Annotated in this window: 42 protein-coding genes (1 of these 42 running past the window's edge); 20 read left to right on the top strand and 22 right to left on the bottom strand. The window is 35.6% G+C overall.

The window, feature by feature from the left end:
- Window positions 1-15: 15 nt before the first annotated feature.
- The 3 genes from QSV08_RS18465 to QSV08_RS18455 all read right to left on the bottom strand — a co-directional run bounded on the left by QSV08_RS18465 (window position 16) and on the right by QSV08_RS18455 (window position 3,101).
- Window positions 16-921: a geranylgeranylglycerol-phosphate geranylgeranyltransferase gene (locus QSV08_RS18465; protein ID WP_324025174.1), complete on the bottom strand. Its 906-nt coding sequence runs from the start codon at window positions 919-921 to the stop codon at window positions 16-18.
- A 13-nt stretch (window positions 922-934) separates the two neighbouring features.
- Window positions 935-1,873 (bottom strand): mevalonate kinase, encoded by a 939-nt coding sequence (locus tag QSV08_RS18460; RefSeq protein WP_324025173.1) that lies wholly within the window; start codon window positions 1,871-1,873, stop codon window positions 935-937.
- Window positions 1,874-2,018: 145 nt separating this feature from the next.
- Complete coding sequence (locus QSV08_RS18455; protein ID WP_324025172.1) at window positions 2,019-3,101, bottom strand: diphosphomevalonate/mevalonate 3,5-bisphosphate decarboxylase family protein; 1,083 nt, start codon at window positions 3,099-3,101, stop codon at window positions 2,019-2,021.
- 81 nt (window positions 3,102-3,182) lie between these two features.
- Between QSV08_RS18455 and QSV08_RS18450 the strand changes: the two genes are divergently transcribed.
- Window positions 3,183-3,656, top strand: coding sequence for a TspO/MBR family protein (locus tag QSV08_RS18450; RefSeq protein WP_324025171.1), 474 nt, complete (start codon window positions 3,183-3,185; stop codon window positions 3,654-3,656).
- A gap of 1 nt (window position 3,657) precedes the next feature.
- Here QSV08_RS18450 and QSV08_RS18445 read toward each other — a convergent pair whose 3' ends face one another.
- The 7 genes from QSV08_RS18445 to QSV08_RS18415 are packed head-to-tail and all read right to left on the bottom strand — an operon-like array spanning window position 3,658 to window position 12,115.
- Window positions 3,658-4,197: a DUF1697 domain-containing protein gene (locus QSV08_RS18445; protein ID WP_324025170.1), complete on the bottom strand. Its 540-nt coding sequence runs from the start codon at window positions 4,195-4,197 to the stop codon at window positions 3,658-3,660.
- Window position 4,198: 1 nt separating this feature from the next.
- Entirely contained in the window at window positions 4,199-5,479 is a 1,281-nt protein-coding gene (locus QSV08_RS18440) for an NAD(P)/FAD-dependent oxidoreductase (RefSeq protein ID WP_324025169.1), read from the bottom strand.
- The gene (locus QSV08_RS18435; protein ID WP_324025168.1) at window positions 5,479-6,225 is read right to left on the bottom strand and encodes a glycerophosphodiester phosphodiesterase; all 747 of its coding nucleotides are present in this window, start codon (window positions 6,223-6,225) and stop codon (window positions 5,479-5,481) included. Before QSV08_RS18435 ends, QSV08_RS18440 begins: the two co-directional genes overlap by 1 nt.
- A 3-nt stretch (window positions 6,226-6,228) precedes the next feature.
- Window positions 6,229-8,004: an alpha-amylase family glycosyl hydrolase gene (locus QSV08_RS18430; RefSeq protein ID WP_324025167.1), complete on the bottom strand. Its 1,776-nt coding sequence runs from the start codon at window positions 8,002-8,004 to the stop codon at window positions 6,229-6,231.
- 45 nt (window positions 8,005-8,049) lie between these two features.
- On the bottom strand, window positions 8,050-10,353 hold the full coding sequence (locus QSV08_RS18425; protein ID WP_324025166.1) for a glycoside hydrolase family 65 protein: 2,304 nt from the start codon (window positions 10,351-10,353) through the stop codon (window positions 8,050-8,052).
- Between the two features lie 57 nt (window positions 10,354-10,410).
- Window positions 10,411-11,079, bottom strand: coding sequence for a beta-phosphoglucomutase (gene pgmB / locus QSV08_RS18420; protein WP_324025165.1), 669 nt, complete (start codon window positions 11,077-11,079; stop codon window positions 10,411-10,413).
- Between the two features lie 13 nt (window positions 11,080-11,092).
- Window positions 11,093-12,115, bottom strand: coding sequence for a LacI family DNA-binding transcriptional regulator (locus QSV08_RS18415; protein WP_324025164.1), 1,023 nt, complete (start codon window positions 12,113-12,115; stop codon window positions 11,093-11,095).
- Window positions 12,116-12,438: 323 nt separating this feature from the next.
- On the opposite strand from QSV08_RS18415, the gene QSV08_RS18410 reads away from it, so the two are divergent.
- Complete coding sequence (locus tag QSV08_RS18410) at window positions 12,439-15,561, top strand: SusC/RagA family TonB-linked outer membrane protein (RefSeq protein WP_324025163.1); 3,123 nt, start codon at window positions 12,439-12,441, stop codon at window positions 15,559-15,561.
- Window positions 15,562-15,580: 19 nt separating this feature from the next.
- A complete protein-coding gene (locus QSV08_RS18405) occupies window positions 15,581-17,191 on the top strand; it encodes a RagB/SusD family nutrient uptake outer membrane protein (protein WP_324025162.1) in 1,611 nt (536 codons plus the stop codon).
- A 731-nt stretch (window positions 17,192-17,922) separates the two neighbouring features.
- On the opposite strand, the gene QSV08_RS18400 is transcribed toward QSV08_RS18405, so the two are convergent.
- A complete protein-coding gene (locus QSV08_RS18400; protein WP_324025161.1) occupies window positions 17,923-19,509 on the bottom strand; it encodes a solute:sodium symporter family transporter in 1,587 nt (528 codons plus the stop codon).
- Window positions 19,510-19,785: 276 nt separating this feature from the next.
- Between QSV08_RS18400 and QSV08_RS18395 the strand changes: the two genes are divergently transcribed.
- Genes QSV08_RS18395 through QSV08_RS18375 form a run of 5 tightly spaced genes read left to right on the top strand, consistent with a single transcriptional unit; the run spans window position 19,786 to window position 29,491 of the window.
- Window positions 19,786-23,142: a VCBS repeat-containing protein gene (locus tag QSV08_RS18395; RefSeq protein ID WP_324025160.1), complete on the top strand. Its 3,357-nt coding sequence runs from the start codon at window positions 19,786-19,788 to the stop codon at window positions 23,140-23,142.
- Window positions 23,132-26,383, top strand: coding sequence for a VCBS repeat-containing protein (locus QSV08_RS18390; protein ID WP_324025159.1), 3,252 nt, complete (start codon window positions 23,132-23,134; stop codon window positions 26,381-26,383). Before QSV08_RS18395 ends, QSV08_RS18390 begins: the two co-directional genes overlap by 11 nt.
- A 4-nt stretch (window positions 26,384-26,387) precedes the next feature.
- Window positions 26,388-27,719: a vanadium-dependent haloperoxidase gene (locus QSV08_RS18385; RefSeq protein ID WP_324025158.1), complete on the top strand. Its 1,332-nt coding sequence runs from the start codon at window positions 26,388-26,390 to the stop codon at window positions 27,717-27,719.
- A gap of 22 nt (window positions 27,720-27,741) precedes the next feature.
- Window positions 27,742-28,632 (top strand): AraC family transcriptional regulator, encoded by an 891-nt coding sequence (locus tag QSV08_RS18380; RefSeq protein ID WP_324025157.1) that lies wholly within the window; start codon window positions 27,742-27,744, stop codon window positions 28,630-28,632.
- A gap of 1 nt (window position 28,633) precedes the next feature.
- Window positions 28,634-29,491, top strand: coding sequence for a hypothetical protein (locus QSV08_RS18375; RefSeq protein ID WP_324025156.1), 858 nt, complete (start codon window positions 28,634-28,636; stop codon window positions 29,489-29,491).
- 9 nt (window positions 29,492-29,500) lie between these two features.
- Here QSV08_RS18375 and QSV08_RS18370 read toward each other — a convergent pair whose 3' ends face one another.
- Entirely contained in the window at window positions 29,501-33,223 is a 3,723-nt protein-coding gene (locus tag QSV08_RS18370) for a metallophosphoesterase (RefSeq protein ID WP_324025155.1), read from the bottom strand.
- A 57-nt stretch (window positions 33,224-33,280) separates the two neighbouring features.
- Here QSV08_RS18370 and QSV08_RS18365 point away from each other — a divergent pair, with 57 nt between their 5' ends.
- Window positions 33,281-34,498 (top strand): Pycsar system effector family protein, encoded by a 1,218-nt coding sequence (locus QSV08_RS18365; protein WP_324025154.1) that lies wholly within the window; start codon window positions 33,281-33,283, stop codon window positions 34,496-34,498.
- Here the strand turns inward: QSV08_RS18365 and QSV08_RS18360 are convergent.
- A complete protein-coding gene (locus QSV08_RS18360; protein ID WP_324025153.1) occupies window positions 34,487-36,859 on the bottom strand; it encodes a GAF domain-containing protein in 2,373 nt (790 codons plus the stop codon). The two genes, QSV08_RS18365 and QSV08_RS18360, sit on opposite strands and share 12 nt — an antisense overlap.
- 110 nt (window positions 36,860-36,969) lie before the next feature.
- Between QSV08_RS18360 and QSV08_RS18355 the strand changes: the two genes are divergently transcribed.
- The 9 genes from QSV08_RS18355 (at window position 36,970) to QSV08_RS18315 (ending at window position 44,225) form a co-directional block, all read left to right on the top strand.
- Window positions 36,970-37,869, top strand: a complete 900-nt coding sequence (locus QSV08_RS18355; RefSeq protein WP_324025152.1) for a serine/threonine protein phosphatase — start codon at window positions 36,970-36,972, stop codon at window positions 37,867-37,869.
- Window positions 37,870-38,064: 195 nt separating this feature from the next.
- The gene (gene aqpZ / locus QSV08_RS18350) at window positions 38,065-38,757 is read left to right on the top strand and encodes an aquaporin Z (RefSeq protein WP_324025151.1); all 693 of its coding nucleotides are present in this window, start codon (window positions 38,065-38,067) and stop codon (window positions 38,755-38,757) included.
- 101 nt (window positions 38,758-38,858) lie between these two features.
- On the top strand, window positions 38,859-40,175 hold the full coding sequence (locus tag QSV08_RS18345; RefSeq protein WP_324025150.1) for a gluconate:H+ symporter: 1,317 nt from the start codon (window positions 38,859-38,861) through the stop codon (window positions 40,173-40,175).
- Between the two features lie 17 nt (window positions 40,176-40,192).
- A complete protein-coding gene (locus QSV08_RS18340) occupies window positions 40,193-40,654 on the top strand; it encodes a RidA family protein (protein WP_084134924.1) in 462 nt (153 codons plus the stop codon).
- 5 nt (window positions 40,655-40,659) lie between these two features.
- Window positions 40,660-41,772, top strand: coding sequence for a D-TA family PLP-dependent enzyme (locus QSV08_RS18335; protein WP_324025149.1), 1,113 nt, complete (start codon window positions 40,660-40,662; stop codon window positions 41,770-41,772).
- Between the two features lie 2 nt (window positions 41,773-41,774).
- Entirely contained in the window at window positions 41,775-42,839 is a 1,065-nt protein-coding gene (locus QSV08_RS18330) for a dipeptidase (RefSeq protein ID WP_324025148.1), read from the top strand.
- Window positions 42,840-42,843: 4 nt separating this feature from the next.
- The gene (locus tag QSV08_RS18325) at window positions 42,844-43,206 is read left to right on the top strand and encodes a hypothetical protein (protein ID WP_324025147.1); all 363 of its coding nucleotides are present in this window, start codon (window positions 42,844-42,846) and stop codon (window positions 43,204-43,206) included.
- 83 nt (window positions 43,207-43,289) lie between these two features.
- Window positions 43,290-43,457 (top strand): hypothetical protein, encoded by a 168-nt coding sequence (locus QSV08_RS18320; protein WP_324025146.1) that lies wholly within the window; start codon window positions 43,290-43,292, stop codon window positions 43,455-43,457.
- A gap of 33 nt (window positions 43,458-43,490) precedes the next feature.
- Complete coding sequence (locus QSV08_RS18315; protein ID WP_324025145.1) at window positions 43,491-44,225, top strand: hypothetical protein; 735 nt, start codon at window positions 43,491-43,493, stop codon at window positions 44,223-44,225.
- A gap of 29 nt (window positions 44,226-44,254) precedes the next feature.
- On the opposite strand, the gene QSV08_RS18310 is transcribed toward QSV08_RS18315, so the two are convergent.
- Window positions 44,255-46,432: an acylase gene (locus QSV08_RS18310; protein ID WP_324025144.1), complete on the bottom strand. Its 2,178-nt coding sequence runs from the start codon at window positions 46,430-46,432 to the stop codon at window positions 44,255-44,257.
- A gap of 47 nt (window positions 46,433-46,479) precedes the next feature.
- Entirely contained in the window at window positions 46,480-47,526 is a 1,047-nt protein-coding gene (locus tag QSV08_RS18305; protein ID WP_324025143.1) for a TPM domain-containing protein, read from the bottom strand.
- Between the two features lie 164 nt (window positions 47,527-47,690).
- Here QSV08_RS18305 and QSV08_RS18300 point away from each other — a divergent pair, with 164 nt between their 5' ends.
- On the top strand, window positions 47,691-49,430 hold the full coding sequence (locus QSV08_RS18300; RefSeq protein ID WP_324025142.1) for an ABC transporter ATP-binding protein: 1,740 nt from the start codon (window positions 47,691-47,693) through the stop codon (window positions 49,428-49,430).
- Between the two features lie 578 nt (window positions 49,431-50,008).
- Here the strand turns inward: QSV08_RS18300 and QSV08_RS18295 are convergent.
- The 5 genes from QSV08_RS18295 to QSV08_RS18275 all read right to left on the bottom strand — a co-directional run bounded on the left by QSV08_RS18295 (window position 50,009) and on the right by QSV08_RS18275 (window position 53,285).
- Window positions 50,009-50,341: a ferredoxin gene (locus tag QSV08_RS18295; protein ID WP_324025141.1), complete on the bottom strand. Its 333-nt coding sequence runs from the start codon at window positions 50,339-50,341 to the stop codon at window positions 50,009-50,011.
- 36 nt (window positions 50,342-50,377) lie between these two features.
- Complete coding sequence (locus QSV08_RS18290; protein WP_324025140.1) at window positions 50,378-50,725, bottom strand: four helix bundle protein; 348 nt, start codon at window positions 50,723-50,725, stop codon at window positions 50,378-50,380.
- Between the two features lie 41 nt (window positions 50,726-50,766).
- Window positions 50,767-51,825: an NAD(P)/FAD-dependent oxidoreductase gene (locus tag QSV08_RS18285; protein WP_324025139.1), complete on the bottom strand. Its 1,059-nt coding sequence runs from the start codon at window positions 51,823-51,825 to the stop codon at window positions 50,767-50,769.
- Window positions 51,826-51,897: 72 nt separating this feature from the next.
- Window positions 51,898-52,140: a NifU family protein gene (locus QSV08_RS18280; RefSeq protein WP_299322096.1), complete on the bottom strand. Its 243-nt coding sequence runs from the start codon at window positions 52,138-52,140 to the stop codon at window positions 51,898-51,900.
- A 2-nt stretch (window positions 52,141-52,142) separates the two neighbouring features.
- Window positions 52,143-53,285: an Mrp/NBP35 family ATP-binding protein gene (locus tag QSV08_RS18275; protein WP_324025138.1), complete on the bottom strand. Its 1,143-nt coding sequence runs from the start codon at window positions 53,283-53,285 to the stop codon at window positions 52,143-52,145.
- 193 nt (window positions 53,286-53,478) lie between these two features.
- Between QSV08_RS18275 and QSV08_RS18270 the strand changes: the two genes are divergently transcribed.
- Window positions 53,479-55,155 (top strand): amidase, encoded by a 1,677-nt coding sequence (locus tag QSV08_RS18270; protein WP_324025137.1) that lies wholly within the window; start codon window positions 53,479-53,481, stop codon window positions 55,153-55,155.
- Window positions 55,156-55,336: 181 nt separating this feature from the next.
- Here QSV08_RS18270 and QSV08_RS18265 read toward each other — a convergent pair whose 3' ends face one another.
- Entirely contained in the window at window positions 55,337-56,002 is a 666-nt protein-coding gene (locus tag QSV08_RS18265; RefSeq protein WP_324025136.1) for an ABC transporter ATP-binding protein, read from the bottom strand.
- Between the two features lie 66 nt (window positions 56,003-56,068).
- Window positions 56,069-57,671, bottom strand: the 3' portion of a protein-coding gene (locus QSV08_RS18260; RefSeq protein ID WP_324025135.1) for an FtsX-like permease family protein. 815 nt of this gene lie beyond the right edge of the window; 1,603 of the gene's 2,418 nt are visible here — the last part of the coding sequence; its start codon lies off the right edge, out of view; it ends in the stop codon at window positions 56,069-56,071.

The following is a 57,671-nucleotide window of genomic DNA, read 5'->3' as shown; positions in this document are numbered from 1 at the left end:
ACATATTACGAACAACTATAGTATTCTGTTTAAAACAAGGTCAACGTCTATGAGTAGAATACCAAAGACACCCATTACTATAATTAATTTAAGAATATTATGCAGCCAAACATAGTCTTTACGGGCGTTTGCCTTAAATAAAAGAAATATAAAAAGGACTAGCAATACCACACAAAGCATGAAATAAAAGTTCATATACCCCACATCGAACTTAAAAATTAGAAGTAATGATGGCACTAGGGTCAATAAAATCAATAAGCTGATAAGAACTTTAGAAGTTCGTGCTCCGTAAATTATCGGGATAGTTCTATAATTCTGAGCTAAATCTCCTGAAATATTTTCTAAATCTTTAATCATTTCTCGAGCTAGTATCAATAAAAAAAGAAATACTGCATGCATAAAAATCACTGGCTGAATATTCTTGTAGTAAATAAAAACCACAAAGAATGGTGTAATTGCCAAAGTGGCTGAAATAAAATTCCCTAAAAACGGAATTTTCTTCAACTTATGAGAATAGATCCAAATACCGAAAATGTATGATGAGAAGAAGAAAACAGCTCTAAAAGAAACATAACTGGCTGCTATTACTGCTAGAAAATTGAGCACAAAATACGTAGTTAACTTAAATCGCTGGCTTACCAAACGATCCAACATACTTTTTCGTGGTTTATTAATGAGGTCTTTTTCTGCATCGTAGAAATTATTGATAATATAACCCGCAGCAATAACCATAGCAGAAGCTATTACAATGACGAAAAGATTAACGTCAAAAACGACTTTACGAACAGGAAGCTCTGGCGCTAAAATATAAATCGACGCCAAATATTGGGCTAGCGCTATAACTAGAATGTTATACCCCCTAACCACTGAAAAAAGACTCAGTACTTTTAAAAGTAAGAGTTTATTTCTTCTATTAAGCATTTATGAAAATTACCTAAAAATTATAGACTACTTCTAGTTTGTAGTCTTTTAACGCAGTTTTAGCTTTTTCAAAATCTTCGGTGAAACCTAAAATATAACCACCACCACCTGAGCCACAAAGCTTTAAGTAGTAATCGTTAGTATCGATTCCGTTTTTCCATAAAGCATGAAATTTTGCAGGAATCATAGGTTTAAAATTATCTAAAACAACATGAGATAATTGCTTTAAATTACCGAACAATGACTGAATATTGCCATTTACAAAATCTTCTACACAAGCATCTGTATGCTTTATGAATTGATTTTTTAGCATTTTACGAAAACCGTCATTCTTCATTTGCTCCATGAAAATCTGAACCATTGGTGCAGTTTCTCCAATAATACCACTATCTAATAAGAATACAGCTCCTTTACCTTCTGCATTTTGAGAAGGAATGCTGGTAGACTCAATATTGTCTTTAGAGTTTATAAGAATTGGAAGGCTTAAGTAACTATTCAATGGATCTAGACCAGATGATTTACCATGAAAAAACGATTCCATTTTACCGAATATCGTTTTTAGTTTCAATAATTTTTCTCTGGTTAAGTTCTCTAGAACCGTTATTTTATCTTGTGCGTATTTATCATAAATAGCTGCGACTAAAGCACCACTACTACCTACACCATACCCTTGCGGTATAGAACTGTCAAAATACATACCTTCAGCAACATCAGCTTTTAAAAGATCTAAATCGAAAGAAACTAAACTTGGTTCTTCAACAGTTAGCTCTTCTAAATAAAGAGCAAATGCAGCTAAACTTTCGTTAGATTTTGTTGCCTCTTTTGAAACGCTTGCATCAGATTTCAAAGCTCCCTTATAAAAATTATAGGGTATTGATAATCCTTTGGAATCTTTAATGATACCATACTCTCCGAAGAGAAGAATTTTTGAATAAAAAAGAGGTCCTTTCATTTTAAAAACTAAGCTAATATTGATACTTATATAAATATAGTCAAAGATTCACATAAAGTTGAACGTTTTACCCTAAAAGGTTAAACAAAGTAGATGAATCATTCTTTTACAAACGTTTTTTATAAAAAAATAGTACATTAATTACCTACAACTTCTTAGCACCCAGACCAATTCGATCACAAATATACTGCCCATTTTGACAAAAAGGCACTAACTTCTCTTTTATAAACGGAAAAACGATATCCTTTTCATTTTCCGGATATAATACATGAACATTGGCACCTGCATCTAAGGTAAAGCAAACATGGGTATTAGATTCTTGCCTAAATTTCCAAATCTCATTAATTATTGAAAGGGTATTGGGCTTCATTAGTATGAAATACGGATTACTAGTCATCATCATCGCATGTAATGTAAGTGCTTCGCTTTCTACAATATTTATGAAAGTATCTAAATCACCATCTGCGAAAACCGATTTCAACTTTTCTAAATTGGTATGCGCCTGATCAAACCGCTGAGTCGCAAACGGGTGCCCATGCATTAACTCATGACCTACCGTACTACTTACTTGTTTCTCACCCTTATCAACTAATAAAATAGTATCATGAAAATTATTGAATAGCTCATGTACTGCGTACGGATACTTTATACCGAATAAGTTTGAGCTTCCTTCAATCGAAGCTGTTTCACCCCATTGCACCAAAGGTCCTTCAATACTGCGACATGCGCTACCTGAACCTAAACGAGACAAGAACGAAACTTTTCTATTAAAATATTCATCAGAAATAGACTCAGAGAAAGACCTCTCCATCTCCATAAAACATAATGCCAATGCTGACATACCACTCGCAGATGATGCTATACCACTACTATGCGGAAAAGAATTTGATGTATTTATAATAAAGTGATACTCTTTTAAAAACGGCAGATAGACTTCTATTCTTTTTAAAAATGTATTTATTTTCGGCTTAAATTCTTCTTTTGCTTCACCTTCAAATAATAAGTCGAACGAAAACTCATCACTTTTTTCGTCCTTCTTTTTATACTGAACACTAGTTTTAGTAACGCATGCAGCCAATGTAAAACTGATTGATGGGTTAGCAGGGATCTGATTCGCTCTCTTACCCCAATACTTTACCAAAGCAATATTGCTGGGCGAAGAATACGATACTGTGCCTTCTTCTTTCAATGTGGTATATGATGCTGGAATAAATTCTTTTTCTGACATTGAATATTCAATTTGTGCAAATATAGTTTTTAGGACTATCAATTAAAATAATTCCTTATTTTAGAGCTAAACACCAACCAATTGAAAAGAAAGCTTACATACATTCTTATTGGTATTGTCATTTGTTCGGTTATTGGATTTCTTAGCAGCGTGGTCACGCAAAGCTCTGTAAACGGATGGTATATGACATTGAACAAGCCAAGTTTTAATCCGCCAAACTGGATTTTCGCTCCCGTATGGAGTGCTCTATATATTATGATGGGCATATCTGCCGGTTGGGTCTGGGCAAAAGGCTTTCATCATAAATATGTAAAAACGGGATTGTACCATTTTGGTTTTCAACTACTTTTAAATGGACTGTGGAGTATTGTATTTTTCGGACTAAAACAACCATTTTATGGGCTACTCGTAATTATGGCACTTCTCGTAGTTTTATCTCTTACTATTAAATGGTTCAATGTCGTCAGCAAATTTGCTGCCATATTACTAATTCCGTATTTACTTTGGGTTTGTTTCGCTACAGCTTTGAATTACAAAATCTGGGAGCTGAATTAACCTAATTACTCAACTCTAATAATTTGTGCATGGTTCTATAGTTTCTGGTAGTTGCCAAAATTTTCAGTTTTCGCTCTATCAAATTATTATTCAATTTTGCTTTGCCATACCCAACTTTACACTTTAGATAAATACAATTATCAGAAATTGAAAACTCTTCGTTCTCGTACGATTCTGCCTTAAACGTAGTAAATTCTTCAACTTTCGGAACATCATTAAGCAATACAAAATAGACTTGCTTTCTTATAATTTCATCTTCCGATTCGAACGGATTATCATTAAGAATATCGCGTAATTGTGAAGTAGTCTTTACTATTACAGGTACTTCGAAACCAAAACTTTTTAAAATAGCTTTAGAAATCAATGCTTCTAATTCTGACGTATTCTGCAGTTCACTTTTAAAAACCACATTACCACTTTGAATGTACGTTTCAACATCTTGTAGTTTTAAACCATTGCACAGTTCTCGAAGTTCAGCCATCGGTATTTTATGTTTTCCGCTGACATTTATCCCTCTTAAAAATGCGATAAAAGTCTTCATTTTATGATTGATCCGCATTCAAACTTTCTACCACTCCGTTCGCTGCAATGTAACCACCTGTCCAAGCATTTTGAAAATTGAATCCGCCAGTAATGGCATCTACATTAATAATCTCACCTGCGAAATACAGCCCAGGCAGCATTTTACTTTCGTAGGTTTTAAAATTGATTTCCTTTAAATCTAAACCACCAGCGGTTACAAATTCTTCTTTAAAAGTACTTTTTCCGTTAACTTGAAAAACACCTGCAGTCAGTTGTTCTGCTAATGAAGTTAATTGTTGTTTAGATACTTCTGGCCATGTTGTGGTATCATCAATACCAGCTGATTTTACCAAATTCGCCCATAAACGTTTGGGGATATCTAGCACCTTGGTTCTTAAAATAGTTTTCTTTTCTACCTGCTTTACTTTTAAAAACAACTCTAACAATCCGTTTTGGTGATATTCTGGTACCCAATTCACCTGAATTTTAAATTGATAATTATACTGCTCTAAAATTCTCGCTCCCCATGCAGATAGCTTTAAAATAGCTGGTCCGCTCATTCCCCAATGCGTGACCAATAATGGTCCGTCTGAGCTTAAACCAGATGTATCTAATTTTGTTTTTCCTGTCTTTTTACCAAAGTTCTTTTTGGGTATTACGTTTACCTCGGCATGTGTAGCCACACCGGGTATATCTGCTATACGCTCATCTTTTATATTAAAAGTGAACAATGACGGTACAGGTGGAACAACGGTATGCCCTAATGCTTCAATATACTTCCACATTTTAGGATTGCTTCCCGTTGCCAAAATGAGCTTTTTGCAGTACATAAAACTCTCGCCTACGGCAACCTTCCAAATCTTAGCTCCTTCTTCCTCAATTTGCTCTATTCCGGTCACAGAACAAAGTGTTTTCACCTGAACTCCTAATCTATCTGCCTCTGAAATAAAACAGTCTATAATTGTCTGTGATGAATTACTAACAGGAAACATTCTACCATCTTCCTCGATTTTTAAAGCAACACCGCGTTCTTCAAAAAAACCGACGGTATCGCCACTGGCATAGGTATGAAAAGGACCTAAAAGTTCTTTTTCTCCTCTTGGATAGTTCTTGCTTAAATCTGCCGGATTAAATTCTGCATGGGTAACATTACAGCGACCACCACCAGAAATTTTCACCTTGGTCAGTACATCTTTACCACGTTCTAAAATAGCTATTTTAGTATTTGGTCTTTTTTCTGCGATATGTATTGCCGCATAAAAGCCTGCAGCACCACCACCAATTACTAAAACGTCGTACATTATTTTACCCGTTCTGGAAAGTTTGTAATAATACCATCTACCCCAATACGTTTCATTGCATCAATATCTGCAAGTTCATTAACCGTCCAAGTATATATTTTAAAACCGGCATCTCTAATCTCATTTGCCTTTTCTAAATCTAATTTATCAAAAGCAGGGTTTATAGCTACGGCATTTAATTCTTTAGCCACAGGTATGGCTTCTACAGGGTTTTCTTCAGTCAAGACTGCAATGGCTACGTTCGGGTTATGCTTACGCATTTCCTTCAGCTCATCCCAATTAAAACTTGAGATTACAAAATTCTCTGCAGACCAATTTCTTTGTTCGATATAGTAATTCATGATATGGTTAACCTTATCTGCAGTACCTGCACCTTTCAGCTCTATATTTAAAGCAACCTTGTTGTCAATTAGCTTTAAAACATCTTGAAGCATTGGTATTTTATGTCCACCCTCAACGACTACCTGCATTAAATCAACAATGTAATAATCTTCAATATTACCTGGTGCATTTGTTAATCGATCAAGCTTATCATCATGAAAAACAACAATCTCTCCACTTTTAATTTTAAAGACATCGATTTCTATCATATCAACACCCAAATCCATTGCTTTTTGAATAGATGGCAAGGTGTTTTCAGTTTCGTGACCCATAGCACCTCTATGACCAATTACTAACGGTTCTTCTTTCATATTACAAGATGCTAAAGTGATACAAATAAAAGCTAAGGCAATTCTTTTGAGCATATCTTAAGATTTTAATTCAAAAATAAAGGATTCTAAAGGATTTAAGTTGATTGCGACATGACCTTCTCCATTTTCTACTCGTAATGAATTCTCATGACCATAAAGTGCATCAAGTAATTGATAACTACCTTCTTTTAATTGCCATGTATTCATTAAATCGACCGGTAATTTTAAATCGAACGAAAAATGGTCGTTGACATCAAAATTTGAAACAACTATAAGTTTTTGATTCTCTGACCAACGAACATATGACAATACCCTGTGGTTGTAATTTTCAGTAATTTCTTTATTGTAAAAATGAATCTCGCGATAAGCACCCATTAAAGCCTCACTACTAATAGTAAAATTCAATAAACGTTTGTAGAAGTCTCTCAAAGAAGCTTCTTCTGGGGTAGATTGACCACCATCGAACTTTTTATTATTCACCCATCTTTGGTGATGAGGAACACCGATATAATCAAAGATTGATGTTCTTGACGCACTACCAAAACCTGCATGTTCAGCAGCTGGCTCACCAACTTCTTGCCCGAAATAAATCATCGTTGGCGATGTACTTATAGTTGCAGAAACGACCATTGCAGGTCTGCCTATTTCAGCATTACCTACAAATTCTGGACTAGCAATTCGCTGCTCGTCATGATTCTCTAAAAAGTGAAGCATGTTATGTTCTATATCATGCAAACCATTTTGCACTACCGGCAAATGATCAGACCAACCGTAGCCTTTCATTATATGTTTTAAGCCGTCATAGAAATCGACCTTGTCATATAAATAATCCATTTTTCCTTTATGGATATAGGTTCTATATAAATCTGGATTATACACCTCTGCCATTATAAAAGCATCGGGGTTTTTCATTTTGATAGATGAATTCATAAAGCTCCAAAACTCTACCGGAACCATTTCTGCCATATCATATCTAAAACCATCAACACCCATCGATAACCAATACAAGGCAACATCTCTAAACTTACGCCAAGAACTAGGCACTACTCTTTTTACCCAGTAATTAAAATGCTCTTCATAATCTTTCTCCCCAAAATCATTCGGCAGCATATCAAAATCTAACCTACCATCTGGTCTAACACCATAATTTATACGAACGGTCTCATACCAATCGTTCATATCTGGTTGCGGACTACGTGAACCATTACCTGTCCATTTCGCCGGAATCTCCTCTAATTTAGCATATGAGAAATCTGGAACGTCGCCACCTAATGGAACATAACCATCTCGCCATTGTGGAGTTTTAAATTCCGTTCCCGGGATGTAATAAAAATTATTGTCTTTTTCATATTCTACGGATGTATCATCGCCAAATCCGAAATCAGAAACCCCTTTAGGATTCGTCTTTCCTTCATACTTTCTAGCTACATGATTCGGCACAATATCAATAATCACCTTCATACCCGCCTTATGTGTACGATCAATAAGTGATTTGAACTCCTTTAACCTTTTTGAAGGGTCTTTAGCCAAATCGGGGTTAACATTGTAATAATCTTTAACTGCGTAAGGCGATCCTGCTCTACCCTTAACCACGTCTGGATCATCATTAGAAATACCAATTTCAGTATAGTCATTGATTACAGCGTGATGCGGTATACCTGTATACCAAATATGGGTGACACCTAAATCTTTAATTTCTGTAAGCGCTTTTTTATTAAAATCAGCAAACTTTCCTATCCCATTTTCTTCTATAGTACCCCATGGTTTGTTATTGGTATTCGTGTTACCAAAAAGTCTGGTAAATACATGATAAATTACAATCTTACTATTCATGGGGCAGTTCAATTTTAAACTTTAAAGCACTAAACTAAAGACTTATTACACAGTAGTCAATTCATCTGGAAACAATGCTACCTTTTTTCCATTTACACGAATGGTCACTTCTTCAGTTCCTGTCAAATGAAAAGTAGTGTTCTTAGCAGTGACATTTACTTTTATTATTCTGTTTCTAAAATTTACTTTAAAAGAATATGCACTCCATTGATTCGGTATTTGAGGCTTAAATGATAATTTATCATTTATAACACGCATACCTCCAAATCCTTCCACAATACTCATCCAAGTACCAGCCATAGATGTAATGTGCAAACCTTCTTCTACCTCTTTATTATAATCATCTAAATCTAATCTAGATGTTCTTAAATAGAAATTATATGCCTGTTCCATTCTACCTAATTTCGCTGCCTGAATACTATGTACACATGGTGACAAAGAAGATTCATGAACGGTAAAAGGTTCATAGAAATCGAAATGCTTTTCTAAATCTTCAGTAGAGAAATCTTCCTCAAAAAAGTAAAATCCCTGTAAAACATCTGCTTGTTTTATATACGGAGACCTTAAAATTCTGTCCCAACTCCATTTTTGATTAATAGGTCTTTCTGTTTTTGGTAAATCATCTACCCTTACCAAATCTTTATCTAAAAAGCCGTCTTGCTGTAAAAATACACCATGCTCTTTCGAATATGGAAAATACATTTTATTAGCTACTTTTCTCCATTTATCACACTCTCTATCGGTAAGCTGAGTTTTACCAATTATTCTATGATAATCATCTGAATAACCACTCTTAACTTTGTCTAGCTGGGTAAGCGTATAATTAATACACCATTTCGCTAAATAGTTTGTGTACCAGTTGTTATTGACATTGTTCTCATACTCATTAGGTCCTGTAACCCCAAGCATTACATATTTATTTTTATCCGTAGATAAGTTTACACGTTGATGCCAGAATCTAGAAATACCAATTAACACTTCTAATCCCATTTCAGGTATGTAGCTGTAATCGCCCGTATATCTAAAATAGTTATGGATTGCAAAGGCAATAGCCCCGTTTCTATGAATTTCTTCAAAGGTAATTTCCCATTCGTTATGGCATTCTTCACCATTCATGGTTACCATTGGGTACAATGCTGCACCATTAGAGAACCCTAATTTCTTCGCATTTTCAATAGCCTTTTCCAGATGATTGTAACGATATTTCAATAGCTTTCTTGCCACCTTATCATCTTTGGTAGCCATATAGAAAGGAATACAGTATGCTTCGGTATCCCAATAGGTACTACCGCCGTATTTTTCACCTGTAAAGCCTTTTGGACCAATATTCAATCTAGAATCTGTACCTAAATACGTTTGATTTAATTGAAAAATATTAAAACGAATACCTTGTTGCGCCTTTACATCGCCTTCAATTACAATATCGCTCATGTCCCAAATAGCAGCCCAAGCATCTTTTTGTTTTTGTAAAAGCTGCTCAAAACCTAAAGTACTTACTTCATCTAAACTATTATTTGCTACTTGTTTGAGTTCTTCATTTGGGTGATTTCTTGCAACAGTGTATCCACCAAATTTCGTCAACGTAACAGACGAATTTGCTTTTACATCTTGCCCAAATTTTAAAGACACAAAATTATCTGTCTTTTCTGAAGGAACACCTGTTACTTCAGCACCATCATACTTCAAAGAAGCCTGCATAAAAGTACAGGTCTTGAATTCTGTTTTCATGGTATGTGCCTCTATAAAAGCACGATTATCAGCTGTACTTACATTTGTGGTATTCCAGAATTTATCATCCCAGTTACTATCTTCATTTGTAATACCACTATCTAAATAGGGCTCAAACACTATTGTAGCATCAGTATTTAAAACCTTAACCGTATAAGCTATAGCCCCTACAGCATCAACATCTATACTTAAAAACCGTTTTACAACAACCTCTATTTCTACATTATTAGAAGTTACCGCTTGAAAGCTCCGGTTGTAAACACCCTCTTTCATATTCAATTCTCGTCTAAAATTTGACACTTTCTTACTCGTCGCCAAATCGAACTCTACCCCATTAATATAAATTTTGATTCCGATCCAATTAGGAGCGTTCAAAACCTTTGCAAAATATTCTGGATAGCCATTTTTCCACCAGCCCACACGGGTTTTATCAGGATAATATACTCCGGCAATATAACTACCTTGAAAAGTTTCGCCGGTATAGGTTTCTTCAAAATTGGCACGTTGCCCCATGGCACCGTTACCTATACTAAATATACTTTCAGAAGACTTTACGTTTTCTTGATCGAAACCTTCTTCTATGATGCACCAATTATCTGGTTTTATATAATCTTGATTCATAAAATTTATATTGAATTGAAATATGAAAAAATGAAATTAAAATACAGCTACCTTAATTTATTCTTTATGTTCTTTGTTGATTAATGATTCTAAAAAACCATCGCTCATTTCTGTAAAGTCATTAAAATTATAATTTGCTTCGTTTAGTATTTCAGCATCTCCAATACCAATGCTTACCATATTAGCAGCATTAGCCGCTTGTATACCAGCAACTGCATCTTCAAAAACCACACATGAATTTGCTGCAACACCTAAATTGTTCGCTGCAATTAAAAACACCTCTGGGTCTGGTTTTGCCTTTGTTACACTATTACCATCGACAATACTATCGAAATATGGCAATAAATCAACCTTCTCTAAAATAGGTCTTGCATTTTTGCTTGCCGAGCCTAGTGCAATCGGAATATTCTTATTCTTCAAATATTCTAAAACCCTAGTTACATCTGGTAGAATCTCACTTGAATCCATCTTTTCAATGTAAGCAAGGTAGTCTACATTTTTCTCTACCATCCAAGTATCGAACTGATCTTGTGTAGCTGTTATATTGCCAATATCTAAAAGAATTTCTAAACATCTTTTTCTACTCACTCCTTTAAAGAGTTCGTTCTGCTCTTTGGTAAATTCAAACCCTAATTCATTAGCTAGCTTTCGCCATGCCAAATAATGGTATTTAGCCGTATCAACTATAACACCATCTAAGTCAAATATAAAACCTACTTTTTCCATTTTCATTAAAATATTAATTGATTGTAGAACCTCTTTTAATTAATGTTGCTTCAATAACCTCTGTTCTAAAAGGCGCTTCAACCATTTCAGTTGACTCCATTCTATTGATCAACATTTTAGCCGCCAATTCTCCCATTTTTTGACCATGTTGAGCAACCGTACTAAGTTTAGGAGAAGAGAACCGAGATAAGATTCCGTCTGTAAATCCGATTATAGAAATATCTTCAGGTATTCTAAAACCCATTTGCTGAATAACACTCATACATTGAACTGCAAAAATCTCATTGACACACAATACCGCTTCTATTTCATTTTTTTGAAAAAACTCTTTTATTAGCTTTGTATTGTCTAAATCATGAGGTAAAGTCAAAATTAGATTCTCATCGAACGTTATGTCATTCTCTTTTAAAGCTATTAAATAGCCATCTTTTCTACTTTCACTGACATTAAAATAGTTGTCGGTAGTAATCAATGCGATTTTTTTAGATCCCTTCCCTATAAAATGCGCTACAGATTCGCGAGATATCTCAACATCATTTAACACAACCTTATCGCATGCAACTTCTGGGGTTACTCTATCAAAAAGTACTATTGGTATACCCTGATCTAATAACTCTTTTAAATGTGTAAAATCATTTTTACGTTGTGTTTCAGCACTCAAAGAAAGTATAAAGCCATCTATACTGCCATTCGCCAACATTTCCATATTAATAACCTCTTTATCAAAAGATTCATCAGAAATACAAACAATAACATTATACCCCATTTGGTTGGCATACATTTCTATACCCCTAAAAACTGTGGTAAAAAAGTGATGTACAATATCTGGAATGACAACCCCAATATTTTTGGTTCTCTTATTCTTTAAACTAAGTGCTATATTATTAGGCCGGTAGTTATAGAATTTTGCAAAAGCCTTTATTCTATCTTTTGTGTCTTTGCTAATTTCTTTACTATTTTTCAATGCCTTCGACACCGTAGAAATTGAAACATCAAGTTCTCTAGCAATATCTTTTAAAGTGATTTTTGGTTTCAAAAAAAAGGGATTTAAATTTTAAGATAATAACTTAAATTAATCTAAAAATTTAAAGTTATCAAACAACTGCTATTTAGTAAATATATGTAAAAAAGGATTTTTCTTATATTTGAAGAATAATCGAATATTCACATTTAGCTGCTATGTTAACTAAGAATATCATAATATTGCCCATTAACATTCATTATACTCGCAAAAAATAAAAGTTATTAACACGAAACCGTTTTCGTAACTTTTTAGCTTTGTACAAACCATTGTTAACACACCTTTTTACATATTTTTAACAATTGAAATTAAATTAACTCAACTTAAATTAACAATTTATGAAGATTACATTCCTAAAAAGTCTGTTAGTTCTCGGTGCATTTTTGTGCTTTGGATCCATGCAGGCACAAGAAGTATCTGGAACTGTTTCAGATGCAAGTGGACCTTTACCAGGAGCAAGTGTTCTTGAAAAAGGAACAACGAATGGTACGCAAACTGATTTTGACGGTAATTACACATTGACCGCTGAAGAAGGTGCTGTACTTATTGTTAGTTATATCGGCTACAAAACTCAAGAAGTAGCAATTAACGGTAGAACTTCAATCAACTTCACTTTAGACGAAGATGCTGAAGCATTAGAAGAAGTTGTAATTATCGGTTACGGTACTACAACTGTTAAAGATGCAACTGGATCTGTAACAGCTGTAACAGCTGATGATTTTAATGGCGGTAACATTTCTTCTCCTGAACAATTAATACAAGGTAAAACTGCCGGTGTTAACATACAGGAAACTAGTGGTGAGCCAGGTGCAGGTATTCAGATCAACATTAGAGGTTCTAACTCTGTACGTGCAAATAACAATCCACTATTCGTAGTTGATGGTGTTCCATTAGGCGGTGGTAATACTTCACCACAAGGTGAAACTGGTTTTGGACAAAGTGCCGTTAAAAACCCATTGAACTTTATCAACCCTAATGATATTGAAAGCATCAGTATATTAAAAGATGCATCTGCAACAGCTATTTACGGTTCTAGAGGTGCTAACGGTGTTGTTATCATTACTACTAAAAGTGGTAAAGGAAACAGCAAAGGTGTTTGGGACTTTTCAAGTTCTTTGAGTATTGCTAAGGCAGCAAATACTTTTGACCTTGCAAAGCCTTCTGAATTTTTATCTGGTGTTACTGCTGTAGGTGGTAATGCAAGTGCTGTTAATTTCGGAGCTAGTACAGATTGGCAACAAGTTGTATTAAGATCTACCGCTTCTCAAAACCAAAACCTTTCTTATTCTAAGAACTACGGTAGTGGTAACGTAAGAGCAACATTCGGATACGGAAAACAATTTGGTATTGTTGAAAATTCTGATTTAGAAAGAATTACTGGTAGAGTAAATCTTAACCAACGTTTCTTAGATGATAAATTAGTTCTTGGTGTTCAAATGTCGATCGCTAGAATTAATGATTCTCAAGCACCAATTAGTGCTCAAGCAGGAGCTGCAGGTGATGTTTTAGGTGGTGCTTATGCAGCAAACCCAACATGGCCATCTAATTCTAGTTTTAATGCAGGTGGATTAAACGTAAATCCTCAGAATGCTTTAGACAATACACAGAATATCACCAATACTGATAGATATTTACTTAATGGTTCGATTCAGTACAACTTTACTCCTGAGCTTTCTGCAAAATTAAATGGAGGTTTAGATATCGCTGAAGCATCTAATACTTCTGTAGTTTCTAGAGATATTATAAACCTTAACGGTGTTACCGATATAGGTCGTGGTAACTACGGAGTTTTAAAAAGAGACAACAAAACTTTTGAAGCTACTGTTAACTATAATAAAGAATTTGAAAACTCTAACCTAGAAGCTTTAGTAGGTTTCGGTTACCAAGATTTTCAAACATACGGGTTTAACGCTGGTGGTAGAGGTTATTCAACTAGTGATTTAAATGCAATGGGTAGAGACCTTAGAGGTGCTGTAAATGATTTGCAGAATGCTGTTTCAGGTTCTTACCAACAAGCTTATTATGCTCCTAACACAGGTGGTGTTTTAATTAATAGATTGTTACCAACAGTTGTTGCACAAGAGGGACTAGGGTCAACTTTAGACAGCCCAGTAACTTCTGTATATACTGATTCATTCGATAACACAGATGAACTACAATCTTTCTTTGCAAGATTGAACTACTCTTTAAATGACAAATATTTATTTACAGCAACGATGAGAGCTGATGGTTCTTCTAGATTCGGACCTGAAAACCAATATGGTTACTTCCCTTCTGGAGCTTTCGCATGGAAAATGAATGAAGAAGATTTCGTTGGCGAGAACGTATCTACTCTTAAATTACGTTTAAGTGCAGGTATTACTGGTAACCAAGATGGACTAGGATATGGAAACTTCGTAGCTAGACAACGTTTTTCTGGTTTATCTGTTCAACAAAATCTTGATATAAATAATAATGGTACTGCAATTGTTGCTACCGATAGACCTGATTTAAAATGGGAGTCTTCTTTCAACTTAAACGCAGGTTTTGATTTCGGATTTAACAATGATCGTTTAAGTGGTAGTATTGATGTTTATAGAACCGAAACTACTGACGTTCTTTTACAAACGCCACCTGCAGCACCTGCTGTGGATCCTTTCCAATTCCAAAACGTTGACGCTAGTATTATTAACCAAGGGGTTGAATTGGCATTATCTTACGATTTCGTAAGAAGTGATGACGCAACATTCTCTGCAGATTTCAATATTGCTTACAACAACAACGAGGTTCAAAACTTCGAAGGTCTAATTGATACGGGTGCAGTAAACGGTCAAGGTTTAACAGGTGCATTTGCGCAACGTTTCGCTTCTGGTCAATCTTTATATTCTTACTACCTACCAATTTTTGAAGGTTTTGATGGCAACGGAAATCCAACTTACCAGGACGTAGATGGAAATGGCGTGGGAGATCCTTTTGCAGATAAAACTTTTGTTGGCGAAGATGCTTTACCTGATATTACTACTGGTTTAAGCTTAAACTTGAAAGTAAAAGATTTCGATGCATCTGTATTCTTTCAAGGTCAGTTTGGCTTCTCAGTATATAACAACACTGAAAATGCCTATTTTACTGCTGGCGCACTTAACAACTCTAGAAACGTTACTCAAAATGTATTAGGCAATGGAGAAAATCCTGAAGCTTCAGCTGATGCTTCAACTCGTTTCTTAGAAAAAGGGGATTTCGTTCGTTTCCAAAACGCAAGTATTGGTTATAACGTTCCATTATCTGGTGAAGGCGCTTTAAGTTCTTTACGTTTTTCATTAACAGGTCAAAACCTATTTTTGATTACAGATTACAGTGGTTTAGATCCAGAGGTTACTTCTAATACCGGTGATTTAGATTCAGGTGTACCATCAAGAGGTATTGATTATGGTTCTTACCCAAGACCAAGAACTTTCACTTTTGGTATTAACGCATCATTTTAATTAAAAAAAATTGTATATCATGAAAAATAATTTCAAAATATTAACGCTTTCTATTCTATCGTTGGTAGGGGTTTCTTCCTGTACCGACCTGGAAATAGAAGAAACAGATTCTATCATTTCTGAAGGATTTCAAGGTTTAGCCGACCCTTCTTCAACTGTTACGAATCTATATGGTTCTCTTGCTGGTCAATATGCCGGACAAGACAACTACTTTGCCCTTCAAGAAGTAACTTCAGATGAACACTTAATCCCTACCCGTGGTGGTGACTGGGGTGATAACGGACTTTGGAGAGTATTACATACTCACGATTGGAACGGACAACATGCCTTTATTGTTAACGTATTTCAATTATGGAACGGTAATCAACTACAAGCTTCTCAAGTTTTAGATTCAAGAAGTAACCCATCTGCAACCAACATTGGTGATGCAAGCTTCATTAGAGCTTATAGCATGTGGGTAATTCTTGATAATTTCGGTCAAGTACCTTATAGAGATACAGCATTACCTTCATCTTCTGTACCTGAGGTATTAACTGGACAAGCTGCTGTAGATTTCATTCTTGCAGATATTGAAACTGCTATTGCAAATGCACCAGCTACTGCTGCTGTAAGTGGAGATACTAGCTTAAGAGCAAGTAAAGCTGCAGCTAGATATTTAAAGGCTAAAGTTCTTTTAAACAAACATATTTATTTAGGTGGTTCCCCCGATTCTGGTGATATGGCTGAAGTTATTTCTTTAGTTGATGCTATTACAGCTGACGGTTACGCTTTACAAGATGGTTATTTTGACCTTTTCTTACCAGACGCTGATTCTGAAACTATCTGGTCTCTAGAAGCGAATACTATTAATAAAGTAGTAATGGGTCTTCACTACAACAACACCAGTATTCAAGGTGGTGGTTGGAACGGTTTTAGTACTCTTGCTGAGTTTTATGACCTATTTGAAGGAGATTCTGAATCTAACGAGTTAGATGCTTCTCAAAACCCTGCAGATGGTCAAGAAGAGCGTAGAGGTGGTGTACCAACTATAGGTACAACATTTGCTGATCAACCTTATGCTGCTGAAAATGATGGCTATGTTGACGGATCTAATGTTGGTTATGGTTTTCTTATCAACCAACAATATGATTTAGATGGTACAGCATTAGAAGATAGACAAGGTGCGCCACTTACTTTTAAAAGAGATTTTAAAGATGGTGCCGGCGCAGTTAACTTCATTAATAATGATGAAACTACAGGTATTAGAATTCAAAAATACGCTGCTAGAAATGGAAATGCTTCTATAGGTCATCAAATTGTATTTAGATATGCAGATGCTCACTTAATGAAAGCAGAAGCTATGTTTAGAAGCGGTGGCGATCCAACAGCTATGATTAATGATTTAAGAACAATACGTAATACTGAAGAGTTGTTAGGTACGGTTTCTGAACAAGACATCTTAGATGAAAGAGGTAGAGAGCTATACCAAGAAGCTTGGAGACGTAACGATTTAATTCGTTTCGGTCAATTCGGTAGAGATTGGTTATTCAAAGCAGAAGGAACTATTAATAATGACGATTATAATGTGTTCCCTATTCCACCAGCACAATTGCTTGCAAATCCTAATTTGGTTCAGAACCCAGGATACTAAGCATATATAAATTTAAGTTTAAGTTGAAAAGGCCTCCAATTCATTTTGGAGGCCTTTTTATTTTCAACATCTAATAACAATAGTAATCAGCACGCATTATACGCCGTCTGAATGATGAAGGGTTAATTTAAGCTAATGCATTCAATAGCAATGCAAGCTCAAAAAGTCACCTACTAAACACTCGTTTGGGTAATATGAAAAACTGAATACTACTGAATTCGTCTTTGAAGAATAAAAAACTGGGCATATCCATTCTATTTTATCAACTTATAGAATGACTATTGATAACAAATAATCAATGCTAACAAATACGGACAAAAATAGTTTTGTAAGACTTAATAGTATCTTTCTTGGAATTTACTACTAGCCGTATTATACATTTTTTGACAGAGCAATGGTTATACAAAATCATTGACAGTCTATAGAAAATTTAAACACATCTATCTATTTCAAATACCTACGTTACTAAAGACCAATTATAGCGAAATGCTTTAAAGCAAATAGGTCTAATAACATCAATAAATGACTTTAACTTTAAAAAGAACATTTCATTAAGTAAAAAAAATAAGTTGATGTTATTATTCGAACATGAAAAAAACGCAACATTCCTTTATCGCTTTTGCACAAAGGAATGTTGCGTTTTCAATACTATTACAACACCATTAAATCTCAAATAATTTAGAATAAACTTCTAAAAATAAGAGCTACAATCTATAATGGATTATGATATCTTATCTAAAAATAATATAAGTGCTTATTACAATAAGTGTAATAATTAAACCTACTGGCTTTACGTACTTCCAATTTGTAATATCGACCTCATTTGTATACTCCTGTACATAATCACTTTCTCTAGGCTTTAAATAACCTATTACCAACATTAAAATTATTGTAAGCACAAAAGTTATTGCTTGTACATGCAACATGTGCGGTAACCATTCTACCCCAAGACCTCTTTGCATAAATATGTATATTACGTAAACTACAACTGCAAATACAATTCCTGCTTTGGCAGCTATTGCCGGCACTCTTTTAGTTAAGAAACCAATAACGATTGCTGATAAAATTGGAATACTATACGCTCCATTTACTTGTTGCAAATAACCAAAAAGTCCATCAGAAGCATAATACAGAAAAGGAGCTAAAATCATTGAAAACAATGCAAGTAAAACACCAAAACGTTTTCCAATTTTAACAACTTTAGTTTCAGAAGCATCTTTATCGATGTACTCTTTATAAATATCTAAACCAAATAACGTAACACAACTGTTTAAAGCACTATTAAAAGAACTAAGTATCGCTCCGAACAGTACAGCTGCAAAAAAACCAACCAAAGTAGCCGGTAAAACTGCGGCCACTAATTTAGGATAGGCCTGATCTGCTTTTTCCAATTGACCATCGAACATATGAAAAGCAATGATACCAGGTAAAACAACAATTAACGGACCTAATATTTTAAAGCAAGCGGCAAGCATTACTCCTTTCTGACCTTCTTTCAAGTTTTTTGCCGCCAGAGCTCTTTGTATTATTTGTTGATTGGTTCCCCAATAAAATAATTGTACCAAAACCATACCTGTAAATATCGTAGCAAAAGGTATACTCGAAGATTCTGAACCTATGGCATTAAACTTTTCAGGATGTTGAGCGGTAAGCTTTGAAAGCCCTCCTAAAAGACTATTATCATCACTAATTGCATAAAGTCCAAATATTGGTATCAACAACCCACCGATCAGCAAGCCAATTGCATTAATACTATCAGAAACCGCAACAGCTTTTAAGCCTCCAAATATGGCATAAATACTACCTATTATACCTATACTCCAAACACATACCCAAATTGATGCCCATTCAGATATTCCCAACTTGGCAGGCAAATCAAACATTCCACTTATAGCTAAAGAACCAGAATACAAGACAATAGGTAATAACACAATGGCGTATCCACTTAAAAACAAGCCCGATGTCATTGCTTTCGTTGTCTTATCAAACCTTCTTTCTAAATAAGTTGGTATAGTACTAATACCTCCTTTTAAATACCTAGGTAACAAATATATAGCGCATATTACCATTGCAATAGCTGCCAAGGTTTCCCAAGCCATTACTAAAATTCCATCACTGTAAGCATTACCGTTTAGACCAACAATTTGCTCTGTAGATAAGTTGGTTAATAACAATGATCCCGCTATTACTCCCGCTGTTAAACTACGTCCTCCTAGAAAGTAACCGTCAGAAGTTTGTTCGTTTGTTGATCTTGTTGCGAAATATGCAATTACGGCCACCAAAATGGTAAAGCCTAAAAAAGATAAAATTCCTATCATTGGTTGAGTTGTTTGTTGTTAAGTCAAGGTTAAATATATTGGATTATTTCCATTACTTCTAAAAACTTGGCGCAAAATCTCATTATTCATATTAATCGACCGATCCTATAACGTTTTCTTTAAATTTTAACGCTGACTTTTACTAAATAAGCTTAACAAATAGTAGGTATTTGGCTATATTGCAAATTAATTTTGAACGAACTATTATACAGGTTACTAACTCAACTTTAATAGCTTACAAAATAACTCAAAGTGCTATTTCAAACATACTCAAGAATGAACTCTAATTTGCTTAAACTAAGCTGTATTGGTTTATTTTTCTCTCTCTTATATTCTTGCGGATCTAAAGAAGATGCAAATACATCAGAAGAAAAAAAAGAACCAACATTATTCACCTTATTACAACCGGAAGAAACAGGTATTTCATTTGTAAATAAAGTTGCCAACTCAAAAGAATTCAACATATTTAAATACCGCAACTTTTATAACGGTGGTGGCGTTGCCATTGGAGATATTAATAATGACGGATTATCGGATGTTTTTCTGACCGGAAACATGGAGCCAAACAAACTTTTTCTTAATAAAGGCGATATGAAATTTGAAGATATTTCGGAAACTGCCGGAATATCAGGAAATAAGCCTTGGTCTACTGGGGTTGTTATGGCAGACATTAATAATGACGGATTTCTAGATATTTACGTTAGTAATGCCGGTAATATGGAAGGTGACAATCATGATAACGATCTTTACATTAATAATGGCGATGGCACTTTTTCTGAAAAGGCCCATGAATATAATTTAGCAGAAACAGGTTTTTCTACTCATGCATCTTTCTTCGATTACGATAAAGACGGCGATTTAGATGCCTACATTCTAAATAACAGCAACATTCCTGTAAGTAGCCTTGGTTATGCAGAACAGCGTGAAGTAAGAGCTCAAGATTGGGAAGGTGTACCAAAAATATTTAGAGGCGTAGGTGATATGCTTTTAAGAAATGACAATGGAAAATTTGTCGATGTTAGTGAAAAAGCTGGCATTTATGGTAGCCTTATAGGTTTTGGGCTTGGCGTTATGGTGGTAGACATTAACAATGACCTGTATCCAGACATTTATGTTTCTAATGATTTTTATGAAAGAGACTACCTGTACATTAACAACCAAGACGGTACTTTTAGAGAAGAGGTTCAAAAATGGACGAATCACTTAAGTTTATCGGCTATGGGTGTGGATATGGCCGATATTAATAATGACGGACTTACAGATATCTTCATCACCGACATGCTACCTGAACCAGATCAGCGTGTAAAATCTGTTATGGAATTTGAAGGTTATAATATTTTCAAACTAAAGCAGAGTAAAGATTTTCATCAACAGTACATTCAAAATACTTTACAACTGAACAACGGAAATGGTTCATTTTCTGAAATTGCCTACTACAGTGGCGTTGAAGCTACCGATTGGAGCTGGTCTGGACTTTTATTCGACATGGACAATGATGGTTTAAAAGATATTTATATTACCAACGGCATCAATCATGATCTTACCGATTTAGATTTCGTTGATTTCTTTGCGAATGAAATCATTCAAAAAATGGCTTTGACTGGCAGAAAAGAGTCTATTGATTCTATCATTAATAAAATGCCTGTTACTCCCCTACCGAATTATGCATATCGAAACAATGGCGACATTACCTTTAGTAATTACAACAAACAGTGGGGTTTTGAAATACCTAGTCGCTCTAATGGTTCTGCATATGGTGACCTAGATAATGATGGAGATTTAGATCTTGTGGTCAATAACGTGAATATGGAGACTTTTGTTTACCGTAACAATTCCGAAACGCAATCTACAAACAACTATATCAAGTTAAAATTCGAAGGCGCCGATGGTAATAAATTTGGAATTGGTACCGTTGTACGCCTATACTACCCAGATAACATTATCGACCAAACACTGATGCCTTCAAGAGGTTTTCAGTCTTCAGTAGACTACCCGATGACTATTGGTTTGGGAGCTACAAAAGTTTTAGACTCTATTCGTATTATATGGCCTAATGACGCAACCACTAAATTAAAAAACGTAAAGGTGAACCAAACCATTACATTTAAACAAGAAGAGGCAGAAGATATATTTAAAATCAAAAAAACAGAAACCCCTACTCTTTTAGAAGCTATAGACAGTAATACCTTTTTGACCCATAAAGAGAATAGCTATATGGATTTTGATAACGAGGGATTAATTTCTAAATCATTAGCAGAAGAAGGACCTGGTTTAGCAGTTGGTGACGTAAATGGAGATGGAAACGATGATATTTTTATTGGCGGAGCAAAGAATCAAACTGGTGCTTTATATCTACACAATGGTAATGGATCGCTTTCTAAACCTATTGTAAAATATTTTGAAGCGGAAGCCTTACTAGAAGATACCACTGCCTCCTTTTTTGATTCAGATAATGATGGCGATTTAGATCTTATGGTCGGTACCGGTGGCAACGAATTAGGCATGCAAGGTTATTACGGAATTCGACTTTATCTAAATGACGGTAAAGGCAATTTCTCATTAAGCACATACAAATTACCGAATATTAATAAAAATGTTGCCGTAATAGCTCCGTCAGATTTTGACGCAGATGGTGATATTGATGTTTTCGTTGGTTCAAGAAGCGTTGTAGGCACTTATGGAATAAATCCTGACCACCTATTTCTTTTAAATAACGGAGACGGAACTTTTACCGATATTACAGAGCGTTCTGCTTATGACCTAAAAGATGCCGGCATGGTTACCGATGCTAAATGGATTGACATTGATGGCGATGGCAAAGATGACTTAGTAACCGTATCTGATTGGGGTAGCCCAAAAATCTACAAAAACTCTGGCAGAAGACTTAGCGACTCAAAAAGTTCTTTAGACAGTCTTAGTGGTTGGTGGGGAGCAGTTGAAGGGTATGACCTAGACAACGATGGCGATCAAGATCTAATTTTAGGTAATATGGGTAGTAACCTCCATTACAAACCAAAACCTGGTCAACCCATGAAAATGTGGGTGAATGATTTTGATAATGATGGCACTATAGAACAGATTACTACTCAAAACTACGATGGCGGCGATTATCCTCTTCATCAAAAGAAGGAATTAACAACCCAAATTCTTGCATTGAAGAAGAAAAATATTAAAGCTTCTGAATATGCTTCAAAAACCATTCAAGAGCTATTTCCAAAGAACATTATAGACAATACTATATTAAAGCAGTCAAACATCTCTGAGTCTATAATTGCCATAAACGATGGTAATGGTAACTTTACTATTAAAATACTACCCCCTCAAGTTCAATTTTCATGTATTTGTGGCATTCAATGTCTTGATGTCAACAAAGACGGAAACTTAGACTTAGTTATGGCAGGGAACAACTTCGAGTTTAAACCTCAATATTCAAGACTAGATGCTAATTACGGAAATGTTCTTCTTGGCGATGGTAAATTAAACTTTGAATGGCAAAATTATTCCGATAGTGGTTTCTTTATCCGCAATGAGGTAAAACAATTAAAAATAGTTAAAGACAAGAAAGGGAATCAATTCATTATTACAGCAATCAATAACGACACTCCAAAAATGTATCGACTACATGAAAAATAACATACTATACCTATGTTTATTGATATTAGCCATTGGTTGTACTGAAAATTCTGGCGAGTTGTTTGTAAAACATTCTACAGAAGAAACAGGTATAACTTTTGAAAACACACTTACAGAATCTAAAGACCTTAGTATTTTAGATTACCTCTATTTTTATAATGGTGGTGGTGTCGCAATTGGCGACATCAACAATGACAGCCTACCTGATATTTATTTTTCAGGTAATCAAGTAAAGAATAAATTATACCTAAACAAAGGTAATTTACAATTTGAAGATATTACCGAAACAGCAGGTGTCCAAGGCAATAGCTCTTGGAATACAGGTGCCATAATTGGCGATGTTAATGGTGACGGACTCCTAGATATTTATGTATGTGCTGTTGTGGGCCTTAACGGATTCAATGGTTATAACGAGCTTTTTATAAACCAAGGTGATGCCACTTTTAAAGAAAGTGCTGCCGAGTATGGACTGGATTTTGAATCGTACAGTTCTTCAGCTGCTTTTTTAGATTACGATTTAGATGGCGATTTAGATATATATCTTCTTAATCACGCCATACACACGCAAGACTCTTATGGCAATGCACAAATTCGTTACAAAAGGGTATATGAAACAGGCGATAAACTACTACGCAACGACAATGGTAAATTTGTAGATGTCAGCGAAGAAGCTGGTATTTATGGAGGTATAAATGGATATGGCTTAGGAATTGCTGTTTCTGATTTTAATCAAGACGGTTATCCTGATTTGTACATCGGCAACGACTTTCATGAAGATGATTATTACTATTTAAATAATGGTGACGGTACATTTAAAGAAAGCCTTAAAGAAGCATTTGGGCATACCACTAGATTTTCGATGGGTAGCGATGTTGCTGATATTAACCATGACGGTCTACCAGATTTAATTTCTTTAGACATGTTGGGTAAAGATGAAATCGTCTTAAAATCATCGGAAGGTGATGATGATATTCAAATTCAAAAAATGAAGACCGAGACTTTTGGCTATCACAATCAGTATACTAGAAATATGCTTTCTGTGAACCAACCAAACGGTAAGTTTTTAGAAACGGCATTGCAGAGCGGAGTAGCCGCAACAGATTGGAGTTGGAGTGCGCTATTCGGTGATTACGATCAAGATGGTGAGCAAGATTTATATATAAGTAATGGTATACCGAAAAGACCGAACGATCTTGACTACATCAACTATATTTCGAATGAAAATATTCGGTCAAAAATAAACACTACCAACCTCGTGGATCAAAAAGCACTTAAAATGATGCCTTCTGGTTTTATTGGCAACATGATTTTTAAAGGTGCAGCAGACCTTCAATTTATAGATGAATCTAAATCTTGGATCGCTCAAGACACTATTATTTCCGGGGCTACTGCCTATAGCGATTTAGATAATGATGGCGATTTAGATTTGGTAACCAACAATCTATTTAGTGTTGCAAATATTCAAGAGAACACAACAAACAGCAAACGCAACTGGCTAAAAATTAAACTGAACTTTTCTGATAAAAACAAATTCGGCATTGGCACCAAAGTATTTTCATATGCCAACGGAGTTCAACAATTTAAAGAAATGTATACCGTACGCGGATTTCAGGCTTCTTCTGAACCGATTATACACTTTGGGTACGGAGAACTTAATACAATTGATTCGTTGAAAATCATATGGCCAGATAAAAGCTATCAATTAGTCAAAAATATCGACGTAAACCAAACACTTTATCTTAGTCCTGATAAAGTACAACTTTTCGACTATTCTTCTTTACGCCCTAAACAGCAGAACCTATTTCAAAAAACATCAAATAATCTAGGCATAAACTACACACACATTGAAGATGCCTACAGCGATTATTTGCGCCAAAAGCTGATTCCCTATCAAATGTCAGATAGAGGTCCTGCCGTGAGTGTTGGTGATTTAAATGCAGATGAAAAAGACGATATTTTCTTCGGAGGAGCTAAATTTATTCCGTCTCAGATTTACATTCAAGGGGATTCCACCTTTCAGTTAAAAAATTATCCTGAAATTAAAAAAGACAGTATTAAAGAAGATATCGCTTCATTAATAGGTGATTTCAATTCAGATGGTAAAAACGATATCATTGTTGGTACTGGCGGGGCAGATTTCTTTAATGAAATGAAGCCATTAACTGACTCGTATTACGTGGCTGGCGATAGTACTTTTGCTCAAAAAGAATTTCCTGAGATGTTCGAAAATGCATCTGTTCTTTTAAAGCTAGATTATGACCACGATGATGATTTAGACATTATAATTTGCAATCAATCTATCAGTGCCGATTATGGAAACAAACCTAACAGCTATGTTTTAGAAAATGAGAATGGAAATTTCAAAGTAATCAATAATCCTTTTGAAAAATTAGGAATGATAACAGACGCTATTGTTACCGATTTTAATAATGATGGTTGGGAAGATTTATTATTTGTCGGAGAATGGATGTCGCCTAGATTTTTTCAAAACAATCAAGGTGAATTTGAAGAAATACAGCCATTAGATAATAAAGACATGAACGGCTTGTGGCAGGCTGTTACTAGTTTTGACATTGACGGTGATGGAGACCAAGACTACCTTTTAGGTAATTGGGGAATGAATACTAAGTTTACTGCATCACAAAAGCATCCGATGAAAATGTATTACGGTGATCTTGATAAAAACGGAGCAACAGAAACTATTGTCAGCACCTATAAAGAAGGCAAAGACTACCCCATAGATGGATTAAAAGAATTGTCGAGTCAATTGGTTTCTCTTCGTAAAAAATTCAATACCTACAGTTCTTTTGCAGGAAAATCGATGGAAGAAATTCTTGGTGAGGATATGTTACCTAATGCAGAAATTCACGAAGTACATACCCTAAGTTCTGGTTACCTACAAAACAACGATGGTAAGTTCACTTTTGTACCTTTTAGTTATCAATTACAATTGGCACCCATTATGTCATTTTTAGAATATGACTTTAATGGCGATAACAAAACCGAAGTACTAGCTGCCGGAAATTATTTTGGTGTAAAACCATATCATGGTCGTTTTGATTCTTTTCCAGGAGCATTGATTAGTACTGGCAACAATGTTACCTTAGCGAATGAAATAGGACTCGATTTAACAGGAAAATCGATTCGAAGCATGAACATTATAAACTCAAACAACAACACATACCTTTTGCTTACTTTTAATAATGAAGCAGCAGAAGTGTATAGCATTCTCAAACCATAGTACAATGAAAAGGTATTTAATCATCTTAATCGCAGGGGTTTTATTAGCGAACTGCACCGAAAAGAAGCAAGAACCCATAGTAGTATCTCCTGATCAATTGCACAACTCTATTGATAAGATAATAGATATCATGATCCATGATATTTTCTCGCCACCGGTTGCAAGTAGAATTTTTGCATACCCTAATATTGCCGCATACGAAATCGTTGCCCAAGTAAACCCTAACTATCAATCATTGGCTGGTCAACTAAAAGATTTAAAACCAATACCTGCCATAGATACAGTTTCGGGTATTAATCCTCAATTATCGGCCTTAATTGCGCACATGAATATTAGCAGACAATTGATATTCTCTGAAGATAAATTTGATGTATTACAGGATAGTTTATTTACGCAATGGAAGTCAATGAACGAACCTGAATTCGAAGCTTCTAAAGCATACGGATTAAAAGTTGCAGACCATATCAAAGAATGGATGAGCAAAGACAATTATAGTCAAACCCGTACCATGCCAAAATTTACGGTAAATACAGACGACCCTACCAGATGGCAACCAACACCACCTGCTTACATGGATGCTATTGAGCCACATTGGGACAAAATTCGTCCTTTTATTATAGACTCAGCCTCTCAGTTTAAACCGATTCCACCCCCTCCGTTTTCATTAGAAAAAGACTCCGATTTTTATAAAGAACTTATTGAAGTTTATAATATCAGTAATGAAATAACCGAAAATGGTGATGAATCTGACGAAGTAGCTATTGCTAAATTTTGGGATTGCAATCCGTATGTATCGGTTACAAGAGGACACTTAATGTTCGCTACCAAGAAAATTACTCCAGGTGCACATTGGATCGGTATTACAAAAATTGCCAGTAAAAAAATCAATAGCGATTTCGACGATACAGTATTTGCTTATACAAAAACTTCAATGGCGATTGCTGACGGATTTATTAGCTGCTGGGATGAAAAATATCGTAGTAATTTAATTAGACCAGAAACGCTAATTAACCAACACATAGATGAAAACTGGAAGCCTATTCTACAAACGCCTCCATTCCCAGAATACACTAGCGGCCATAGTGTTGTCTCGGGTGCAGCAGCAACGGCATTGACCAGTATTTTTGGTGAAAATTTTAGTTTTGAAGATGATACCGAAACGCCATATGGCTTACCTATTAGAAAATTCAATTCTTTCAATGAAGCCGCAGATGAGGCTGCTATGAGTAGAATGTATGGTGGAATTCATTACAGAGCAGCTATCGAAGTTGGTGTGGGCCAAGGCAGAAAAATTGGCGCATTATTGAATTCTAAAATTAAGATGAAAAATAATTAAGTTTAGCCAATAATTAGTACATATGAAAAAAGTTATTACCATTACAATAGCTATCATTTCTATTGCTTTACTCTGGTATTTTTTCATAAAACCACAAGACTACCAAATAAGGGTAGTTGGTAAAGCAAATACGGGCACTATAAACCAAGCTTTAAAAGCATGGAATAAAACACTACCAGAAGCCTCTATTCGTCAATTGAGCGATATTAACACGCTAGAACAAATGATAGTTTCAGGCGATTCTACTCATATTTATAAGTGGAACATCAGCCCTATAAACGATTCTACTTCTCAAATAGTTGTAGATGTAAAGGATGCCAACTTTAGTTTAAACAATAAAATAGCTGTTCCATTTTCTGATACCAATTTTGAAAAACAATCAAGAAAAACAGTTACCGATTTTATCGAAAGTTTAAATGTGCATAGAAAAGAATTCAAAGTTATTTTTATGGGCGAAGATGAATTGCCCTCTACCTACTGCGCTTGTGTTGAACACAAAAGCCTTCAAAGTAACAAAGCTTTTGAAATGATGGAAAGTTACCCATTTATAAATTCTGTTATTGCAAGTAACGGAATTCAAGTAAATGGCGTACCTTTTATAGAAACTACAGATTGGAACATGCAAAACGATAGCATTAGCTTTAACTTTTGTTACCCTATCATTAAAACTGACTCTCTACCATTCATCAAAAATCTTGTTTATAAAGAATTCATAGGTATGAAATCTCTAAAAGCTATTTATAACGGTAATTACATGACCTCTGACAGAGCTTGGTATACTTTACTAGATTATGCAAAAGAGAAGAATATTAAGGTTGATCATAAGCCCATTGAATTCTTTTTCAATAACCCAAATATGGCAGGAGATGCATTACGTTGGAAAGCGGAAGTATTCATGCCAATAGCAGAATAATATGAACAAATTAATTGTAACGACTCTTGTATTATCAATTACACTTATTTCGTGTAATAATTACGGGCAGCTTAAGGTAATTGCAGACCTACCCGGTAGTTTAGATGAAAATTCTGGTTTAGCAACATATAATGATTCAACGGTATGGGTCGTTGAAGACGCCGGTAATAAAGACGAAATTTACCAGATAAACTTTAAAGGTGAAATTCTTAAAAGTTTAGAGGTTAAAAACGGCAAAAATCATGACTGGGAAGACCTAACCACAGATACCGCTGGAAATCTATACATAGCTGATACCGGCAATAACGCTAATGATCGTAAAAACCTAGTCATTCTTAAATTACCAAACCCAACTATTGAACCTGGCGACAAAATTGACGCTGAAAAAATTGAGCTACGTTACCCTGACCAAAAAGACTTTCCACCAAAGAAAGATCATCTTTTCTATGATTCAGAAGCTATATTTCACCATGGTAAAAAATTATACATTGTAACTAAAAACAGGTCAAAATCGTTTACTGGTGAAGCTCATATTTATTCGGTACCTGATACTAAAGGTAATTACGAAGCTACTTTAGTGGGTTCGTTTACACCATGTACAGATAGGAAAATTTGCCAAATAACCTCTATTGACATATCGCCAAAAGGTGATAAAATTATAGCACTTAGTTACGGAAAGCTTTTCGTTTTCACAGATTTCACTTGGGATGATTTCTCTAAAGGAAACATGCAAGAAATTGATTTAGGTGCCCGCTCTCAATTAGAATCTGTTTGTTTTCTTAATGACGACACCCTACTAATTTCTGATGAACAAGCACACGGTGAAGGTGGTAACCTTTACACCTATTCTTTAAAGTAGCTGGTTTATCTAAAAACCGAACCCTAGTCCGAACGTAAATCTTGGTCCGTCTTCACTAGCGAATATGGCAGTGTTTATAGAAATGATATCAGAGGCATTTAAAAAGAACCCTCCGCCATACGAAGTGTGCCAGCGACCAGAACTCATTTCAGGTATCCATACTCTACCATAATCGAATCCTCCGAAAAGACCCATTGCGGTTGGCAACAATCTGGTACGTTTCTTCTTTAAGCTAAATCTAATATCTGTATTCTGATAATACGAAGTTTTACCCGTGAAACGTTGATTTCTAAATCCGCGAAGTCCATCTAAACCACCAATACTTGCAGCTTGATAAAATTCGTAATCATCACCAATATTAAAATGAGCCTTCCATTTGGTTGCTAATACTAAACGACCATTCGGAATCAATTTGTAGTCAAAACCTAAGCTAGGAATAATGTAACCAAAGCTTCCTCCTTCTTTTGAAAGGTTCTCTTTATATCCAGCTTCTAATGATGATTCCATCCCTAAGGTTGGGAATGCTTCATTATCCCTATTTTCATAAGTATAGGTAGCATGAGCACCAACAAAATCACTATTCGTCTCTTCTCCGTTTTCTTGATAGAAGGTATTTATGAATCTATCGTTGGTTTCTTCAACACTAATATTTTCATAAGACACGCCTAATTTCACCTTAGCCCCTAATTGACCTCTCCAAACCAATGAAGGTGAAAAATCTATCTGTCGTAGTTTTACCCTATTATAATCTAGTTCTAAATCGTCATCAAAATTTTCGGTATTATTTCCAAATCCGAAGAAATTAATGGCAAAATTCGGACTCGTAAATCGTGCTTTCAACTCAGCATTCCAATTTTCGAATACATGTGCAAATTCACCTTGATACTTAAAATCAAATCCGCTTGTCGCAAAATAATAAGATGCAGCAAAAGTGTGTTGCTGGGTAAAAGGATTCTGTCTAAAACCGTTATATGTATAGGTATTTACAAAACCTATTCGCATACCATCATCTGGATTAAACCCTATCGTAGGGATAATCTGGTTGAAACTATTTCTCAACTTTAATGGCTGATACGTATTCAACTCATAATCATCTGACAGTTTTACTTTTGCACCACCAGTTTCTTCAAACGTATTTTTCTTACTTTTAAAATCATACAAAGCGACATCTCTACCATCTTCTACCCTATAAATATCATTATTATGACCACCAATAATTCTGACCTTGATACCAGCGTAATTAGACGGATTTTTAACCTCGAAAATATCATCATCATCTAAACCAAATACCCATAGTTCTTTTGTGTCTTCTTTTGTAAATACTTTATAGTAAAACAAACGCTTTTTCTTATCGCCAATATTTCTAAATACTTTTACTTCGGTTTCTTCATCGTTCAGTCTATTGATCTCAAACCAATCATCTTTATCTGTACCTGCAACTACAGCATATTTATTTAATATCTGATAGTACTCATTAGCCGTTTCTTGAATGTGACCTAAACGTGCCAGAAGAATTTCTTTAATTTCATCTACTGTTTCATCACGTACTTCTACAGGAAAAGATTTAAATGCCTCGTCAATATCACTAGGGGTTAAGTTTTCTTGTAAGTATTTTGCCTGCACCATCCACTGACTTTTTTCGGTTTCACCTAACAATGTTAAGTCTAAAACATAGGTCAACGGCGATGAATTAAAGCCTTTTACACTTCTAATATCTTCGTTAAAACCCTCCATTAGTCTTAAACCTGGTATAATACGAGTAGCTATTTTCATTAAAGCACCATCGCCCATTTTGGAGAATACCTGATCACGATCTCTAGGTATTGGTCTATACACGGTTTTACCTTTTTTCTCATCTTTAAATTCTGCCCAACGCCATTGATCTACGTGTCGATCCCAATCGCCGAGAACCATATCAAAAAGTCGTGCTCTCAAATAAAGATCTTTATCGACTTCGTATTTTTCATCATCTCGAAGGTCTTCAAGCATACCATCGGTACTAGTTAGATTATTTGAATATCCAAAGCTTGCTAAATCTCCATGACCATCGCCTGTATGCTCTTCAATCATATAAAGTTCATCACCAAAAGTTTCATTATACTCCTTTAATGCAGGTTGCTTAGGTACATAATAAAGTACTGGATTGGTATGATAGACACCAACCGCATCAGACAAACCAGCTGTTGTAAACGGACCATAAGGGTGTGATCCTGTATAAAAATCTTGCAATAACTCTTGCGTATAAGTTTCCTTTAAATCATCGAGTACATATTGATCTTGAAAAGCCATAGACTGCAAATATAATTCTGCACTTTTTCTTAAGGCTCGCATCACATACTCTCTACCATCTTTTGCACGTAAACGCAATGATTTAGATTGATGACCTCCTCCTTTTTTAACAGGCTCTAAGCCTCCCATCAGAGAATCTAAATTTACAGTCGGAACTTTCACCTCTGTACCATAATACTCGCGGTAACGATCACCCCAAATTCCTTTATAAAATCCGCTTTTATCAATTTCATCTTTTGTATACACAGATGCGCTTATACTATCTGGAAATTGAGCAGAAAACTCCCCTATATATTCTTTTTGAGTTGGCGGCAACACTTCATTCGTAAATAAAAACTCTTCGCTCTCTTCATCGTCTACACCATAAAAACGCACCCTAGACGAGCCATCGGTATACACTTCTAAAGTCGCATATCCCATTTTACCAGTATTAAACTGAGAACCGTTCAATAATCGTGTAAAACCTTCTTTCGACCCAGAACCACTTACAATCTGCGGAGTATTATTTTCAACTAAATATTGCAACGTATGCTCATGACCAGATGCAAATATTACACGATCAGAATACTGCGCCAAGGTAGTTACCCTATTCATTAATTCTCTATAACGTTTGTTATTTACGTCTTCTATAGATGCACCCGAAGTGCTTCTAAGTACATTTATAAATGAACCCAAAATAGGTAAAGGCACTGCCATTTTCTTAGGATAAAAATGCTTTCTTATCGAATATTGCCCACCGTGCTCTCCATAACTATTACTAGGGTGATGCATTGCAATAACCGTTGTGCGGTCGCGATAGCCTTTTATCGCATCTTCAAGCTCTAAGAAAAACTTTGCTCTACTCTTTATATCACACTTGTCATTAATATCTGGGCGTTTGTCCCAATTGGTTAAATACCATTCTGTATCTATGGTAATTATGGCGACATCATCACCTATTTCCACAACATCAATCGGGCATCCATTTTCTGGCAAAAATGGGTTCTTTTCTTTTTCCTTTAATGCTTTTTTAATGTAATTTTCTTCTCGCTCTAGACCAACTAAACCTTCTGTATACCAATCATGATTACCGGGTATAAAAAGTGGTCTCCCTTTAAAGTCATTCAATGTATTCAACTGCGCATCTAAATGATTTTTTGCAATTCTATATGCTTCAGTAGAATCTTTAGGGTCTGGTAGCCCAGCTGGGTAAATATTATCTCCCAAAAATATAGCAGTACTTTTCTTACCTGCTTTATCTAGTCTATTCTTGAAAATTTTTAAAGCAGGATTCATTCCGCCCATAGGTGATAAACCCGCATCACCAATCAAATAAAAAGTATGAGATATCTCTTTAGACTCGTTTACATCTACAGCAAATTTTTCGTCTACGTATTTAGTATTGTACGTAGCACAGCTAGTAATGAATATAAAAACCGACAGATATGCATATAATTTTTTCATAGTAACGTTGCCCTCTTTAAAATTTTGTAATTTGGATATTTCAAACCAATTTCTTCTATGTCAAAAATCTTAGATAACACACAACAGTTTGTAATCGACTTACTTACCAATCATTTGGATAAGAAGTTTCTATACCATAATCTAAGACATACACAAAGAGTCGTTAAAAGTACTAAACAATTACTTGATTCATGTTCTCTATCCAATCAGGATGAGGAGCTATTAGAAATCGTAGCTTGGTTTCACGACACCGGATTTACAAAAGGCATCAACGAACACGAGGAAAGTAGTTGCGAAATTGCAGAGAAATTTTTAACCGAACAGGGCTATAGTAAAGACGGAATAGAAAAAGTTAAATCGTGTATACGCGCTACAAAATGGGATGCAAAGCCGAATAATTTAATGGAAGAAATTATACGCGATGCCGACTGTTCTCATTTTGCACAGAGCAGCTACCTAGAAACATCTGATCTACTGCGTGAAGAACTAAAGCTTTTCGGAGTTAAGAATTATAGCCAAAAAGAATGGCTAGAACTCAATATTCAATTATTCAGAACCGATCACCATTACTATACAGATTATGCTAAAGAACATTGGATCGAGAAAAAAGATAAGAATTTAAGAAAGCTGATAAAAGACAAGAAATCTGAAAAGAAACTTGCCAAGAAAGAGAAACTTAAAGCACAATTTAAAAGCGAAAGCCCTGATAGAGGTATTCAGACACTATATCGTGTAACGCTAAAAAACCATATTACCCTTAGTGACATTGCAGATACCAAGGCTAACATTTTATTATCTGTAAATGCTATAATTATATCTTTAGCACTATCTAACCTTATTCCGAAATTAGATAACCCTTCTAACGACTACCTTATTTACCCTACTGTAATATTCGTATTCTTTAGTGTGGTCTCTATGGTTTTGGCAGTACTAGCAACCAGACCAAACGTTACAAGTGGTGAGTTCACCAAAGAAGATGTCGCTAACAAAAATGTAAACTTATTGTTCTTCGGTAACTTTCATAAAATGGCATTAAGCGAGTATGAATGGGCTATACAAGAAATGCTAAAGGACAAAGATTATATCTACACTTCTTTAACTAAAGATCTTTATTTTCTTGGGATAGTTCTTAATAGAAAATATTCACTTTTACGATGGACTTATACCATATTCATGATCGGCATGATACTATCTGTAATAGCATTTGCTGTTTCATTTAAATTCTTTGGTCCGGATCGTAAAATAGAGTTACTAAGCCAAGTACTATTCTTTTAAAGCATCCATTAAATCTTGGTACGTATATGTCTTTTCTGGTTCTTGTTCTCTTTTATATAGAATCTCTGCACGTATAGCTTTTAAGCCAGATACACCTTGTAAACCTTCTAGCTCTACAATTTCTATCTTATTGGTAAAGCAACCTTTAGACTTTAAGAATTTGATATATCTTAAATATTCTAATTCATCTTTCTTTTGAGAATACACAATAGAAAGCACTCCTTTTTGAGTTAACCTTTGATCGGTACCTTTTATGAAGGACTTATCAATTCTCTTTTTAATTACCTCGTACCGTGCATTGTAAGTACCATCAACATCAAACTGCTTTTCATCCATTCTAAAGCGAATAGATAATGACGTATTATACACCAATATCAACGATGCGGCATCTAACGGTACCGGTAATTTTGGTTTTAATGCATAATGTGCATTTTCCATTTCTACCATTACCTGCAATTGCCATAACCTTAAATTATTAAGATATAACGGATTATATTCCCTGCTTTCTGATATTGACGCACCAATGTATAGATTATGCTCTACACCATCTGTTTTGTAACGCTCATAATAATGAGGAAACATTGCCTGAGCGCTTTCTTGTCTTTTATCAATAACCGATGAAAGCTTTTTATTGATTAATGTTACACTTTCATCATAGTTCTTTCTATGGTCATAGTAAGACCCCGTGCCCATATCTATTTTAGATTCATATTTTAAAATATGCTTCTCTATATCTTTATCAGACTTTTTTAGATGCGCAAAAACAGGTGATATTTCGTCATGTACAAAATCAAAAATAGCCTGCTCACTGTTCGTATAAAGCATTTCCTTTATACTCTCTAGATGATTATTAACCCTAAAAATTAATTCCTCATAGATTGGTAAATCCCATGTTTTTACCGCAATATTCAGCACATTATCTATTTCTGAAAGCTGTATCATTAAATCTCGCTGAATAGCTAAATTTCTAGCTTGCGAAGAATCTTTAATATCTATTTGACCAAATAAAGGATAGACATCTTTAAAAACGATTTCTTTAAATGAAGGAGCCCTACCTTCAGTTTCGTCTAACATAAATTTTTTAGCTTCTTCTTGAAACCTCCAATAAACCGAAGAATGTACAGATGTACACTCATTCTGTATGATAGCGTCTATTCTATTATTTTCCTCATTTTTGGTTCGTACCACTGCAGATACAATAAATGGCAATACATCATCTAACTTTTGCGCATTTACACCATTAAGCACTCCTTTCTTTTCAGAAACAATCTCTAAAACTCCTAAAAGATTATTCTCATAAGCTATTGGAGCAAAAATGGCACTTTGTATTCCTTGTTCTTTCAACCCCCTGTACGGATTCATATTACCAGACTGCTCCACTTTACGGTCCATATCTGTTATCGTAAAGTATGAATTGTGGTCAATTAATTTATCATAAGAATCTTCGCATAAAGCAGTCTTGCAGTTCATATGGTGCTCACCACCCAATAAAAAACTTTCAAAGCCCATACCTGCGACTTCTTCAAACTCATTATTCTTAGCATCAAAAGATGCAAAACCTACTTTAATATTCGGTAATCTAAAAAACGACTTAAAAGTTTCCTGCAAATCGTGCATGAAATTTGTAGGCTGTATCGTATTCTTAGAAATCAATTTCGACTTAATATTCGAAATTGCCTGCTCCATAGTAACATCGAACAAATTAGCTATTACAAAACCTTTGGATACAAAACTCTCTGGCGGAATTTTCTCCATCCAAAGTTTAATATCATTTGGGCTAGCCAATAATTCATCTACATCTTCTTGAGTAATCTCTTTAGCTTTCTTTGTAGGAATAATATCAATAAAATCGGCATTATATAAAATACGATAATGGCGCATTACACCATTTGCATCTGGAATATCATAAAAATAAGGGCGACTAAAATCTAAATGATAACCATAGTAATAATTCAACACCACTACGCAGCTCATGATATAATCCATATCATCGCCAACATTTCTTAATTCTGGCACATAATCATCACCTGCTTCTTCAATAATTTTTTGAAAACGCTTAGATGACTTTATAATCATATCTTGATAAGGTAACGTTGCTACCTTTATCTCGTTGCCACTTAAAGCTTCTGTAAATGTATCTTGTAGAATACGATTAATGAGATCTTTATTTGTCTCTAATAAAGTGAAATCTGAAAAACCATTTCGCAGTTCAGGAAAACCTTTTTCAATAGACAAAATTCGTTCAGCAGTAGCCGCCAAAAAAGGATCATCACCCTTCAAATGTTCATCATACTTCTCTAGAAGTTTTTCAAAACTTATGAGGTGCTTAACCGGCATTATCTTTCTCTCGTGCTTTCCCATGGTTCAGTTAGTCTACTAATTGGGTGTAAAGTTACAAAATATACCAAGTTTTTTAAGGCTCTAAGCCCTATGGTTGACTGGATTTTCGGATATTTAACGAAAAATAGACCATGTCATCGGATAGTAGACTTACTAGAGCTTACAATAATGCTAAAGTTATTCCGTTTGACGACTCTTCTAAATTCATACTTTTTAGTGATTGCCATAGGGGCGACAACAGTTTTGCCGATGAATTTGCCAACAATAGAAACATCTATTATCACGCGTTAAAATTCTACTATGCTGAAGGGTTTGATTATTGTGAACTTGGTGATGGCGATGAACTTTGGGAAAACATTCATTTCGAGTCTATTTTTGAAGCTCATAAAAATGTATTTAAGCTCTTAAAGCAATTTCATTTAGAGCATAAACTGCATATGATATGGGGCAATCATGATATGGTCTACAAAGACGAAGCCTATGTTAAAAAACACCTTTCTAGTTATTTTGAGCCGATAGACGACAAAGACAAATCGCTTTTTGAAGGCATAAAATATCATGAAGCTCTTATTCTAAAACATAAAGAAACCCAACAAGAAGTTTTTCTTACCCATGGGCATCAAGCAGATTGGTGGAACTACACTTTTTGGCGTTGGGGACGTTTTTTGGTACGTGTTCTTTGGAAACCTTTACAAGTTTGGGGTATTGCCGACCCAACTTCACCCGCCAAAAACTACACAGAACTTATAAAAGTAGAGCGTCGCACAAAAAAGTGGATTCTAAAAAACGACTTAAAGGTTACCGTTGTAGGTCATACCCATAGACCACGCTTTCCTGAACCTGGTGATATTCCTCTTTTTAATGATGGTAGCTGTGTTCACCCAAGAAGTATTACCGGTATTGAAATTGAAAAAGGATGTATTTCTTTAATAAAGTGGCAAATAAATACTACTGATGACGGCACATTGCGAGTAGTTCGCATTTTATTGGAAGGTCCGCAGAAACTAAAAGATTATATCGAAAACAAATAAGCTAAAAAACGCTTCACTATGTCAAATAGTACTTTCCTGACAATTATTAAATACGCACCAATAAATTCATTTTAATAAGAATACTTTCGTTATAAGTCAATTTTATTTTAAATTCATTAATAAATTATTGAATTAATTGTGACTTTATTAAAAAAATGGTTTCTTAATAAGTACAATCAATTAAACCTTATTAAAATGAAAAAATTTATTGCAGAATTTATCGGCACACTATGGCTGGTATTAGGTGGTTGCGGTAGTGCCGTACTTGCCGCAGGTTATCCAGAATTAGGCATTGGCTTTGCCGGTGTCGCTTTGGCGTTTGGTTTAACCGTAGTTACAATGGCATACGCCATTGGTCATATTTCTGGCTGTCATTTAAACCCAGCTGTAACAATTGGCGTTTGGGTAGGTGGACGCTTTGATGGTAAAGACGTTTTGCCATATATAGTTGCTCAGGTATTGGGCGGTATTGCCGGTGCAGCCATACTTTTTCTTATAGCTTCAGGTAAATCAGATTTCGTTTTAGGCGGATTTGCATCTAACGGATTCGGAGAACATTCACCTGGCGGATACAGTATGACTTCTGCTTTAATCATAGAAGTAGCTATGACGTTCATGTTCTTATTTGTTATTTTAGGTTCTACCTATACAAAAGCACCAAGAGGCTTTGCCGGTTTGGCAATCGGTCTTTGTCTTACACTAATACATTTAATAAGCATACCTGTTACCAATACATCGGTAAACCCTGCACGTAGTACAAGTCAGGCTATATTCGCTGGTGGTTGGGCTATAGATCAACTTTGGTTATTTTGGCTAGCACCTATCGTTGGAGCTGTCTTAGCAGGAATAGTTTACAAAGCTATTTCACCAGAAGTAACTGATAAATAATAACTTTTTTTTAGTTCAAGCTCATCATGTTTAGTTTAAATATGATGAGCTTTTTTTTTATGGTATATTTAGAGAATCAACTAAACTAACTCTATTAAAATATGCCTTTATTTATCGTTATTCTAGGAATTCTTCTCCTATTCATTCTCATTGCAAAATTCAAACTAAATGCCTTTATTACTTTCATCATCGTCTCTTTATTCGTTGGTATTGCCGAGGGCATGGAACCCATTACAGTAGTCGATTCCATTCAAAAAGGTATCGGTAATATTTTAGGATTTCTTGTCATTATTTTAGGTCTTGGCGCTATGCTGGGCAAGTTGGTTGCCGATAGTGGTGCAGCGCAACGAATTACCACAAAACTGGTCGAGAAATTCGGAAAAAAGAACATTCAATGGGCGGTAGTACTAACCGGATTCATTGTTGGTATACCTATGTTTTATTCCGTAGGTTTTGTAATTCTGGTTCCTCTAGTTTTTACTATTGCAGCAGCAACTGGTCTTCCTCTTTTATATGTAGGCTTACCAATGCTAGCTTCTTTATCGGTAACACATGGTTATCTACCTCCGCATCCTGCTCCTACAGCTCTTGCCTCTATGTTTAATGCCGATATTGGTAAGACTTTGTTATACGGAATCATAGTTGCCATACCGGCAATTATTGTTGCAGGACCATTACTTTCAAGAACTTTAAAAGGTATTAACGCAACACCGCTTAAAGAATTTCTTAACCCTGTGGTTTTAAAGGAAGATGAAATGCCGAGTATGGCGAATAGCATTATCAGCGCACTTTTACCAGTTATATTAATTGCAGTAGCTGCTTTGGCTCAACTTTTACTACCTGCAGATTTCTTTCTTACCAAGATTTTAATTTTTATGGGTAATCCAGCTATTGCCATGCTTATTGCCGTTTTGGTCGCTATTTATACTTTAGGTTTAGGTCAAGGCAAAAGTATGAAAGAGGTTATGGATTCTGTTGGTAGTGCTATTACCGGCATTACTATGGTACTCCTTATTATCGCTGGCTCTGGCGCATTAAAACAAGTTTTAATTGATAGCGGTGTAAGCGAATATATTGGCGGAATATTAGAGCAATCATCAATCTCTCCATTAATATTAGCTTGGCTGATCGCCACCATTATACGTGTTTGTGTTGGGTCTGCCACTGTAGCTGGCTTAACCGCTGCGGGGATAGTTCTTCCTTTGGTTCAAGGTACAGGGGCAAGTCCAGAATTAATGGTATTGGCAATAGGTTCTGGTAGTTTAATGCTTTCTCATGTTAACGATAGCGGATTTTGGTTATTTAAAGAGTACTTTAATCTATCGGTTAAAGACACGTTAAAAAGCTGGACCGTAATGGAAACTACCGTTGGCGTTATGGGATTGGTAGGTGTTCTTGTTATAAATACATTTATTTAATATTAAAAAAATCGCATATGAAACCTTCTGAAAGAATTAAAGAATTAGGTTTAGTTTTACCACCTGCCCCACCTCCTGCAGGTTTATACAAGCCTGTTTTAGTCGTTGACCATTTTTTATATATTTCTGGCCAGGGTCCTATGCAAAATGATGGTTCATTAATTGTCGGCAGAGCTGGTCATGATATGACAATGGAAGAAGCTAAAATCGCCGCAAGGCAAGTTGCCCTTACCATGCTTTCTACGATACAAACACATTTCGGAGATATCGACAGAATTAAAAGGATTGTAAAAACCTTGGGAATGGTCAACTCCACTCCCGATTTTGGTCAACAACCTTTAGTCATTAATGGTTTTAGTGAGTTAATGGCAGACATTTTCGGACCCGACAACGGAGTAGGTGTTCGTAGTGCTGTTGGTATGATTTTACCTGGCGGTATACCTGTTGAAATTGAGGCTCATTTCGAACTACATCATTAAAAATTATGGCAAACGAAAATTGGTATTCAATTAATCATCCCGAGGGAGTGATTTCTCCTTCTTTATTGGTGTATCCAGATAGAATTCAACATAACATCGACTTGATGATTTCTATGACAGGCGATGTAAATCGGCTACGTCCGCATATTAAAACCTATAAAAATGCCAATATCATCAACATGCAGATGGAACGCGGAATTCAAAAATTCAAATGCGCCACTATTGCTGAAGCGGAACTACTTGGTGACTGCAAAGCTGTTGACGTTTTATTAGCCATGCAACCTGTTGGTGCAAATGCAAAGCGTTTTATTGAATTGATTAAAAAATACCCGAATACCAAGTTCTCAACCCTTATAGATAATTCTAAAACGCTTACTATTTTAAGTGAAATAGCTGCATCCAACAACATTAAAATTCCGCTTTGGGTAGATATAAATAATGGCATGAACAGAACAGGAATCATTCCTGACCATGATGCTCTAGAATTGTATACCCAATTACATAAAAATGAATATTTAGTTGCTGAAGGTTTACATGTTTATGACGGCCATCTCCGTAATTCAGATTCTGCAAAACGAGAGCAAGAATGTAATACAGCTTTCGAAGCGGTTATCGACTTAAAGAAAAGTATTGAAAACAAAAATATACCTAGCCCAAAAATTGTAGCTGGCGGTTCGCCAACGTTTCCTTTTCATTGTAAACGCCAAGATGTTGATGCCAGCCCTGGCACTACCCTTCTTTGGGATTCTGGTTATGGAAACCTATTTCCAGAAATGGGCTTTTTACCCGCTGCAGTGCTGTTTACAAGAATTATAAGCAAACCAACAACTGGAATTCTCTGTTTTGATCTCGGTCATAAATCGGTTGCACCTGAAATGCCTTTTCCTAGAATTGAGTTTTTAGATTTAAAACACAGCAAACAAATAAGTCAATCAGAAGAACACTTGGTGGTAGAGTATGATGATTTAACCATACCAGAGGTTGGCGATGCTCATTACGCCATACCCAAACACATTTGTCCAACAGTCGCGAAATACGACACCCTAACTGTTATAAAAGATAATGCCGTTGTCGACTATTGGCCGGTGACTGCCAGAACACAAAAATCTACTATTTAAGCATGTTTATATTTGATGCCCATTTAGACCTTTCTATGAATGCCATGGACTGGAATCGCGACCTTACTTGGTCTGTTGACGAAATTAGAAAAAGTGAACAGGGCTTAACCGATAAGCCTGGTCGTGGTACTAATACTGTTTCTTTAGAAGCGATGAGAAAAGGTAATGTCGGACTCTGTATGGCGACGCAAATTGCTCGTTATGTGCACAAGGACAACACCTTGCCAGGATGGAAATCGCCGCAACAGGCATGGGCACATACACAAGGGCAATTGGCATGGTACAAAAGCATGGAAGATGCTGGTGAAATGGTTCAGATCAACAATAAAACCCAACTTGATGCTCATTTAGCCCTTTGGAAAACGGACGAAGAAAAAAAGCCTATTGGCTATTTACTTAGTCTTGAAGGTGCAGATTCTATCGTTGATATCTCATACCTTCAGAAAGCTTATGATTCTGGCTTAAGAGCTATTGGCCCTGCGCATTATGGTCCGGGTACTTATGCTCACGGAACAAATTCAGTAGGCGGCATTGGAACCAAAGGAAGAGAGCTTCTAAAAGAAATTCAACGACTAGGTATTATACTTGATGTCACCCATTTATGCGACCTAAGTTTTTGGGAAACGATGGTAAATTATGACGGACCACTTTGGGCAAGCCATAATAATTGCAGAGCATTAGTAAACCATCACAGGCAATTTACCGATGAGCAATTAAAAGAAATCATTGGCAGAAAAGGAGTTATCGGTGTAGTCTTAGATGCTTGGATGATGACACCAACCTGGGAACGAGGTGTTTCTACTCCGCAATCTGCAAACGTAAGTCTACAGCAAATACTAAATAATATCGACCATATTTGTCAATTAGCTGGTAACGCAGATCACGTTGGAATTGGCTCTGATCTTGATGGCGGATTCGGAACAGAACAAGGCCCCGCAGATGTCGATACTATTGCTGATTTACAGAAAACTATAGGATTACTACAAGATAGAGGTTATGGGCAACCGGACATTGAGAAAATTATGAACGGAAATTTCATTAACTTTCTAAGACGAAATTTAAAATAGTTTAGTGAAGAAGATTTTTACATATTTAGTATCGCTATGTCTTTTAATCGGACTTACAGTACAACACTGTAATCTAAATTTTAGGGATACTACTCGTGCTGAATTTCAAATTTCTTTATACACTCCTCCTCAACATGTCCAACATTTAGAAAACAATGCTGCGACATATGAAATTAACAGCACTGTATTTATCTCTTCTATTGCTGACGTTTATATTGCTTTTATCATTTTATCTAAAAATTACGGCATTAGCACTAAACAAGCTATAAGCGTTCAAAATGGCAACCTCTTAGTCTACCAATCAACTATTGACAACGCCGTATTTCTTACTAAAAAAATCACTTCTAAACACCAAAGAACCGCATAATAGAAAATAGCTTCTTCAGCTATTTTAATGTGTACCAAGCGTACACAAATGATAACTAGTATTCACCATTTATCATCACTATTATGTATTTCAAAAAAATAAATAAAGCCTTTCTTTGGGTAAAAAGAAAGCTAATACTTCTCATCGCTGCATTTATGGTAGGCATATCAAATGTTATATGTGAAGAAGAAAAAATGATCAACGGCAATTTTATCAAAACTGAGCAAAAACAAGAAGAAGATTCTGATTAAGTCCGTCAGAACAATCATTTCAACGAATTATAGTTGAATCGACAGTTTTTTAACGAAGCCTTAAGTACCCATGGCAGGGTATTTGTTATCTTTATTTCATCATATTTAATATTCGATGAGAAAACTTTTTTTCTTTTTATTGTTTTATTCACTTTTTCTACGGTTCAGGTTTCTGCTCAAACAGATTTACCTACATCAAAACCGCTTAAAATTGATAGAGTAAACCCTATTAACTCTAGTGGCACTCCAAATAAAGGATCTGTTCTGAATATGCCTAATTTAATTAAAGAACAGCCTAGTATAGATATGACAGCTCCTAATCCTGTAAAAATGCTACGTGATGAAGAACTGGTACAAGCAGGCACAGGTATGAAAATTGACCCGCGTATTGGTCCTGGTGAGCGATTAGGTGGTTCTGGTCAGTATTTTGCCGATCAATATTTAGGTGATGTAAAAAGTAGCGGAAAGTTTATAGGCATTGTTTGTAGAGACCATGAATATGTTGATGGTGATCGTGTAAAAATATACATGAACGATATGGTTGTTGAACAAAACCTTCTGTTAACAGGTGCATTTAAAGGCATTAATGTTGATTTACAAGACGGATTTAACCGTTTAGATTTTGAAGCTCTAAACCATGGTTCTTCAGCACCGAATACCGCACAGGTAGATGTTTACAATGACAAAGGTGAATTGATCTATTCTAACAAATGGCTTTTATCTGCTGGTTCTAAGGCAACTTTGATTGTTACTAAAGAATCTATGTAAAACTGTTCTGCTTTAATTCACTTTTAAAATTATCGCTTACCAGGTATATAGGTTTCTTCAGCCCTTTTTAAAACATCTTCACGATAAAAAGGAACTTCTTTCCAATTTACATTCTTATATCTTTCAATTTGATCATCGAAATGTTTTGAAGATGGATCGCCGCTTTGCCCACCAGCTAACATACTTTTAGCTTTTACGGTATCACCAAATTCCACAACCGCTACAAAACTATTACCTCGTGTACCATATATTTTTTTTGCGCCCTCTGTAGTATAACGAGCTCCGTATGCAGCTAATGCTCCCCACCTTCCAGAAGCAAAACCTATAGGAATACTTGGCTTAGAATCATCAAAATGTTGAACAATATCACCTGTCATTCTTTGATATCTATTCACCTCTCCCCAAGGCTTTTTCCAAGTTACAAAGTCAGCTGTTAGTTGATCAATTACTTCCTCGAATATCTTCAAAGATTCTTCTGTATGCGTTCCAAAATAGGTCATACGCTCCATATCACTCATATTATCTGGGTGTTTGGCGCTTGCACCCATAGCAGTACCATAGAAATGTGCCAAGGTCATGGCTACCTGATCTTCACCAGTTGTGTAATCCCATTCTTCAAGAATCTTAATTGGCTCTTTTAATTTCGGATTCTTATCGTCATGTGCATTATATGCTTTTACCAAACCAGGTATCAATGCTTTAAATGCTGGTAAATAAGGGTCGTGGGCTAATTGAATTAAGCTATCTACAGTATATCCTTTTCTATCCGTCAATAATTCAATTGCGTGTACTCCCCTAAAATTTTCTTGGTCTTTTGACATGTAATTCGGATAGTCTTCTTTCTTAGGACTAAATTCTAAAGCCGATGTATACGGAGTAGAATTACAGTTTTGTATCCACCCGTTTTCAGGATTCAACACTAGAATATTTTCATCAACCGAATGCAAACCTTGCCAGTCTGTTTTAGGGTTACTACCGTCAACCGGTTCTGCATAATTAAATTGAACATCTCGTTTTGGAACGTAATTACCATGAAAATAAGCGATGTTCCCTTCCGCATCTGCATACACCGTATTGTTACTAGAATTGGTACGGATATCCATCATTTCGCGAAATCCTTTATAGCCGCTTTGCTTAGATCGTATAAAGGACTGCTCTAATGCTTTTACCGGTTCCCACATCATGGCAGATGCTGTCCACTGCCCTTCGGCAACGTGAGTTATTGGACCGTGATGCGTTCTATATGCCGGATACTTTTTCTCTTTCAGCTTTTTACCATCAAGGTATTTCAAAACAATTTCAGATGATTGTACCGGTCGCAATTCTTCTCCGTATTGATAGAATAAATTATCGTCGTTTTTAACTATTGTCTCCTTGAATTCATCCATAACATCGGTATAGGTCGATGTATGCATCCATCCGGTTTTCTCATTGAATCCTTGGTAGACGAAAAACTGACCCCATGTTACCGCACCATAGGCATTTAATCCTTCCTCTGAAACTACATGAACTTCTCCCCTAAAGTAAAATGAGGTATGCGGATTTATCAATAATAATGGATTGCCAGATTGCGTTAATTTACCTGAAATTGCAATTCCGTTAGAACCTTGTGGCTCTTCTGCTTCTTTCTCCTTCTTTAACTGTATTGCTTCCATTTCTGGCAAAGCCATATTACTATCATAAAATGCAGCTATCTTTTTTGTTGAAATACGCTCAATATCTCCGCCAATTGAACCTTCACTGAAGTACATCGGCATCCATGGTTCAAAATGTGTCAATAATCTTGGTTTTACTTTTGGGTGTGTGTATAAATAGTAATTTACTCCATCGGCAAAGGCATCACATAATTCTTTTAACCACGCGGGACTGTTTTCATAATTCGCTTTAGCCTCTTCTTCTGTCATAAACAATTTTGCACGCAAATCGCTATACAACGCTTCTTCTCCATCTACTTCTGCCAGCCTACCTGTTGCCCAAATGTAGTTTTGCTCTACGCGATTAAAATCATCTTCGCACTGCGCATATAACAAGCCAAAAACAGCATCGGCGTCTGACTTACCATAAATATGAGGCACTCCAAAATCGTCTCTTATTATTTCAACATTCGCAGCCTGAGCTTCCCATTTTTCAATTTCACCCTTCTCTGGCTTATTAGTCTTACATGATAAAACCAATACGAATGCCAACAAATAAATAATTCTGTTCATTGCTACTATTTTAATAAATTCTTGAGATATATAAATGTACTTGATTTTTACCAACTACCGCTAGATCCGCCACCACCAGAACTTCCTCCGCCACCGGAAAATGAACTTGAACTACCGCCAGAAGAGCTACTACCCGAACTAAAAGAATGCGTGCCTGAAGAAGAGAATGTTTTTCTGTAATAAGTCTTGTCGTTCTTAATCCAGGATATATCTAAATCATCTTTTCGTGATAGTTTTATTTTTATAAAAGCAATGATTGTAGCAATACCAAAAAATGGAAGTAATACCCATAATAATAATTTTGGATTATCTACAATCTCTCCTATTATAGATTGACTAGACGTAAGTATGCTATAAGCAACAGTTGCTGGAGCTAGCATAAAAACCAAACCGAATAAAGATGATAACGAACCTGCAATCAACATAAATAATCCTGGTAATACTCCAAGCTTACCCATGAGTATTCCACGAAAAACTTCAATGATATTCTTATAACTTCTATAAAAGAAAAAACCGCCTACCGTTAAAAATATGAGTAGAAAGAAGCCAATAAAAATGTACATTATTAGCTGATTATTACTTTCTTCGTCTTTAATTTCTTTTTTAAACTCGTCAAGTGCTTCTGGATTATTAAGAAATTCTATGAGCTGATTACTAGCCTCGTTAACACCCGTAAAATACGCCTCCTCTTTAAAATTAGGAATCATCGTATTTCTAATGATTCTTGATGCAACGGCATCTGTAATGTACGGTTCTAATCCATAACCAACTTCTATTCTAACTTCTCTGTCTAATTCTGAGAATAGAATCAATAGCCCATTATCTTTACCTTCTTGACCGATTCCGTTTTGATTGAATAATGCATTTGCATAGGTTTCAATAGTATCATACCCTAAATCTTCAATCGTAACTACCACTAACTGATTTGTAGTTTTCTCTTCTAATTCAACTAATCGCTGATTTAATTCTAGTACTTGACTAGCGGTGAATATGTGTGCACTATCAGTTACAAAATCTCGTAACTCATAGTATTGGTCTTGCGCATTTGCGTAAAACGTAACTAACAGAAAAAAGAAAATAGTTTTTTTGAGCATCGGTCGGTAATCAAGATACCCAAATATAAAAACCTTTATCGACACAAATAGTGATTATCAAAACCTATTCTAGATTCGGTAAAACTTTAGAATTGAAGTAACTTGCGACTTGTTGTCTTTTAGTCTCGACTTCCCTCTACAAGACAGTGGAAAATTAAATACATATGGCAGAAAAAAAAGTAAGTATCCTAACCGCATTTAAGACTATTATATGGCCACGTAGAAAACTGGTTTTGCTAGGTTTATTACTCATTGTAATTAGTAAAGCATCAAGTTTTGTTGCTCCGGTGTCGCTACGTTATTTTTTAGATGATATTGTACCCAATAAAGATTACGACTTATTAAAAATATTGGTCGCGGTTGTAATTTTTGCTTTTTTAGTGCAAGCGGTTATGTCATTTTTATTGACCAAAGTACTGAGTATACAAGCTCAATATATGATTTCTGAATTACGGTCTCAAGTGCAGAAACAAGTGCTATCATTGCCTATTCGCTTTTTTGACAACACTAAATCTGGCTCTTTGGTTTCTAGAATTATGAGCGATGTTGAAGGGGTTAGAAACTTAATCGGTACCGGACTCGTGCAACTTGTTGGTGGTACAATTACCGCAGTAGTGTCTCTAATTTTATTACTAAGAATTAGCCCTACTATGACACTATTGACTTTTGTGCCTCTCATTCTTTTTGCGCTAATTGCATTAAAAGCATTTAAAATCATTAGACCAGTATTTAGAGAACGTGGAAAAATTAATGCGGAAGTAAAAGGAAGATTGACAGAAACCCTAGGTGGTATTCGTGTTATAAAAGGTTTTAATGCCGAAGAACAAGAAAGCAAGGTTTTTGAAGAGGGTGTAGATAAATTATTCCAAAATGTAAAGAAGAGTTTAACAGCTACGGCATTTATGACCAGTGCTTCTACTTTTTTATTAGGACTCGCAACAACAGGAATTATGATGGGCTTTGGCGGTTACAAAATGATGCAAGGCGAACTTACTACTGGTGAGTATTTTGAGTTCACTTTTCTTCTTGCATTGATGGTAGCACCAATTGTTCAAATGAGCAATGTTGGTAGCCAGCTGACAGAAGCTCTAGCTGGTTTAGATCGTACCGAAGAGTTAATGAACAAGGTTTCTGAGTCTGATGAAAAAGATAGAACCATTACGCTTTCGAATATTAAAGGTGATATGGTTTTTAATGATGTATCATTTGCCTACGAAGAAGATAAAGATGTTTTGCATAACATCAGTTTTGAAGCAAAATCAGGCGATGTTATTGCTCTTGTCGGTAGTTCTGGTTCAGGAAAATCTACAATCGCAGGATTGGCGGCTAGTTTCTTGAATCCGGATTCGGGAGAAATTACCATTGATGGTACCGATTTATCAAAAGTTGACCTCACCAGCTTTAGACAGTATTTAGGTGTTGTTTTACAAGACGATTTTCTATTTGAAGGTACTATTAGAGAAAACATCCTTTTCCCTAGACCTGGTGCTTCTGAAGAAGAATTACAGTCCGCAATCAAAGCAGCGTATGTTGATGAGTTTACTGACAGATTTGAAGAGGGATTAAATACGGTTATTGGGGAACGCGGCGTAAAATTATCTGGCGGACAACGACAACGTATCGCTATCGCACGTGCGGTTTTAGCAAACCCTAGAATACTGATTCTAGATGAAGCTACCTCAAACCTTGATACAGAAAGTGAAGCTTTAATTCAAAAGAGTTTAGCAGAATTAACCAAAGGAAGAACCACTTTCGTTATCGCCCACAGATTAAGCACGATTAGAAAAGCGAATCAGATTTTAGTTATCGAAAACGGACGTATAGCTGAACAAGGTACTCACGACGAACTAATCGCAAAAGAAGGGAGATACCATAATTTGTTTACCTATCAGGCTAGGATATAAGTTTAGGAGTTAGGAGTTAGGAGTTAGGAGTTAGGAAAAATAAAATACAAGCTCTAGTTCAAGTTGGAAAATGGTTGTTGGTTGTTGGTTGTTGGTTGTTGGTTGTTGGAAAATAAAAAAATGTCAGTTCGAGTGAATTTTCGAAGTATGAGAAAATTTGTATCGAGAACACTCGCCAGTACCTAAACCCCTTTCAATACGATTCTATATTGACACTCAACTGCAAAAAAATATGTTTCATTTTAAGCGCAGTCGAAAAACTCAGGAACACAAATTCAACAGATTGCTAGGTCGCGAAATGCTTCTCGCAATGACGGCAGCAACATTCTTTTCGTCATAGCGAGCAAAGCGTGGCTATCTTTTTGTTTGGAACACCTACCTGCTTAATGGCTGTTGGCTGTTGGCTGTTGGCTGTTGGCTGTTGGCTGTTGGCTGTTGGCTGTTGGCTGTTGGCTGTTGGCTGTTGGAAAATAAAAAATTATTTTCCAACACAAGACTATTACGAGCTTTTGAAATCAATCAAACAGATTGCTTTGTCAATCTCGATTGCATCTCGTTTTCTGGCAATTACGAGACTCTTATAATTCCTCTGGAGCTAGCTTAACTTCTAGTCCGTCCATATCTTCGGTGATATGTAATTGACAGCCTAAGCGTGAATTATCTTTTACGTTGAAAGCTTCAGATAACATAGCCTCCTCATCATCGCCCATTTCCGGAAGTTCTGTATCTGATAACACATAACATTGACAAGAAGCACACATAGCCATACCACCGCAAATACCTATTGTACCTTCTGGCGCAAGTTCATAAGAACGAACTACTTCCATTAGATTCATATTCATATCTGTAGGGGCGTCTATTTCATGTAAGACTCCGTCGCGGTCTGTAATTTTTATTTTGATGTCGGTCATTGATAGGATTTAGTAGTTAGGGTTTAGTGAACTAGCTTATTTCATAGATTGAATTAGTCCGTAAAGCATTCTAGAAATTTCATTAGACTTCTCAATTAATTCAATGGTTCTCTCTTTTGGTAAATAATTTAATCTTTCAGACAAATACAACATAGACCTTACCTCGCTATTTGAACTTGTAGCAAAATATAAAAACCTGATAAAATCAGGATTAGTTTTTCGGTCAAAACCTTCTGCTATATTATTGGATATTGAAACCGAAGCTCTAGAAATTTGATCTTTAAAAGAATAATCTTTCAAGTTTATAAATTCTTTATAAACTAAAACAGCTAAATCTTGTGATTTTTGCCAAACTAATAAATCTTCAAATCTTTTTACAGCCATATTTACTAGCTCCTAAATCCTTTGCCCTAATGCCTTATAATTTATTCTATCGCTTTAATTACCGCTTTTGGCGCTTCTTTTTTTGTTCCATCAAAACCGCTTACACCACCTACGGTAGTATATTTCATAACGTATTTTTTATCTGGATGAATTTTTTGAAAGGCACTTTGACACATTAGCGTTGCTTCATGAAAACCACAAAGGATCAGTTTTAATTTACCTGGGTATGTATTTACATCTCCGATCGCATATATTCCAGGAATATTAGTTTGATAATCGAACGTATCTACTTTAATAGCGTTTTTCTCTATATCCAATCCCCAGTCACCTATCGGACCTAGTTTTGGTGAGAGCCCGAATAAAGGGATAAAACTATCTACTTCTAAAGTAATCTCTTCCTTAGCATCAGAAATTTTTCTTATTAGAACAGATTCTAGTTTATCATCACCATTTAAGGCAATAATTTCTGCGGGAGTTATCAAATTAATTTTGCCTTGGTTCTTTAATTCTTGAACCTTCTCAACAGAATCTAAAGCTCCTCTAAATTCATTTCTTCTATGTACTAAAGTTACTTGAGACGCTACATCTGCCAAGAAAATACTCCAGTCTAGAGCAGAATCACCCCCACCAGCTATAATTACTTTTTTATCACGGTATACTTCAGGATCTTTAATCATGTAAGCCACACCGTTGTCTTCGAATTTCGACAAATTATCTAACAATGGTTTTCTAGGCTCAAAACTTCCTAAACCACCAGCAATAGCAACAATCGGTGCATTATGCTCAGTACCTTTATTTGTGGTTACTACAAAAGTACCATCGTCTAATTTTTTGATAGTCTCTGCGCGCTCACCGAGAGTAAACCCTGGTTGGAAAGATTTAATTTGCTCCATTAAATTATCTACCAAATCACCCGCCAATACTTCTGGAAAACCAGGAATATCATAAATAGGTTTTTTAGGATAAATTTCAGAACACTGTCCGCCTGCCTGTGGCAAAGCGTCTATTAAATGGCATTTTAGTTTTAGGAGTCCTGCTTCAAAAACGGCAAAAAGACCCGTAGGTCCTGCGCCAATTATCAATATATCGGTCTTAATCATTACTTCAATTCTATGTAATATCCTTCAAAATTATCAATCTATCCTATTATAAATTATGATAATTATCAGGATTTAAACTGCTAAATTTATCACCTCTTGTATTTGCGGGGCGTACTTTTTAATGGTCATTTCAACACCACTTTTCAGTGTCATTTGATTTACACTACACCCAACACAAGCACCTTCTAATCTTACTTTTACCGAAGATTCATTATCAATAGAAACCAATGTAATATCACCACCATCACTTTGTAAAAAAGGTCTGATTTCTTCTAATGCTTTTTCAACATTTAATTTTAGTTCTGCTGATGTCATACTTATTTTTTATTAACAGGCGAACAACCCGCCATCGTTGTAATCTTAATTGCTTCTGTAGGTGGTAATGTTTTATTTCTAGAAACTACCTCACTGACAATCTTTTTTGTCAATTCTTCAAATGCTTTTTCTACAGGTGTAGCCGTTTGTAATGCTGCAGGTCTACCTGCATCACCAGCTTCACGTATACTTTGTACCAAAGGCATTTCACCAAGAAAAGGTACATCTAAATCTTCTGCAAGGTGTTTCGCACCTTCTTTACCAAAAATATAATATTTATTATCTGGCAACTCTGCAGGTGTAAAGTAGGCCATATTTTCTACAATTCCCAAAACAGGTACGTTTATAGAATCTTGCTGAAACATTGCCACCCCTTTTCTAGCATCGGCAAGTGCAACTTCTTGTGGTGTACTCACTACAACAGCCCCAGTTATTGGTAATGCCTGCATAATACTTAAATGTATATCGCCTGTACCTGGTGGTAAATCGATCAACATAAAGTCTAAATCGCCCCAATGTGCATCAAAAATCATCTGATTTAGTGCTTTAGAAGCCATTGGTCCTCTCCAAATTACCGCTTGGTCTCTTTGTGTAAAAAAGCCAATTGATAATAGTTTAACGCCATAACTTTCTACTGGCTTCATTTTAGATTTACCATCTATAGTTACTGCAAGTGGTTTATCATTGGCTACATCAAACATTATAGGCATTGATGGCCCGTAGATATCGGCATCTAACAAGCCTACTTTGAAACCCATTTTTGCCAAAGTGACTGCCAAATTAGCTGTTACGGTAGATTTACCTACCCCACCTTTACCAGAGGCTACCGCTATAATATTAGAAATACCTGGTATCGCTTTACCTTTTATCTCATTTACTTTCGGCTTTGCAGCAGGAGCATCAACCTTAACATTGATTTTAATTTTTGCCTTTTCATAAACCTCTTTATGAATAATTTTTAAAATCTCTACTTCAGTCTTTTTACGTGCTTGTAGGCTTGGGTTTGTAATAGTAATATCTACCTCAACCTCATCGCCAAAAATTTGGATATTGGTAACTGCACCACTTTCTACCATGTTTTGACCTTCCCCAGGAACGGTAATATGTTCCAATGCCTTTAAAATATCCTTCTTATCTATCTTCATTATATAAATTCATTCTAAACAACAAAGATAATCCTTAGTTGTTAGATTATGAAGTTAGCGTATTGAAAATGAAGATGCCATTATAATTAAAACCTCTTATTAACAGAAATTCAATTCTCTATTATTTATGATTTTCAAGCAGAATTAAACTATCTAAAAACCGTATTTTAGAATCTTCTTTAAAACGCAACTCATGTTCCAACCTACCAAAAGAATAGCTTTATTTTCATTTCTTGGCCTCTTTACTTTCTTACTTATTACATCTTGTTCTAGTTCTAAAAATGAATTTTCTAAAAAAGATGTAAAACGATCGCAAAAATTAATGGGATTAGATTTCAACAAAAAATATATTGACACCCTATACCCATATCTAAAAAGGAATAAAGAAGGTTTTGATACCCTGCGGAAATACACCTTAGATAACGACGTTGTACCTGCAATACAGTTTAACCCCCTACCCTTAAACTTTACCCCAAAAGCACAAGCGGGATTCCCAGAATGGGAAATTGCCGTTAACGTAGAACTACCAAACAAAAAAGCTGACCTTGCTTTTTACTCCATACCCCAGCTTGCTTCACTCATTAAAAGCAAAAAAATGAGTTCGCTAGAATTGACCCAGTTCTTTATAGCCCGATTAAAAAAATACAATCCACTTTTACAATGCACTATTACCATAACCGAAGAAATGGCATTGGAGCAGGCTAAACTTTTAGATGCAGAACTGGCTGCCGGAAACTACCGCGGAATTTTACATGGCATACCATACGGCGTAAAAGACCTTATGGCGGTTGAAGGTTATAAAACCACATGGGGTGCAGAACCCTACCGTAATCAACAAATTGAAATGACAGCTACGGTGGTTGAAAAATTACAAGCTGCTGGCGGAGTCTTAGTTGCGAAACTTGTATCTGGTTCTTTAGCGCGTGGCGATGTTTGGTTCGATGGAAAAACTAAAAATCCGTGGGATACGAAACAAGGTGCCACAGGCTCATCTGCTGGTTCTGGCTCGGCGACCTCAGCAGGATTGGTCCCTTTTGCCTTGGGTACAGAAACATTAGGTTCAATTACATCGCCAAGTAATAGAAACGGAATTACTGGTTTACGCCCAACATACGGTCGAGTAAGTAGACACGGAGTGATGAGTTTAAGTTGGTCTATGGACAAGGTCGGACCTATGGCGAGAAGTGCCGAAGATTGTGCTATTGTGTATAGCGTAATTACCGGCAAAGACCCTAAAGACGGAATGACCACTAATTACCCTGACGGATTCGAACCTACAAAAGATTATAAATCGCTAAGAATCGGATACCTAAAAAAGGATATCAACAAAGACACTTCTCTAAGTAAAGTCAACCTTGAAAAAGCTTTGAAGACTTTTAGAGAAATGGGACTGACTTTAAACGAAGTGGAACTACCAGAAGATGTGCCTTATAAAAGTTTTGATGTGATATTAAGGGCAGAAGCAGGAGCATTTTTTGATGATATGGTTCGTGCAAGAGAAGTAGATAAAATGGTAGAACAAGATGAACGTTCACGTGCAAATTCTTTACGACAAGCTCGTTTTATACCTGCTGTAGAATACCTACAAGCAAATAGGCACCGACAAGTGCTTATCGAAAAAATGCAGGTTATCATGAAAGATTATGATGTGCTGATATCCCCAACGTTCGGCAATAAACAATTAATTATCACAAACCTTACTGGTCATCCTGTTATTGCCATACCTACAGGATTAGATAAAGAGAAACACCCAACAAGTATTACCCTAGTTGGCAATCTGTACGATGAAGCAAGTATTCTTTTACTAGCAAAAGCTTTTCAGGATCAAACCGAGTTTGATGAAATGCATCCGGAAGGGTATACGGATTAGTTGTTGTTTGTTGGTTGTTGCATTTTTTCAGTCGGGAACTATTTGTTTTCAAAAGGTTCTGGATACACCTATTATCCAATGAAAAAATTGAATAATAGGCACTCGAACTGACATTCGTAAATTACATTAAAACTTATCACTTCTCGGCCGCGATCGAAGTGTCATCTTACACATTTCAAAACTAAATCTTTCTGCCATCTAAAAGGTTGATGATTCTTGAACCGTATTCAGCGTTCTTTTCGGAGTGTGTTACTTGAATAATAGTGACACCTTCTTCCTCATTCAACTTCTTAAAAAGCTGCATGATTTCTTCGCTTTGTTGTGAGTTCAGGTTTCCTGTTGGCTCATCTGCTAGAATCAATTTTGGCTTACCAATCAATGCACGTGCTACGCCAACCAACTGCTGTTGACCGCCACTTAATTGTGTTGGGAACAAATCTTTCTTCCCTACTATATTAAATCTATCCAACATATCTGCAACCAGAGCCTTGCGCTCAGAGCCTTTTATCTTTTTGTACAACAATGGCATTTCTAAATTTTCTTCCACCGTTAAATCATCTAACAAGTGATATGATTGAAATACAAATCCGATATACTCCTTATACAAATTAGAACGATATTTCTCTTTTAACGTGTGAACCGATTCACTTAAGAAATCATACTCGCCTTCATCAAAAGTATCGAGCATACCAATAACATTCAGCAAAGTAGATTTCCCTGATCCCGACGGACCCATGATGGAAATGAACTCCCCTTCAGCTACTTCTAGATTAATATCTTTTAGCAAAAAAATACGTTGACCGCCTTGCTGTACCCATTTGAAAATATTTCTAATTTGTAATAACATCTTATTTAGTGAATTAGTTTGTTAGTGAAATAGTGGTTGTTGGTTGTTGGTTAAATGTCTTGATTATCACTCTGTTCTTAAACTTTTTACCGGGTTTGCCGCTGCTGCTTTCATAGTTCTTGCACCAACGGTCAATAATGCTATTAAAGCAGCTAACAATCCTGATCCGATAAAAAACCAAACACTTAACGGAACTCTAAATGCATAATCTTGTAGCCATTGATCTAAAACATACCACGAAATCGGTGTTCCTATCACAAATGCTATACCGACTAATTTCAAAAAGTCTTTGGTTAACAATATGGTTATTGAAGATGTACTTGCTCCAATGACCTTACGTACACCTATTTCTTTTGTGCGCTGAGCAACTACTAATAATGACATAGCAAACAAACCAATACAGCTAAGCACTATACCTAAAACGGAACCTGCCGTTACAATGGTTGCCATCGTTTTTTCTCGCCTAAATGTTCTATCTATATTCTCATCTAAGAAAGACCCCAGAAACTCAGCGTTAGGCTCTATTTTTTGCCATGCATTTTTGATTGCATCGAAAGATTTTGCCATATCTGCAGGTGCCACTTTTACGTAAGCGTAATACAGCTCATAATCTCTATCTAGAAAAAAGGTTAATGGCTCTATACTTTTACTAATATCTTGATGATTAAAATCTTTTAATACTCCGATGACATTATACGCTACAGAATCTTCATCAAAATATACTCTTGTCGCTAACGGGTTTTCTTTTTCATTCAACTCCCTCATCATTGCTTCGTTGATAACCATACTTAAGCTATCTGCACTATACTCTTTACTGAACATACGACCTTCTACTAACTGTAAATCTAAGGTTTTTGCATAGTCGTAATCTACCGTAAGTACATTACTATGTACAATTCTACCCTTATATTCAAAACCCAAAACACTACTTGAGATGCTACCATCTTTACCACGCCCTAAATTATTATCTGATCCACTAACGCCTAAAATATTACCATTACCCTGCAGCTCGTTTCGTAGAAGTTCTACCACGCGATAACTATCTTTCTTTCCGTTTAAGGGTATCGATACTACTTGTTCTTTATTAAATCCGAGATTTTTATTTCTCATGAATTGAATTTGACCTTGAAAAACCAAAGTCCCCGTTATCAATACAATTGCAATTACAAATTGCACAACAATCAAAGCATTTCTAACTCCGTTTTTACCCAACTCCCATTTACCCTTTAATGCCTTTAACGTATTCAATTTACTAAGTAGTAAAGCTGGATACCCACCTGTAATCAAAGTCACCAATAAAATACCTACCAAAAAACTACCAAGAATTGTAGGCGTCATTAGATTCGCGAAGGTTGCTTCAGTATTAAACAAGGTTTTATAAGGATCATTTAGCAAATTAGATAGTACTAACGCAAAAACAATTGCTATGACAAATACCAATAAACTTTCTAACCAAAATTGACTGAAAAGTTGTCCTTTTACAGCACCTAATGTTTTTCTCATGCCTATTTCTTTCAAACGTTTTTCGCCTAAAGCAATATTCATGTTGACAAAATTGGCACAGGCTATGAAAATGATTAAAAAGGCAATACCCAAAATCATATACGGAAAGGTTCTTTTTATCTGCAGTACGCCCGAATTAATGTTCGCAAAACGTTTGTCGGTATAC

Origin of the sequence: Maribacter sp. BPC-D8 (genome assembly GCF_035207705.1) — a bacterium.
Lineage (GTDB): Bacteria > Bacteroidota > Bacteroidia > Flavobacteriales > Flavobacteriaceae > Maribacter.
Note: the sequence above shows the minus strand (reverse complement) of the source record. Positions and strands in the feature narration are given on the sequence as shown.

Bases quoted from the DNA above. Each gene is read 5' to 3' on its own strand.
- QSV08_RS18340 (WP_084134924.1), top strand. From the start codon at position 40,193: ATGAAACCTTCTGAAAGAATTAAAGAATTAGGTTTAGTTTTACCACCT.
- QSV08_RS18435 (WP_324025168.1), bottom strand. From the start codon at position 6,225: ATGCTCAAAAGAATTGCCTTAGCTTTTATTTGTATCACTTTAGCATCT.
- QSV08_RS18465 (WP_324025174.1), bottom strand. From the start codon at position 921: ATGCTTAATAGAAGAAATAAACTCTTACTTTTAAAAGTACTGAGTCTT.
- QSV08_RS18460 (WP_324025173.1), bottom strand. From the start codon at position 1,873: ATGAAAGGACCTCTTTTTTATTCAAAAATTCTTCTCTTCGGAGAGTAT.
- QSV08_RS18370 (WP_324025155.1), bottom strand. From the start codon at position 33,223: ATGAAAAAATTATATGCATATCTGTCGGTTTTTATATTCATTACTAGC.
- pgmB (WP_324025165.1), bottom strand. From the start codon at position 11,079: ATGGAAAAAGTAGGTTTTATATTTGACTTAGATGGTGTTATAGTTGAT.
- QSV08_RS18265 (WP_324025136.1), bottom strand. From the start codon at position 56,002: ATGTTATTACAAATTAGAAATATTTTCAAATGGGTACAGCAAGGCGGT.
- QSV08_RS18285 (WP_324025139.1), bottom strand. From the start codon at position 51,825: ATGATTAAGACCGATATATTGATAATTGGCGCAGGACCTACGGGTCTT.
- QSV08_RS18335 (WP_324025149.1), top strand. From the start codon at position 40,660: ATGGCAAACGAAAATTGGTATTCAATTAATCATCCCGAGGGAGTGATT.
- QSV08_RS18390 (WP_324025159.1), top strand. From the start codon at position 23,132: ATGAAAAATAACATACTATACCTATGTTTATTGATATTAGCCATTGGT.
- QSV08_RS18410 (WP_324025163.1), top strand. From the start codon at position 12,439: ATGAAGATTACATTCCTAAAAAGTCTGTTAGTTCTCGGTGCATTTTTG.
- QSV08_RS18425 (WP_324025166.1), bottom strand. From the start codon at position 10,353: ATGAATCAAGATTATATAAAACCAGATAATTGGTGCATCATAGAAGAA.
- QSV08_RS18445 (WP_324025170.1), bottom strand. From the start codon at position 4,197: ATGAAGACTTTTATCGCATTTTTAAGAGGGATAAATGTCAGCGGAAAA.
- QSV08_RS18320 (WP_324025146.1), top strand. From the start codon at position 43,290: ATGTATTTCAAAAAAATAAATAAAGCCTTTCTTTGGGTAAAAAGAAAG.
- QSV08_RS18405 (WP_324025162.1), top strand. From the start codon at position 15,581: ATGAAAAATAATTTCAAAATATTAACGCTTTCTATTCTATCGTTGGTA.
- QSV08_RS18355 (WP_324025152.1), top strand. From the start codon at position 36,970: ATGTCATCGGATAGTAGACTTACTAGAGCTTACAATAATGCTAAAGTT.
- QSV08_RS18330 (WP_324025148.1), top strand. From the start codon at position 41,775: ATGTTTATATTTGATGCCCATTTAGACCTTTCTATGAATGCCATGGAC.
- QSV08_RS18345 (WP_324025150.1), top strand. From the start codon at position 38,859: ATGCCTTTATTTATCGTTATTCTAGGAATTCTTCTCCTATTCATTCTC.
- QSV08_RS18280 (WP_299322096.1), bottom strand. From the start codon at position 52,140: ATGACATCAGCAGAACTAAAATTAAATGTTGAAAAAGCATTAGAAGAA.
- QSV08_RS18440 (WP_324025169.1), bottom strand. From the start codon at position 5,479: ATGTACGACGTTTTAGTAATTGGTGGTGGTGCTGCAGGCTTTTATGCG.
- QSV08_RS18300 (WP_324025142.1), top strand. From the start codon at position 47,691: ATGGCAGAAAAAAAAGTAAGTATCCTAACCGCATTTAAGACTATTATA.
- QSV08_RS18430 (WP_324025167.1), bottom strand. From the start codon at position 8,004: ATGAATAGTAAGATTGTAATTTATCATGTATTTACCAGACTTTTTGGT.
- QSV08_RS18365 (WP_324025154.1), top strand. From the start codon at position 33,281: ATGTCAAAAATCTTAGATAACACACAACAGTTTGTAATCGACTTACTT.
- QSV08_RS18375 (WP_324025156.1), top strand. From the start codon at position 28,634: ATGAACAAATTAATTGTAACGACTCTTGTATTATCAATTACACTTATT.
- QSV08_RS18395 (WP_324025160.1), top strand. From the start codon at position 19,786: ATGAACTCTAATTTGCTTAAACTAAGCTGTATTGGTTTATTTTTCTCT.
- QSV08_RS18385 (WP_324025158.1), top strand. From the start codon at position 26,388: ATGAAAAGGTATTTAATCATCTTAATCGCAGGGGTTTTATTAGCGAAC.
- QSV08_RS18360 (WP_324025153.1), bottom strand. From the start codon at position 36,859: ATGGGAAAGCACGAGAGAAAGATAATGCCGGTTAAGCACCTCATAAGT.
- QSV08_RS18270 (WP_324025137.1), top strand. From the start codon at position 53,479: ATGTTCCAACCTACCAAAAGAATAGCTTTATTTTCATTTCTTGGCCTC.
- QSV08_RS18310 (WP_324025144.1), bottom strand. From the start codon at position 46,432: ATGAACAGAATTATTTATTTGTTGGCATTCGTATTGGTTTTATCATGT.
- QSV08_RS18455 (WP_324025172.1), bottom strand. From the start codon at position 3,101: ATGTCAGAAAAAGAATTTATTCCAGCATCATATACCACATTGAAAGAA.
- QSV08_RS18290 (WP_324025140.1), bottom strand. From the start codon at position 50,725: ATGGCTGTAAAAAGATTTGAAGATTTATTAGTTTGGCAAAAATCACAA.
- QSV08_RS18380 (WP_324025157.1), top strand. From the start codon at position 27,742: ATGAAAAAAGTTATTACCATTACAATAGCTATCATTTCTATTGCTTTA.
- QSV08_RS18275 (WP_324025138.1), bottom strand. From the start codon at position 53,285: ATGAAGATAGATAAGAAGGATATTTTAAAGGCATTGGAACATATTACC.
- QSV08_RS18295 (WP_324025141.1), bottom strand. From the start codon at position 50,341: ATGACCGACATCAAAATAAAAATTACAGACCGCGACGGAGTCTTACAT.
- QSV08_RS18305 (WP_324025143.1), bottom strand. From the start codon at position 47,526: ATGCTCAAAAAAACTATTTTCTTTTTTCTGTTAGTTACGTTTTACGCA.
- aqpZ (WP_324025151.1), top strand. From the start codon at position 38,065: ATGAAAAAATTTATTGCAGAATTTATCGGCACACTATGGCTGGTATTA.
- QSV08_RS18400 (WP_324025161.1), bottom strand. From the start codon at position 19,509: ATGATAGGAATTTTATCTTTTTTAGGCTTTACCATTTTGGTGGCCGTA.